Below are 57,671 nucleotides of genomic sequence, written 5' to 3' on the forward strand. Positions count from 1 at the left end.
GTTGGGAGCAGGCTTTGTCGTTGGTTTCGATTTTCCGCCGCGGCGAACTACTTCGGCAGTCGTTCGGTTTCGACCGCCGGAAATTCGCCGGTCAACGCTTCCATGAAGGCGACCAGGTCTTCTTTGTCTTGCTGAGTCAGGTCGAGCTTCTTCACTTTGTCGCTGAGGTAAGGATTCGGATGCCCCCCTTTGGCGTACCACTCGACCACTTCCATCAACGTCTTCTGGCTCCCGTCATGCATGTACGGGCCGGTCTGGGCGATGTTACGCAGCGTCGGCGTTTTGAAGGCGCCTTTGTCCTTCTCTTCCTTCGTCACTTCGTAACGGCCGAGATCGGGCTGCTCAGCGTCCATGCCGACGCCCAGGTTGTGATACTGCTCGTCGGTGAAGTTGGCGCCGGCGTGGCACGCGGTGCACTTTCCCTTTTCGCTGAAGAAGATCTCGCGACCACGGCGAGCCGATTCGGACATCGGCTTGGCGCCGGCGACGGCGGCTGCGTACTTCTTAAACAAATCGGGATCATCTTCTTCCAAGTACTCAATGTCTTCGCCCAACTGATTCTCGAAGTTGCGTTGCACTTCGTAGTAGTCATACGGAGCCGGCCCGGTGACGATGGCTCGTTCAAACGTGGCAAGCGCTTTACCGACGCTATCGATGGTGATCTTGTCTTCGCCGAAAATATTTTTGAACTGCAGCTTGTAGCCGGGAACTTCGTCCAGGCAAAGCACGCAAGCGTCATGCGTATGTCCCATCTCGATCGGATTGGCGATCGGACCAATCGCTTGATCTTCGAGCGTCGGTGCGCGACCATCCCAGAACTGCGGACCGCTGAGAATACGATTAAAGCTAACCGGCGAGTTGCGATTTCCTTGTTGGCCCAGCACGCCGACGCCAAATTGCGTTTCTTTCGCCCAGCCGCTGTCCGGGTGATGGCAATCGGCGCAACTGATCGTTTGATCAATCGACAGTCGTTTGTCGAAGTAGAGTTGGCGCCCAAGTTCGATCTTGGCGCGGGTCATCGGATTCTTGTCGAGTCCGGTGATGTTGCCGGCTTGGGCGGCGATGCCGTAGGGGAGCTCCACTTCCAGCGGCTCATGATTGGCCGGATCGGCAAGCCATTTTTTCAGCGTTTCGACTTCGATTGGGCCTTCGCCCGGAATGCCGGCGGTCAGCGCCGGATCGCCCAATGTCACTTTGTTGGATTTCGCGGCGGGTTCCTCGGCAAACAGGCCGGCGCCGTACGCGACGAGCGCGATCAGCAGAGCGCTCGATAGATGGCGTTTCATCGATGTTCTCCTAGGCAGCAAAGATAGGTCAGGTGGGGAGGGATTTTCGGAATATTCGTTCGCGATAAGTCGCTACTAGGATATAGGTAAAAAAAGGCGTCGGAGCAAATGCCGACGCCTTTTTCGTGGTTCATCCGTGACCGTTACGTCGAATCGACCGCGATTGGCGCGGTGCGACCGATCTAGCCGGCGTATTCGGCGCCAAAGAATTCTTTCGAATCGCTCGGCGTCGGTTTGATCGTACGGGAGCCTTCTTTCCAGTTGGCCGGGCAAACTTCGCCGTTCACTTCGTGGAACTGGAGCGCTTTGACCATGCGCAGCGCTTCGTCAACGCTTCGGCCCAGCGGCAGATCGTTGACCACTTGGTGACGAACGACACCCTTGGTGTCAATCAGGAACAAGCCGCGAAGCGCGATGCCGCCTGGCAGCAGCACGTCGTACTTGGTCGCGATGCTCTTATCGAGGTCAGCGATCAGCGGGTACTGGATGTCGCCGATACCACCGTCGCCGCGGGGAGTGTTGCGCCAAGCCAGATGCGAGAAGTGGCTATCGATCGAGCAGCCCAAGACCTGCACGCCGAGCGCTTTGAAATCTTCGATGCGATCCGAGAACGCGATGATCTCGGTCGGGCAAACGAAGGTGAAGTCGAGCGGGTAGAAGAACAACAGGACGTACTGTCCTTTGTAGTCCGACAGGCTGACGTCTTTGAATTCGCCGGTTTCTGTAACCGCAGTGGCGGTGAAATCAGGCGCTTCCTTCGTAACCAATACGCTCATGGGTCTTGTCTCCGTTTCCGAAACTCTGCTTATCGCGGGAACCTGCTCGCTACGTCGAGACTGGATAGGCTCACAAATATTCTCTACTATCATGACGCTTCGCGGACCCATCCGGCAAGTGCCGAAAGGGTAATGCCTGCAATAACTTTTGGTTATAGCAAGGCGTTCGGTTCGATGGCGAACCATAAAAAACGCCGCACTGGCGAATATCTTCGCAAGGCGGCGTCAAAAGGAATCGTGAGATTTTGCGAGTGTTAGCTGAACAGTTCGGCAATCGGTCGCCCGCCGTCGGAAATCGGCACTGGGCGATCGCCGGCGTACAGTTCTTCGTGCGGGTTGATCCCCATCGTCTGGAAGATCGTCGCAAACAGATCGGGCACCGAGACGCGGCGATCGAGCGCTTTCATCGCCAACTCGTCGGTCTCGCCGATCGCTTTGCCGGTTTGCAGTCCGCCGCCGGCCAGCACGACCGTGAACGCGCCGCCGTGGTGACCACGTCCGCCGCCGCCGTCAAATTGGGCGGGTCGTCCAAACTCGGACGAGATCACAATCAACGTTTTGTCGAGCAGCTTTTTCTCTTCCAGGTCGGTCACCAAGGTCGCGATCGCGCCGTCTAACTCTTGAATCAACAAGTGCTGATTCAATTGACCTTCGTTGTGCGTATCCCAACCGGTGCCGTTGACGAAATTCAGGTTGTGCGACACTTCGATAAAGCGGACGCCGCGTTCGACCAGGCGTCGCGACAACAAGCAGCGTTGACCGAACTCGCCGCCGTATTTGTTTCGTAGGTCATCCGGCTCATTGTCCAGATCAAACGCCTTCATGAACTCAGGGCCCGAAAGACGCAGCGCGGCCTTGCCTGCTTCGGCGTAGTCTTCGATCAGTTGCTTCTCTTCCGCTTTGGTCAGATAACGATCGCGCAGTTTGCCCAACACGCTCTCGCGACGCGCGGCGCGCTGGTCCGAGACATGCGGCATGCGGGCCAAGCCGTTCGGGCCTTGCGCGGTGTCGGTCAAATAGACGTAACCGGCGCCGGCGCCCAGGAAACCGGGACCACGCGTCACGTTGGGATAACCGATCAACATGTAGGCGGGGGCGATGTCGCTCGCCGCGCCCCGTTGATAAGCGATCGCCGAACCGATCGACGGATAGACGATCGTGCCGGATGTATCGCGACCGGTATGCATGCGGTTGGTGGCCGCCGCATGTTCGTCGATCACGTCATGGTGAACGGTGCGAATCGGATTGAATCGCTCCATCAGCGGCGCACAGCGCTTGAGGTGCTCGCACACTTGAAGACCGGGTACCGCCGTGTCGATTGCGTCGTAGTAGCTGCCAGCCTTTTTTAGCTTGGCGTCCCCTTTGGCCTTCGGATCCCACGTATCAATCTGAGCGGCGCCGCCGCCGAGCCAGACCATGATGCAATGTTCGGCCTTGCCCATCGGCACAACGGGATGCGGCTCTTTGCCTTCTTCGGCAAACAACGGCAAGCCGCCGGCCATCGCCATGGCGCCGGCCGCAGCGGCCGATTGCTTCAGAAAAGAACGACGATTGGTATGGTTACTGGACATTGCGGTAGCGTCCTTGTCTTGATCGATAGGAAAGCAAAATGGGGGCAGCAGCGACTACGGCAGAAAAACAAACTCGGGCGTATTCAGCAGCGCCCACAGCCCATCTTCCATCCGCGTGCGCCACTCTGGGGTCAGTCGCTGCGTCGGCAAATCTCCATGACGCACGACCTGTTCTAGCTCTAGCACAATTTCGTTAGCGCGGGGATCCAAGTGGTTGGTCCAAGAGACCAATCCACGCGGCGGCGATTCACGTTTCACGATCGGAGCATCGACGCGACGCGTTTCAAATCCGGGCGAAAGCAGCTCGCGGAAGATCGCCAACTCTGCGGCGTCCGGCTCACGCGTCAGCACGCGCAGATAAAGGCGGCGCACCAACTCGTCCAGCTTGACATCTTCGAGCGCCATTGCCGTGAAGACGCTGTCGTCGCTCATCCGCGTGAAGCGTTCTCCTAGCTCGCCGTTGGCGAGAATCGCCGGTTGTAGGACGTTCGGTTCTTTGTCGCGCTCGGCGATCGGATTTTGCCGCGAACCGGTCCAGCCAAACGACTCCATCGTCACAATAAACGGAGCGGCGAACGGCAACGACAAGCTGGGGCGATCCCGTTCGTTCGAGAGGGAAACAAATTCCCAGGCTCGCGTCGGAACGCCAAAGTCAGTAGAGTTCTTCACATCACGTGAGCCGTCCAGGTCGATATTCAATGGCCCCACGTCGAGCGATTTCTCGCACGCTTGGAAGAGCGAGTCGACGATTTGCTCGGCCGTCATCCGGCGCGGCGCCGGACCAGCGAAGTTAAATCCAAACGGCGATGGCTCGCTCGTCGCGCGTTGATAAGCGTCTGACGAGACGATCTGCCGGGTCAGATGCTTCAGGTCGTAGCCATTGGCGACAAAGTCGCGGGCCAGGTAGGCGAGCAGTTCCGGGTGCGACGGATCCGCGTTTTCCCAGTCGTCCAGCATTTCGACAAAGCCGCGTCCCATCAGTCGCTGCCAGACGCGATTGACCATCACCTGAGCGAATCGCGTATTCTCCGGGGCCGTCATCAGCAGCGCCAGACGTTCGCGCGAGTCATCAGCGTCATTCAAGTAAGCGTCGTCCGGCTCGCTTTGCAGTTGCTCAAAGGCCCAGTGGGGCGAGATTTTTTCGCCTGCTTTCAAGACCGATTTTACGAGTCCCTCGCGTCCGCCGCCGGGAACGGTGCTCGACTTCGGCACGGCGATTTGACTGCGATTGAGCATCGCTCCCATGCCAAACAGATCGGCCTGGGCGATGTCGTGATATGGAGCGTCATGGCAGCGAGCACATTTCATCTGCACGCCGAGAAACGCTTGGCCCAGGACAAACGCTTTGGCCGCCATCGGCGAGTCGTTTTGCGAAGCCATCGCGAAACCGGCCGGACCGCCGCCGCGAGAACTCCCTTCCATCATGACCAGTTCGGTCACCATCCGGTCGAGCGGCTTGTTGTCTTGAAACGCTTCATACAAGTACCAGCGGAAGGGGCCGGTGTTGTTGAGCGTCGGATTGATGATGTTGGGGTTCTCGGCTAGCGCATCTTGCCAATACGAAACCCAATGATCGGCCCAGCCGCTGTCGGCGAGCAAGTGATCAATCGCCCAGTCGCGACGCTGCGCGGCCGGTTGCTGCTCGTACTGGGCGATCAGCGTGGGCGAAGGGATGCGTCCGACGATGTCGAGCGACAAGCGGCGGAGGAAGGCCAAATCGTCGATCTTCCCGGTCGGCGTCTCTTCGGCTTCGGCCAGGACAACATTCAAAAATCGGTCGATGTCGCCGCGAACCGCTTTCTGATAGAGAGGCGCCAAGTCTTCCAACGATGGAACTTCGATCGGAGCTTGGCTGGCGATATGCTGTTTCGCATGCGCGTGACGCTTGTCCCAATACGGTTTCGCTTCATCCACTTCGGCGCGGCGCAGACGATCGAGTTCGCGATACATCAGCCGCTGATCGGCGGCGAAGGGAACCCATGCTTCGTCGGTGATCGCAATTTGCATCTCGTCACGCGGCGAAAGAAGATGGAAGTCTCCCTCCGGCGTCGCGACGCTGACCGACGATTCGCCAAACGTTTGCCGACGATTTCCGCCGCCGATGATCATTTCATAGGCGACGATATGCTCTTGCCCGTCGCCGGTAATCGTAATCACTTTTTCTTGATCCCCGCGGGCCAGCGGGCGAATATTGGGCGCCAACGAACGATCCGGCTCGATTACCGTACCGTGAGCCGAACCGCTGATGTTGTGAAACGGGGTTTGCACCTGTAGTTCGCCATCGATATAGACGCGGGCCGAGTTTCGGGAGCGGACCAACAGGCGATGCTCTCCCGGCGGCAGAATAACGCGGCCGGCGGCGCGCAGCAGATAGGGACTGCTGCGATCGGCGCGAACGGCGTCGCCGTTGTACTTTTGGCGAGCGTCCAAAAAGGCGAACGCCGGGATTTCGTAGGCTTCGACAAATCGAGGCTGTCGGAAGTCCCACGACTTGCGATTGGGGATCCCTTCATACAGTTCGACCCGGACGGCGTCTTGCGGAAGCTGCGCGACATCGAAAGTCGGCTGCGGCGCTTCGTAGCGAAATCGCTTTTTGATCGCGCTGGCCGAAAGGACATTGCGATACAGAGCGACTTCGTCGATCTGGCCGTGGAACGAACTGCCGGCCTGGCCGCCCATCGCCGATCCAATCCAAACTTGGTCGTCATCCACTAGCGGCGCGGCGCCGGTGTCGCCCCCCATGTCCCACTTGCCTTTGACCGGCTTGCCGTCGATGTACCCGTGCAACGATCCCTTTTCGCCAAAGATGTAGGTCAATGCGACGTGATGCCAACCGTCGCCCACCGCGATCATCTTTTCACTATCCCAGCGGTGATAACTCGCGTTCTCGGCGTCTCGATACAAAAAGCTAATGCCGACCTAATCGCTGCCGCACAAACGGAGCGACCAGTTTTGATTGTCGGGCGAGAACCCGGCGCGATGGGTCCGGCCTTTCCCGATGATGTAGATGTAGCTGCCGCTGCGGTGCTGCGGAGAGACCCAGGCTTCGATCGTGATCGGATCGCCGGCGGCAAAATCCAAGGGGCTCTCAGCGCCGGGATCGTCAATCACAAACCGGCCCGGCTCTTTCGCCAATTCAAGCGCTCGATTGTCGACGTCAAACAACGGATACTGCGGCGCGGCCGCGCCCACCGTCAATTTGAGCGGCCCATGCTCGGCGGCCGAGAATTTCGCCCCCAAAGGCGCTTCATTCTCGATTTTGGCCAGATCATCCGCGTCAAACGACAAGTACAAGACTGGACTATCCGTTTCAATCAACTCACGGTAGGTCGCTCCGTGAGCAGACACGATCATCGATGCGAACAGGCAAAGTGACGTCAAAACGGGGAAAAAACGGCTTCGAAGCGGCATAATTTCTGCCTTGATGGTCAGATTCGAAACATAGGTAGGCATTAAAGGTGGGCATCGCTAATTTGCGACGTAGCTCAATTCTACCAAAAATCCTTTCGCCAGACCAAGGAAAATTACTTACAAACGAAAGGAGTTCTCCCTGCTCAGGCGTTCGCTAGCGTCGGGTGGTTGACCCTTGGGCGGGCGAAGTCGTACAAAGGCGATTTGACACACCTCTTCCGACGACGAGCAGGGAGCTCTGGAACGTTGAATCCTTCGATCAAAAACGCACTCATCAGCGTCAGTGACAAGCTGGGCCTGGTCGACTTTGCTCGCGGTCTGTGCGCCTGCGGGATCACCGTCTACTCGACCGGCGGCACCAGAAAACATCTGGAAGGGGAGGGGATCGCGGTCCGCGACGTTTCCGAATACACCGGTTTTCCGGAAATGATGGACGGTCGCCTGAAGACGCTCCACCCGAAAATCTTTGGCGGCATCCTCTGCCGACATGACCGCGAAGACGACATGCGCGCGATCGATCAACATCGGATCGAAGCCTTCCCGCTGGTCGTCGTCAATCTCTACCCGTTCGAAGCGACCATCGCCAAGTCGGGCGTCACCATGGCCGAAGCGATCGAGCAGATCGACATCGGCGGGCCGAGTCTGGTCCGTGCAGCGGCTAAGAACCATGCGTTCACCGCCATTGCATCGCGCCCCGAACATTACGCCGAGATTCTGGCCCAGATCGAAGCGACCGGCGGAACGACGTTGGAACTGCGACAGAAGCTGGCCGGCGAAGCTTTCGCACATACGGCCGCTTATGACCGCGCGATCTCGGACTACTTCGAGTCGCAGTCCGCGCCAGAGGCTTTCCCAGCGACGATGCGTCTCGAGCTGAAACGGGAAGAAGTCTTACGTTACGGCGAAAACCCGCATCAGGAAGCGGCTGTTTACAGCAACCCGCGAGAAGTGGGCGCCAACCTGGTCACCGCTCGCCAGTTGAACGGCAAAGGGCTGTCATACAACAACCTGCTGGATCTCGACAGCGCGTTGGCGATCGCTCGCGGCTTGCCTGACTGCGGCGTCAGCGTGGTCAAACACAACAATCCCTGCGGCGCAGCATCCAGCGACAACATCGCTGACGCGTGTCGCAAAGCGATGGACGGCGATCCGGTCAGCGCGTTCGGCAGCGTCCTTGGTTTCAATCAACCGGTCGACGCCGCCGCCGCCGAGTATCTCTCGACGCCGGGCCTATTTGTCGAAGCGATCGCGGCGCCCAGTTTTTCGGCCGAAGCGGTCGAGATTCTGACCAGCAAACCCAAGTGGAAAGCGAACGTTCGCCTGATGCAGGTCGGCGAGTTCACCGATCGCCGACCCCCATTGCAAACACGCTGGATCGAAGGGGGTCTGCTGGTTCAGGGAACCGACTTTGGCGATGATCCCGAAGTGGAGTGGACCGTCGCCACCAAGGCGCAGGTATCCCCGGAACTTTGGGCCGAACTAAAGTTTGCGTGGGCCGTCTGTCGCTATGTGAAGTCAAACGCGATCGTCCTCTGCAAAGACCGCGCATTGATCGGCGCCGGCGCCGGACAGATGAGCCGCGTCGATTCGGTAGAAATCGCGATCAAAAAGGCCGGCGAGCGTGGCCCCGGCAGCGTGTTGGCTAGTGACGCATTTTTCCCGTTCCCCGATTCGATTCATGAGGCGGCCAAAGCGGGCGTCGCCGCGTTGATTCAACCCGGCGGATCGAAACGAGACCAGGAAGTGATCGACGCGTGCGACGAGCACGGACTACCGATGATCTTCACCAATCGCCGTCATTTCCGCCACTAAACCGCTGCAGGAAAGTAACTTCGTGCCGACTGTTCTCGACAAAATCGTCGCTACCAAACGGGAAGAGATCGCCGTTGCGAAGTCGCAATATCCGGCCGACCTACTAGAGCGAATGGTGGCCGACGCGCCGCCGGTCCGTGATTTTTTCGGGGCGCTCGCCGCGGCTGGTCCGATTAAGCTGATCGCCGAAGTAAAAAAAGCGAGCCCCTCGAAAGGGATCATTCGCGAAGACTTCAACCCGGTCGAGATCGCGCTGGCCTACGAAGCGGCCGGCGCGACTTGCATTAGCTGCCTGACCGATGAAATCTATTTTCAAGGCTCGCTCGATTACCTCCGCGAGATCCGCAAAGCGGTCGGCATCCCGGTCCTGCGGAAAGACTTCATCCTCGATCCCTATCAACTGCTCGAGGCCCGCGTCGCCGGCGCCGACGCCGTGCTGCTGATCGCCGAATGTCTGGACGACTGCGCGCTTCGCTCGCTGCATAACGCCGCAATCGACCTGGGGATGACGCCGCTGGTCGAGCTTTACGAACCGGAGAATATTACCCGCGTCTTAGAAGCAGGCGCCGACTTGATCGGCGTCAACAATCGCGATCTGCGGACCTTCGAGATCGACTTGCAACATACGGTTCGCCTGCGTCAGCAAATCCCCAGCGACAAACTGCTGGTCGGCGAAAGCGGCATCTTCACCCACGACGACGTGCAGTTGCTTGCAAGCGCCGGAGTCGACGCAATCTTGGTGGGCGAGAGTCTGATGCGTCAGCAGGACATCGGCGCGGCGGTCAAATCGCTGCTAGGAACAGCGGAATGACGCTCACGCTGATCCTCCTGGGGCTGCTGTGCGGGCCATGGTTGATCGCGACGCTGCTGCGATTGTCGCCCAATATCAAACATCTGGCCGGGACCATCGGCATTACGCTGCTCTTTCTGTTTGCCGGCCTGGGGCACTTTATCGTGACGGACGAGATGGTCGCGATGTTGCCCGAGTTCTTGCCGCTTCGTCGACTTGCCGTCCATCTCTCAGGCATCGTCGAATGGATCGCCGCGATCCTCGTTTTGATCCCACGGCTGCGCAAATCGACCGGCTGGTTCTTGGTGGTGCTGCTCATTTTTCTGCTGCCGGTCAATATTTATGCGGCGATGGTGCACGCACCGGCCGGCGGGCATGCCTGGGGACCGATCTACCTGCTGATTCGCATGCCGTTGCAAACGATCATGATCGCTTGGACTTATTATTTCGCCGCCAGACCGGCGGACCAATAAGATGTTGGGGCGAGCCCCAATTCTCCGCTTTTCGTAGACCGCTGCGCAAGCGAGGAAATTGCGGTCGGCTACGTCGAGCACTATTTGATGCGCAAGCGATTTTTCCTCGCTTGCGCGGCGGGCTACGAAGAGTAGAAGCGTCTATTGCTTCTCAATCGGCTTGCGACTCACGGTTTTCATTCGCAAATTGAGCATCTCGACGACCAGCGCAAACGCCATCGCGAAGTAGACATAGCCTTTGTCAAAGTGGGCGCCGGTCCCTTCGGCGACCAGCATGACGCCGATCAAAATCAGAAAGCTGAGCGCCAGCATCTTCAAGGTTGGATGCCGCTCGACAAAGTTCGAGATCGGATTGGCGAACGTAATCATCACGGCGACGGCCGCGATGACCGCCGCGATCATCACATAGATGCCGGGGATGACCCCGCCGATATCTCCTTTGACCATCCCGACCGCGGTGATGACCGAGTCGAGAGAGAAGATAATATCGAGCAGCACAATTTGCGTGATTACTCCTCCGAAGGTGATCGCCTCTTTGGGAGTATCGGATTCTTCGTGCGGTTCATGCTCCAGTTTTTCATGGATCTCGTGCACGCTTTTCCAGATCAAAAACAGGCCGCCGAAAAAGAGGATCAGATCTTTGATCGAAACATGATTCAACTCTTCGTGCTCGATCAGGTAATTCAGTTGGATCCCCAGGTCCGTCCAACTGAACAGCGGAAAGGTCGCTTTCATCACCCACGAGATCGTCAGCAGCAGCAAGATGCGCATTCCAAGCGCCGCCAACAAGCCCACTTTGCGCGCCTTGGGACGCTCTGACTCCGGCAGTCGGCCCGAAACGATCGCGATGAAAACGATGTTATCGATGCCCAAGACGATTTCGAGCGCGGTGAGCGTTACCAGGGCAATTGAGGCTTCGATCCATGCGTCCATCAAGCGGCGATCCTGTAGCGGCGAAATTGATTCTAAGGCGGTAGTTCGTCTGCGGGGCGACGATCTTGGACTTCCGCCCGCGCGACGCGAGTATCATAGCCCAGTCTCCCTGCGGCGCATACCAAAAGTCGACGGCGTTGAATTTGCGGCGCCGCCGGTTCAGAATAGATCGACCCACACCTTTTGCCCGCACTCCCTGGAATTACCTGCGATGCCTAATTTGCTCGATCGACGCGACGCTTTTCGTTTGGCTGGCCTGGCCGGCGCCAGCTTTTGGCTCGGCGCTGCGGCAAGCCGCGCGGCGGAGACTCCGGCGAACGACGATTTTGGCATTCGCTACTGCTTGAACATGTCGACGATTCGGGGACAAGACCTGCCGCTTGACCAGGAAGTCGATATCGCCGCCCACGCCGGCTACAGCGGCGTCGAACCCTGGATCAGCAAGATCGCCGCCTACCAGCAGTCAGGCGGCAGCCTGGACGACCTGCGCAAGCGGATCGAGGACCGCGGCATGCAGGTGGAAAGCGCCATTGGTTTCGCTCAATGGATTGTGGATGACGATGCGGCCCGCAAGAAGGGTCTCGAGGACGCTCGCCGCGACATGCTGCTGATCAAGTCGCTAGGCGGTACGCGAATCGCCGCTCCCCCGTCCGGAGCGACTAAGGGAGCGAAGCTGGACCTGCTGACCGTCGCCGATCGTTATCGCGCCCTGTGCGAAGTGGGAGCCGAGGTGGGCGTAACGCCGGAACTGGAACTGTGGGGTTTCTCGGCCAATCTCAGCCGCTTGGGAGAAGTCGCCTGCGTCGCGACCGAAGCGGCTCACCCGCGGGCTTGCATCATGCCGGACGTTTACCACATCTACAAAGGGGGTTCTGATTTCGCGGGCCTCCGCGTGATCAACGGCGCGGCGATGCCGGTCTTTCACATGAACGACTATCCGGCCGATCCCCCGCGCAGCACGATCAACGATAGCGACCGCGTCTTTCCCGGCGATGGGGTCGCTCCGCTGACGCAGATCATTCGCGATTTGCACGCCGGCGGCTTCCGCGGCGCGTTCTCGCTCGAGCTGTTTAACGCCGGCTATTGGAAACGAGACGCACTGGAAGTAGCCCAAGAGGGGCTGGCGAAGATGAAAGCGTCGGTCCGAAAGGCGTTGGGTTAAAACGCCGCCGATTTACTCTTCACGGGCGAAGCGGCAGTTCGTGACATACCACTCGTAGTCAAAATCACTCCCTTCCGCGCCGGCCAAACGACACATCTCCACCGCGATCTCACGATGCAGATCGCCGGCAGTCGCGTCAAATATGCAGGTCGTGTAGGGCCGACCGGAGTCGTAACGAATTTGCGCCACGCGTAAGAATTTGAAGTGCGGTCGGGGACTCTGATGCTCTTGCAGCCATTTGACCGGGGCCAGGTCGATGAATTCGCCGAACTTCTCCAGCGCTTCGGGGTTGTCGCTGTAGTAGACGTTGAGATTGCCATCCAGCGGAACGCGCCCCCCCGGCGCCAACGTCAGTTGATGCGCCTCTTGCGAATTCTCCACTACCAACGGTAACCAGGCCGCGGCGAACTTCACGGCGTTGCTTTCGATCGCTTGCGAGGTGATCAGGTCGTGAGCGACGCCGGTGGCGCCCAAAACGCCGGAGAGTATCAACCCAGCGGTCGCGACTCCCCTTCCGGTCAGGTGATCGCTGTTGGCGATATTGCGCAGCGCGACCAACGCGACGATCACGCCCACGATCGGTACGAACCAAAAAATCTGGTTCGAAATCGCCAGAATGGAAGCGAACCCCAAAATAACCGCGGCGATCGCTGCGCGACTCGGCTCGCGATAATTGACGAGGTCTTCGTTTCCGACGGAATGTTCAGGAGAGGAGAATTCGGTCATTTTTTTACAACAACGCAGGTCCACGAAAAGTTACGGGGTGACGAACAAGCCGTCTTTTGTCTTCAATTCGGCAGCACGTTTCACGCGCGAATCCGCGTAGGCTTCGGCGTCAAAAGGGGCTCCCAATAACCCCATACCCAACTTGGAAGGAAATTCAACATACCACTTGGCGTACATGATGCCGCCGGTACGCACGAATCCGCTCTGACCAACCATCGCTTGAAAACCATCGGCTCCCAAAGGCGCGGAAAAGAACGTGAAGATACACCAACACAAAAAGGTGCAACAAGCTCCCCCGCAAAAGAGATAGTCGGTCATTTGCTCGACAGGTCCGCCGCCGATACGGACCGGCACCGGCGACAGTTTGTCGGTGATCGCTCGGGTAATCCCGAAAAAGACGAGGAACAACACCCAAATCGACAAAAATTCGGCGAAGTAGTACATCCCGTCGTAAAGTCCGACCAGCAAGTTGGCCAACGGCGTCGAATAATTGAACGCAGCTACGCCGGCGAAGGTGATGTTGAACATCATCAACGCGCAGCTCCAAAAGCCTTGATTGAACGTCAAAGCGATGAACGCTAAGACCAAGATGATCAAGACAATAAAGTTCATATCCATGGCGAGATCGCCTTTCTGAGCATCTGGCTCTCGGAAATATTATTCTTTAAGTGCGCGACCAACTTCTTCCAGCGACGTAACGCCGCTGACGGCCAGCAAAATGCCTTCTTCTTGCATCGTGCGATTGCCGGCCTGCTTGGCGGCGGCGCGTAACGTTTCGAGACGCGGCTGCGACACGAGCGCTTTGCGGAACGTGTCGTCGACTTTGACCAGCTCAAAGATCCCGACACGTCCATAAAAGCCGATGCCGCCGCACTTGGTGCAGATCGACTTCGGATCTTCCGGATTCGGCTTGCCGGCTCGATAGAGCGTGTCGACGCGGCCGGCCGGAATCCCCAACTTTTGCAACATCTGCGGCGTCGGCTGAAACGGCTCGCGACATTTGTCGCACAAGCGACGGCAGAGCCGCATGTTGAGCGAAGCCAGCATCGCTTTGGCGAATTCTTTCGGCTCGGCGCCGATCGCCATGACGCGCAGGATCGCTTCGACCGCCTCTTTCGCACGAGTCGTGGTGAACAGCAAGTTCTTTTCTTGCGCCCGATCGATCAAAATTTCCATCGTCGTCGCGTTGTCGATCTCGCGAAACACAATCACGTCGGGCTGCTTACGCAGCAGCGCCGGCAACAGACTCTCTTGCGTCTGCTTCGCCGGATCGTACTCCACCATCGTGACGTTCAGGATATCAGGCTCGTTCGACGTCGTTTTTTCGAGACCGGTAAAGTCGCGGACCAATCGATCGGTCGAGTTCAACCCGATCGAGTAGAGCGTCGAGAGCCCTCCTTCGGGGCGCGCCGAAAAGATAAACACCCCGTGCGTTTCCAGCATCAACTCTTTGACTTCTTCGAGCAGCTTTTCGCGCATGCCCAGGTCGACCAGCGTCGCCAGCTTCGGATCGTCGCCGGAGAACTCTAGCAAGACCCGTTCGCCGGTGGGAACCCCTTGGCTAGAAATCTTGCAAACGTATTTTTTCTTCGCGATGTTGGCGCCAAACGTCCCTTGTTGCCGTGATCGACGATCCTCGGGTTTCAGATTGGCCAGCAGTTTCATCAAGGCCAACATGAGATCGCTGGACTCGCGGTCGCGCGCTTCGCCGGCGTGCCAGACCCCGTCGATAAAGTACTTCATCACGACGGTCTCTTTGCCGTAATCCATCAGGATCTTGCTGGAACGCCGCTCATCCATTTCGGCGATCAACTCTTTGACCCAGACATAGGCGTCCGGCGCTTTCCGCGCATTATAAAGATTGGCGTTATTCTTTTCGCCGTCTCCCCCTTGGGCGACCAACTCGACGCTGGGTCCCATCTCCCACGCTTCTTTGCGCTCCGCCGCGAGCTTGCCGCCGGACAAGCTGGACATGACAAACCGAATATGATCCGCTGTCAGCACGCGCAGATGCGGATCGAGCATCCCGTTCCGCTTGTTCACATACAGCCCCAACGGCACCGCATATAACGCAATCGCAAACAGAAAGCCGATAAAAAACGGCACCAGCGCGACAAACGCCCAAGCCAACAAAAAGAAGGGCCAAAAGTTAGCCGCGACCCACACGTTTTGCGGCAGCTTGAGTCTCTCACAATCTTCGCTGATCCAGGTCGTCGAATAGACCCAGCAAAGAAAGAGACACCACACCATGCAGAGAAAGACCGGATTGACGAAGCCATATTGGCCCGGCTCTCCAATCCTGGGCCCTGCCGGCGCAGCATCCTGAGCCAGAGCGTAGACCGGCGTTAAAGCAACGACTGCGATTGCCGCCGCCGCGAGTGAGATAAGCGAAGAAGTGCGCTGCATTAGACCATACCAGGTTGCGAAACATTGATGCCTTTGAGCGACATCTTCAAAGCTTCCAAATTCGGCGCGACGGCGAAGGCCGTTTCGCGATCGATCAGGTCGTCTTCAATCAACTTTTTCAAGCTCATCGTGAAGTCCTGCATGCCGTCGTCTTTGCCGATTCGGATCGCGTCAGGCAGTTTGCTGTCTTTCCCTTCCAGGATCAGCTTCTGCACCATCGGCGTCATCGTCATAATTTCGACGGTCGGAACGCGACCCACGCCCGGCTTGATCGACTTCAACAGTTTCTGGGCGACGATGCCGCGCATGTTGAACGCCATGGCGCTGCGAATCGAACCATGCATTTCTTCGGGGAACAAGTCGAGAATACGACCAATGGTGCTCGGTGCGCTCGAAGCGTGAATCGTTCCAAACACCAAGTGCCCTGTTTCCGCCGCGTGAATCGCCGTGAGGAACGTTTCTTGATCACGCATTTCGCCGATGAGGATGATGTCAGGATCTTCACGCACCGCGTGCCCCATCGCGATTTCAAAGTTCTTGACGTCTTGTCCGATCTCGCGCTGATTGATCAGGCACTTGTCTTCGGAGTACACAAATTCGATCGGGTCTTCCAGCGTCAGAATGTGCTTGGAATAGTTCGCATTGATCCAGTTCAGCATCGACGCGATCGTCGTACTTTTACCAGAACCGGTCACGCCGGCCAGCAGCACCATGCCTTGGTCGAACTTGCACAACGACTCCATGATCGGCGGCAGATTCAAACCGTCAAATTGGGGAATCCAGTTGTTAATGCGCCGCGCGACCAGGCCAAGATTGCCCAGCTGCGTCAGCATGTTCACGCGAAAACGCCAGCGGACTCCGTCGACCTGGATCTGATGGGCGAAGTCGGCGCCGCCGTTTTCTTCCAAAATTCGCTTGTTGCGCTCATCTAGCAGCGGTAACAGCAAGCGAACCATCTCTTCCGCTTCGACCGGCTCTCGATTCAACTCGCGCAGCGTGCCGCTGATCCGCACGATCGGCGGTCGTCCGACTTTCATGTGCAAGTCGGAGCCCTCCAGTTTGACGCAGGCTCGGAAGATCTTGTCGACCTCCAATTCCTCGCGCTTCTGCAGGTATTTGTTTTTGAGTTCTTCTGGGGTCGACATCTGTTCGTTCTCCGTCCTGTCCGTTAGATCCGCACCGCGACTCCGCGTTCGGCCATGATCCGCTTGGTTTCCGCAATCGTGAATTCGCCGAAATGAAAGATGCTGGCCGCCAGCGCCGCGTCGGCCTTCCCCAGCTGAATCGCGTCGGCCAGATGCTCGGGCTTGCCGGCGCCGCCGCTGGCGACCACCGGAATCGAGACCGCCTGGCTGACTGCTTTCGTCACTTCAATATCATATCCGTCTTTCGACCCGTCGCAGTCCATGCTGGTCAGCACGATCTCGCCGGCGCCAAGCTCTTCCACTACTTTCGCCCACGAAACCGCTTCTAGTCCGGTCGGCGTGCGGCCGCCGTTGATATGGACTTCCCAGATATCTTCGCCCTCTTCATTTTGGACCCGCTTCGGATCGATGTTGACCACGATGCACTGACTGCCGAACCGCCGCGCCGCTTCTCGGACGAACTCTGGGTTTTTACAGGCGGCCGAATTGATCGAGACTTTGTCGCTGCCGGCATTGAGCAAAGCGCGAATGTCCTCAATCGTGCGAATCCCGCCCCCCACGGTCAGCGGCATAAAAACCTGCTCCGCCGTTCGCTGCACGACGTCGAGCATAATTGCGCGCTCTTCGTGACTGGCGCAAATGTCTAGAAAGACCAGCTCGTCGGCGCCTTCTTGCTCATACCGGGAAGCGACTTGCACAGGGTCGCCGGCATCGCGCAGGTTAACGAAATTGGTCCCTTTCACCACGCGACCGCGATCGACGTCGAGACAAGGAATCACGCGATGAGCGAGCATCGGCGACTTTCGAGTTAAATAGTTGCGTAAACGGGAGTTCCGGCCAGCCGCCAGCAGAAGTTTGGCGACCGAAGAGGTGCAAATCTACTGTAAGCCGAGTCAGGGAGAGGGTCAACTAACCCAGCCCCCTTCCCGACGCCGTTCTGGCCGATTTGCGAGGTTCCACTGATCGGCGGGTCGCCCTCGGCACAATCCGTAAATCCCCTATGCAGGTCATAAAAAAAGCTCGCGAGCACCCATTGGCGCTCGCGAGCTGCATTTTGCTTGACTCGGCATCATTCGCAATGCTGACCCCGCAGGGCGAGCGAATCGATTAATAGTCGCCGATCACCTGACCGTCATTACGGATGCCAAGACGTTGGTAGATACCCAAGTCGGTAGCCGTGCCGATCGTGGGCGAGTCGTTATAAGCGCCCGTGCCGTTCACAGGATCTGCAGCCGACGGGATCGCAAAGTTGATCGTTTCGGCGATCGACTTCACCGAAGCGTCCCCCATGGTGAACTGCGAAACGCCCGGATGGTTGCTGCTAAAGCCGCTCCAGATGGCGCCATAATAGGTCGCGCTCGCATCTTGATCTTTGTAGTTCGGCGGAACGCAAACGGTGCCCAAAGTAAACGAAGCGGACGCGACTCCGGCGGTGCTGGCAAGCGTTTGCACATCTCCATTGCCAGCCCAGGTACCGACCCCTTGATATTCGGCACGTTCGCCGATCAAGAGCGTGTTGCTGGTGCCATCGGTCATCGACTGAAAACCAGTCTTACTTTGGGGATACATGACGCCGTTATTTTTGGCGACGTTCGTGTCAAAGAGACCGGCAACCGCGATATAGTTTGAAGTACTCGCTTGCAGTGCATTAGTAGAACTGAACACGCGCGTACTAGCGGAGGCAGTACAAGTCGTGGGGACGTTGCCGGTACTAGGCGACCTGATACTGCGGCAGCTCGGCAAAACGCTGGCCGTGTCGCTGGGGCAGCGGAAAGCGTCGATTTCGCCTTGCATTGCTAACAGCGCAGTCGACGCCGCGGCGCCGCCCAGAGCGGTTACGTCTTCCATGTCACCCTTGGTGACTAGAATTTGGTCGTAGCGCGCGTTTTGTTCGATCTGCGGCAAGATCAAAGCGCCCCAACCCCAGTTGTCAACTGCGGTCTTAATCGTCGCTCCCGAGCCGGTGTAATCCAGCCCGCCGCTGGGGAAGGTACGGAAGGTGTCAGCGTAGTTATGGCAAGCCAAGCCAAGCTGTTTCAGGTTGTTCGTGCAGTTAATGCGACGAGCCGCTTCACGGGCTTGCTGAACTGCCGGTAGTAAAAGTGCGATCAACACGCCGATGATCGCGATAACGACCAAAAGCTCGACGAGCGTAAAGCCTCGTCGGCGCATACCTTGAGCGTAAGACATTGCCTCTCCAAAGAATCCGAAGGGAAGAACTGTTCCGAGTGTGTGCAGAGATTAAACGAAGAGTTTCGCTTAAAGTTCCGGCCGTGCTTGTTAGAAGATGCGCAAGGCAGGTTCTATAAGACTTATTCAAGATCTCAGCAGCAAAAATGTCAAGCGATCAATCATGAAAACTTATTAATCTGCAATCGCAAAAAAACGCCGCGACCACCAAATTTTTACCTATACACTGGCTGCAATGACTCATTTGATATTTCTTTGCCGCAATCCGTGCGAAAAATCGCGCTAATCCCCCGCAGAATCGCAGCGATGATCGCGAAATCATCCGGAATGAATTTGGGAATTACGGGATACCGAAGTCGGAAATAAAAAATTTTCTCTCCTGCCTTCGGGGCTGGACTCACGGTAAATCTTCGACCAAGAGGGCGAAGCGGCGATCGAACGGCAAAGGCAATTTTTTTCCGCTTCGCGCACGAAAAAAGCCTGACGAATCATCGCCAGGCGCTTTTCGTGATCTCTATCGTCGGCCGCTAGAAAGCTACGCGCCGGTCTTGGGGGCGATCGTGCACATCATGCGTCGTCCCATTTGCTTCGGGGTCGATTCGACTTTGCCGAATTCTTCCAGCAGCGCGATCACCTGCTTCATGACGCGGTGACCTTCGTCAACGTGCGCCATTTCGCGCCCGCGAAACTGGATCGACACCTGGACCTTGTCTTTGTGCTTCAGAAAGGTGATCGCCTGCTTCACTTTGAATTCGATATCGTGATCCCCAGTCTTGGGGCGCAGGCGAATCTCTTTGGTTTTCGCGTGATGCGAGTGAGATTTGTGCTGTTTTTTGTTTTGCTGATATTTGTATTTGCCGTAGTCCATGATACGACAAACGGGGGGGGCGGCCAGCGGAGCAACCTCCACCAGGTCCAATCCAACAGCGCGCGCTTTGTTGAGCGCTTCTTCGGTGGGAATGATTCCGAGTTGTTCTCCCTCCTCGTCGATTACGCGCACCGGAGATTTACGTATTCTCTCGTTGATGCGTGTTTGATCGCGTTCACGTTCGCGATCCCGTGAATTCCGGTCTAAGATGGTAGTTGATCCTTCTTCGTGGATGGAAATGGGTAAATCTTGGCGCAGCATCAGCCGCTAGTTTTGACAAGTCTAGCATTGTAGCTATTTTCGGAACAGTTTGCCTCCCGATTTTCAACTCCCCCAAAAATAACGATTCTTTCGGGCAATCTGCGGGGCAAATCACCCCGCCGTCGGACAAACGCCTCTTCGACTTGAGGGAATCTTCGCGAATCGTCGCCGATTTCTCAAAAATAAGCACGATTGCTCTTGTCGCACTCGCCGATGCAGTCGACATTGTTCCGACCTCGCGAACGATCGAGGCAAGGATGCTATCAACGTTCGCGCAGTTTCGGTATCGCATTGGGCGCCTCGCCCCACGCTCCAGGGAGGGACGCGATGAACGCAGTCTCCGCACTACTGTTGACGGTCGCGCTGTCGGCCGCGCCGGCCGGCGAATCGCAATCGCCTGTTCTGTATTATGTGACCGCCGATTGGTGCGTCTATTGCCGCGAAATGAAGCCAGCCATCGAGCGTCTCCAAGCGGCCGGTTATCCCGTGGTCATCGTCGATCAGGCGCGTGATGCGGACATGGCTCAACGCCTAGGGGTTCGCGGGCTCCCCGCCTATCGTATGGTGCACCAAGGCAAGATCGTCGCTCAGGCCGAAGGCCGCACCAGCTACGACTCGCTGGTCGCGATGTTTCCCCAAAAATCACCAGCAAGTCCCCCAGTTGCGCTCAACGCCGCGCCGCGACCATCTCCCCCGATGCAACCAGCTCGGTCGCCAGTGGTGCGGGGCCAATCGCCGGCCGCGCCCAGCGGCAATCCTGCCGCGGCTCGCCAAAAGGCTTTGGCGGCTACAGTACGGCTGAAAGTGATCGATCCCGACGGATATTCGTACGGCACCGGGACCATCGTCCATTCGCATCACGGCGAAGCGCTAGTCCTAACGTGCGGTCACTTGTTCCGCGATTCCCAAGGTCGCGGAGAGATTGAGATCGAATCATTCGCCCCCGGCGCAGCCGGCGCAACTCCAGGACGCCTGCTGACATTCGACCTGGATCGTGACGTGGCGCTGGTCACCTTTAAGCCAAGCGTGTTGATTGAAGCCGTTGCGGTGCGAAGTCCCGATATGCCGATCTCGGTCGGTGAAAAAGCGTTTACCGTCGGCTGCGACAAAGGGGCGGACGCGACCATTCGCGAAAGCCGCATCAACAGTCTAAACCGCTATCAAGGTCCCGATAATCTGCAGGCGGCCGGAGCTCCGATCGACGGGAGAAGCGGCGGGGGATTGTTCAACGACTCGGGTCAGTTGATCGGCGTCTGCAACGCTGCTGATCCCGAATACGACGAAGGCTATTACGCCGCGTTGAAGACGATCTTCGGTTTGCTAGAAGAGAAGCAAATCGCCCACCTCTTCGACCATGCGGCTCAACCTCAAGTGGCGCAAAACGCCGCTGCCGGCCGGATGCCGGAATCGCTTTCGATGTCAGAAATGCCGCCGATTCAACCGATCTCCAATCCCGCCGTCCCCAGCGGCGCGGCGCTGTCGAGAAACGCCCCCCTGACCGGCAACGGCGAACTGACTCCTCGCGAACGGGAAGTGCTGGAATATCTGCGTCGGCATGGGGATGAAACCAACATCACGCTGCTGTTTCACTCGAAATCGAATCCTGATGCTCAGCCTGCCGCGTTTACGCTGCCGAGTCGCCCTTCGCCGCAATTCTTAGAGCGAGTTTTAGGGACCGCAGCGGGGCAAAATGGGGCGGTGGTCGTTCGTGGACAAAGCCAATAGTTCGGCTTATTCTGACCACAAATTCGCACTAGATCGCGCATACTAGCCAATTATTCTCACCGGCCCACCAGGGCGGTGGGAAGCGGCTTCCCGTATGGCGCAATTTGCAGCTCTGCCTTGTCGACGACCTATATTTGCTTCGCAGTCTACGTAAGTAGCTAAATTGCAAAGTCCGTCACGAGGATTCCCGTTGCTTCTATTTGCGCTCATTTCCGTCCTGAATCTCATCCTGGGATTCGCCGCCGCCGTGATGCTGGGATATGGCCCGCGTCCCTGGTGGATCTTGTTTGCCGATCGCGCGTCAGTCGGAACCGTTCGCATCGAAAAGCTCGAGGACGAACCCCCGGCAGCGGATGAAGCGACGGTCGATACGGATGACGAAGAAGAGGAAAGTGACGACGGCGATCTCGAAGAAGAAGATGACGACGAGAACGAGGACGCCGACACCAAAGAGGCCCAACTTCAAGAGATCAATGCCGAAAAGTTAGCGAAACGCTTAGAAGAAGAACAGCGCCGAGCTTTGGCGAAAGAAGCGAAAGGGCGAGCAGAGAAACAGGAAACTACCGCCAAGCAACAGCTTCCGCCGAAAGCCGAACCCAAAGCGGCGGCCGAAGCAGAAGCGGCCGCTCTCGCCCGCGAAGACGTCAACGACGACGGCGACGGCGATTTGTCGTCGCTGGTCGATAAAGAGCCTCCGGAAACGACGACAGACGATGAAGTCGCAAGTCTCTTGCGCCAAGCGGAGCCTGCGGTCGACACCTATGATGCCGACGAATCCCTGGACGAGATCGAATCTCTCCTGCAAGCCGCCGGTCAACTGGAAGCCGAGTCCTCCGAAACAGCGCCGGTCGAAGACGTCGAAGACAAGGCCGCAGCAGAGCCTGTCGTCGCCGCCGAGAAGACCGAAGCGGAACCAGCCAATTCCGAACTAAGCGCCGCTGAGATCGAAGCGATGTTTAACAGCTAGACGATCAACGCCGCCTTCGCTTCTGGTCGTCGTCAGCGAATCTGCGCGATTTCTCTTTTAAAACTGCGGCCTGTCCCATCTTTTGCGGAGATCCGATCTTCACGCTGCGCACGGGAAAAACAAGCGCCGCGCTCGCTGCAACCGCTTCTTGCTGCGCGGTCGGCGTATTTCATCCGCCGCCTAATCCGAGTAGCCTAATACGCGCCCCGGTCAATCCACATTCTCAGACAAGCCTCTTTGCAAAACGAGGTCCAGGCGGCATGGCGATTCGTAATCTCTCCAAGATCTTTCACCCGCAATCGGTCGCGGTGATCGGAGCTAGCCGTACCCTGGGGAGCGTCGGCAATACCGTCATCAAAAATCTGCTCAGCGGCGGATTTCAAGGGACCATCTATCCCATCAATCCCAAGTACGACACGATCGAAGACTTGCCGGCGTTCGGCAAGGTCGCCGATCTGCCCGAGACCCCAGATCTAGCGGTGATCTGCATTCCGGCCGCTGGAGTTCCTGGATTGATCGAAGAGATCGGCGCCAAGGGAACCCGCGGCGTCGTCATCATTTCGGCCGGGTTTCGCGAAACGGGCGCAGCCGGCAGTGAGCTGGAAGATCAGATCCTGGCCGCCGCCGCCAAGTTTGATGGTCTGCGAATCATCGGCCCCAACTGCCTGGGCGTGATGTCGACGTCGGTTCACCTGAACGCTAGTTTCGCCGCCAGCAGTCCGCTGCCGGGGCGTGTTGGATTTATCTCGCAGTCGGGCGCGCTCTGCACGTCGGTGCTCGATTGGTCGCTGCAGAAGAACATCGGCTTTTCGCACTTCATCTCGGTCGGCAATATGCTCGACGTGCAGATCGGCGACTTGATCGACTACATGGCGAACGATCCCCATACCGATTCGATCATCTTGTATGTCGAGTCGATTAGCGAATCGCGCGAGTTCATGTCGGCCGCCCGAGCGTTCGCGCGGCAAAAGCCGATCATCGCCTACAAAGCGGGACGTTTCGCCGAGTCGGCCCAAGCCGCCGCGTCCCATACCGGTGCGCTCGCCGGCGTCGACGCCGTATACGAAGCGGCGTTCAAGCGAGCCGGCATCGTGCGCGTCTTTGACAGCGACAATATGTTCATCTGCGCCGAGCTGCTCGCCAGCAAAAAGCTGCCGACCGGCGACCGCTTGGCGATTGTCACCAACGCCGGCGGTCCCGGCGTGATGGCGACTGACATGCTGCTCGAGAAAAACGGTCGCCTGGCGAAGCTCGCGCCGGAGACGACGGCAAAGCTCACGGCGTTTCTTCCCGCCGCCTGGTCGCACAACAACCCGGTCGACGTCTTGGGCGACGCCGACCCGGCGCGCTATGCTGAAGCGCTGAAGGTCACCTTGGCCGATAAAGAAGTTGACGCCGCACTGGTGATTCTGACTCCTCAGGCAATGACTGATCCGATCGGAACCGCGCGAGAAGTCGCTCAGATCGTGCAGAAAAGTCCCAAGCCGGTCCTGTGCGTCTGGATGGGGGGCGAAATGATTCGCGCCGCAGTCAACCATCTCGATGAGCGCGGAGTGCCGACGTTCACTTCGCCCGAACTGGCCGTTCGCTCTTTCATGCATCTTGTCTCGTATGCGCGTAATCGAGAGATCTTGTACGAAACGCCGCGCGACATGCCGGTCAAGTTTCCGCTGGATCGCGTCAAGCTGCGAGCTGTCTTCAACACGATCCTCAGCGAAGGTCGCGAAGTGCTTTCGGAAAGCACCTCCAAGGCGCTGCTGGAAGCGTACGAGATTCCAGTCACCAAGCCGCATGTCGCCTGGTCCAAAAATGACGCGGTGATCCTGGCCGAACGGCTGGGGTACCCCGTCGTGATGAAGATCTTCTCGCCGCAAATCACGCACAAGACCGATGTCGACGGCGTCAAGCTAAACCTCTCCAACGCCGGACGCGTCGAAGCCGCGTTCGATGCGATGATCGCTTCGGCCAAACAGAAACGCCCTGATGCGATGATCGAAGGGGTCACGATCCAAAAGATGATCTCGGTCCCCAACGCGCACGAACTGATCGTCGGCGCCAAACGAGACGACGTTTTTGGCACGGTATTGATGGTCGGCGCCGGCGGCATCGCGGCCGAGATCTTCCGTGACCGTGCGCTCGAACTTCCGCCGGTCAACGAACGCTTGGCGCGGCGGATGCTCGAATCGCTCCGCAGTTGGCCGCTGCTCGAAGGTTATCGCGGCCGCAAGGGAGTGAACGTCGATCGGCTGATCGAAACGCTGATGCGGATCTCTTATCTGGTCGCCGACTATCCCGAGATCAAAGAGCTCGACATCAATCCGTTGCTGGCGACCGAAGATGACGTGGTGGCGCTTGACGCGCGGATCATTCTCGATCGCGATGCATTCCTCAATCCGCCGCGCCCTTACTCGCATTTGGCGATTCGTCCTTATCCGGAAGAACTGACTCGCACCGCTTACTTAAGCGACGGAACCGAGATCTTGCTGCGCGCGGTCAAGCCGGAGGATGAGCCGCTCTGGATCGACCTGCACAATAACTGCTCGGAACAAACCATTTGGTTCCGCTTCCGCTATCTCTTCAAAGAAACGACGCACGAGATGGCGTCGCGGTTTTGCTATATCGACTACGACCGCGAAATGGCGCTGGTCGCCGAGATCCTTGACAACGGCGAGCGCAAACTGATCGGCACGTCGCGCCTGGTCGCCGATCCTGATCGCCGCGAAGCGGACTACGGCGTCCTCGTCAGCGACGCCTACCAAGGGCGCGGACTCGGCTCGATCCTGACCAACTACTCGATCAAGATCTGCAAAGACTGGGGGATGAAAGAAATGGTCGCCGAAACGACCCCCGACAATAACCGCATGATCGAGATCTTCCGGAAGTGGAAGTTTGAACTGGACTTTAAGACCGCGGATGATGCGGTGTTGGCGCGAAAGTTGATTACTTAGTCCGACATCCTGCGCGCGGCGCCATGCTCTTTTCGCGAAGACGCGGGAAGAGCATGGCGCTAAAAGCGCCGCTTTATTCGGACAATGCCATTTAAACCTCCCCCCAATTTTGCCTCGTCATTCGCGTAACCCGCAATCCGCAGATTCGTCTCATTCTTGGGGGCGCAGCTTGTCGAGTATCGCTTTACGGGAAGATCCGATATCCGCACCGCGGCTAGCTGATTGCAATTCCTATGGGCAGGTTTTTGCCTGAATTCAAGCAGTTGCGCAGCGAGTCACGCCCGAAAATGGTTGCAGTGCAGAGCAAGCGGCCTTCCTGATAACTTGGCATATCGTTTGCGTCCTTCGTCCCGCGAAGAATTCGACTCGGCCCGTTGGTAGCAAACGCGTGCGGCAATGCAGATCCTGTCAGGAACTTAACGATAGGATCTCTTGACATGGTTTGCGGCCTATTCGCTACACTGAAGATGGCAAATTGGCCCAGCGCCCTGCTCGATTTCCTCTCCGTCCTTCATCACGAAACACAGTGCTCAACTTGCAAAATCGCATGATCGAATCGTCAGCTATCAAGTCTGTTGAAACTCGCCAGAAGGCGCTTAGCGTCAACCTCGATGCGCGACGCTACGGCACCTTCGCCGAAATCGGCGCAGGGCAGGAAGTGGTTCGTTGGTTCTTCCGAGCCGGGGCCGCTTCCGGCACGATTGCCAAAAGCATGTCCGCCTACGATATGCAAGTTAGCGACGCGATCTACGGACGCGCCGGCCGCTATGTCTGTCGCGAGCGTTTGCAGGCCATGCTGGATCAAGAGCATCAGCTCAATCTGGACCGACTGACCGAGATTCGCGGCGAAACCAGCACCTTCTTCGCATTCGCTGATACGGTCGCCGCCCGCGGCTATAAAGGGGGAAGCGAGTGTCACGGCTGGATGGGAATCAAATTTCAGGCCCACCCGCGTGACGAAGATAGCCAGGTGATCATCCATGTGCGGATGCTCGATAACGAGACCGCGCTGCAACAAGAAGCGCTCGGCATCGTCGGGGTAAATCTCGTTTACGGTGCGTTCGCCTTCAATCACGAACCAGAATTGTTGGTCGATTCGCTGCTCGACGGTTTGACGACCTCGCGTATTGAGATCGACATGATCGAGTTCTCAGGGATTGCGTTTCGCCGCGTCGACAATCGCTTGATGAGTTTGAAGCTGGTCGAGTTGGGTCTCAGCGGCGCAGCGATGTTCGCCGCCAACGGCGAAGTGCTGCAACCTTCTGAGTTCCTCTACCGCAAGCCGATCCTAGTCGAACGCGGCAGCTTCCGCCCGGTCTGCAATGTCAACCTTGACATGCTGCAGTGCGCCCATGAAAAATTCTCGGAACTTCCCGCCGTCAAAGGGAAAGAAGTGGCGCAGATCATGGAGATCACCATGCGGAACCTCAAAGCCCAAGGCGAAATCGATCGCCGCGACTTTCTGGCCCGCGTCGACATCATGGCCTCTTGCGGAATGAATGTTCTGATCTCGGACTATTTTGAATACTATCGCTTGGCCGCTTACCTTTCGCAGTGCACCAAAGAAAAAATCGCGATCACGATGGGCGCCGGCAGCCTCCGTGAACTCTTCGACGAAAAGTATTACACCGAACTAGCCGGCGGCATTCTCGAATCGTTCGGACGCTTGTTCAAAAATGATCTGAAGATCTTCTGTTATCCGTTGCTCGACAACAAAACAGGCGAACTGACCACCTGCGAAAACCTGGAAATCAAACCAGAACTGCAGCCGCTGTACGGTTACCTGCTAGGACGCGGAGGGATCAATAACCTCGACAACTACGACAAAGAGTGCTTGGGGATCTTCTCTCGCGATGTCTTACGCAAGATCGGCGAGTGCGATCTCAGCTGGGAAAGAATGGTCCCGCCGTCGGTCGCTCGCGTGATCAAAGACCGCAAGTTCTTCGACTATCACTGCCCCGAAGACGAGAACTGCGCGATTCCCACAAATAAATAACGACTGCAGCGAAAGATCCCTGCGGCCGCGTCGATTCAGCGTTCCTCGTCTCCCAAGACCAGGAACGCTTTTTTTATGGGTACGCGGATTCGCTAAGTAAGTTCCATGCGCGGCGGATTGGTCCCCCCAGACAATTCTATTCGGATGCGACCGAAGGCAATTCGACGGGAACCTTATCGTAAAATGAAATCGTCGCCTTCAACTGATCTGCAAACGAATAGATATCGTTGACGCTTTGAATCGCATGCCGAGTCATATTCTTGCTGCCATCGAAGATGCCCAAATACTTTGTGCCGCCGTTGAACAACAAGCGGCAGATTGGCTTACGATTGTTGTCATCCAGAAGAACTCCGCAATAACTTTGCGTATCGCGAATAAAGATTCGTGATGGCTTAACGATCTCGCGCAGAATTGACTTCACGACATGGTAACCTTCGAGTTCATCTTCGGTCGTCTCGATTTCCTTGTCACCAGTCGCTTTAGCTGCCTCGTGATCGCCCTCGTCTAATTCGTTGGAGTATGAAGTTCCTGTCTCATTTGCGAGCGCCGTCTTGAGCCGTTTGTTAATCATCTCGCTCACAAATTCTTGAAAAGCCTGCTTGGTAATGATCGCAAACTGTTCTCGCGTTGATTGCGTAAGCCGACCGTCATAGACTCGCGAAGCGAAAAGTTTGACGAAGTCTTCGGAAGGATTTGTCCACTCCTCAATGAGAATTCGTTTGATTCCCTTTGTGTATTTGAGATCGCTTGCAGTTGAGAGAATATCTTCGATGTCAAAACTCTCTTTCGTGAACTTCTTGAGTTCACGAACCGTCTTTTCACTAATATCGGTTATGCGAAACTCTAGAAATGGACGTGCATCCATTTTGTTGGGGGCATCCAAGTCAGAGTAAATTTGATAGTGAATGCCATCCGTGAGTACGCCGAACCGAGCGTCAGTAACGGAAAAGTAGCGATATAGTTGCGACGGCGTAATTTTTTCCAAGTTCGTTCCGATCATTTTGCACTCGAACAACATGATCGGCTTGCTGTCGCTCATAATCGCATAATCGACCTTTTCTCCTTTTTTGGTTCCGACATCTGCCGTAAATTCCGGCACTACTTCGAGAGGATTGAAAACGTCATATCCAAGAGCGTGAATCAGCGGCATTACCAACGCATTTTTTGTCGCTTCTTCAGTCGTCAACTGCCCGGTCATCTTTTCTGCCCGTGCAGCCAATTCTCGAACTTTATCGACTAGATCCATGGTATCGCCCCTGATCAGATGTTGATGTGATGCGCCGTTGAATCTACCAAAGTTTTTACACGATTCAATTACTTACCTAAAAACTTCGATTGCAAACGCCTACAAGTGCACAAGTTCGCGGTGAGTATTCTCACTGACTGAAATACCAAATTGTCTGCGAGACCCCCATGACTGATAAAGTTCGCGCCTTTCTCTCTGATACCGATGACTACCGTATCGCTTTCGAAACCTGGCCAACACCGACCAGAAGGTGAAAGCGCGGGCCTGGATCGACGCGCAGATCCGGCAGCTGGCCGATACGCAATTGCTGGTCGACGCCGGGGCCGGCAACGGGGAGCTAACCAAGTATCTCGACGATCGCTTCGAGTCGGTGATCGCGATTGATCCGAATCCTTATTTGCTCGAAGACTTGAAAGTCGATTGTCCCGCCGCGCAGACGATCGCAGGCGGCATCTTAGATGCGGACGTTGCGGCGCAATCGGCGAGCCTGGTCGTTTGCTCGCATGTCTTCTATTACATTCCGCCGGCAAGCTGGCTCGACAATCTGGCGAAAATCGCCTCTTGGATTCGCCCCGGCGGACGTGCGTGGATCATTCTGCAATGCCCTGATACCGATTGCATGCAGATGCGGCGTTTCTTCCAGGAGCAGACCTTTTCGCTCCATCCGCTGTGCGAATCATTTGTCGCCCAACAGGGGAACGAGTTCACCGCGACGATGCATTCGATCGACAGCTTTATCACTACGAAAAATCTCAAAGACGCCTACGCTGTCGCCGAGTTCATGCTTAACATGCTGCCGCTGATCTCACCGCCCCTGCGGGTCGATCTCGAAAATTATGTCGAACAGTATTTTGCGGTGTCGCCGACGAGCTATCGGTTTTCTTGCACGCAGAATGTGCTGGAGCTGACGCGGAAGGGTTGATGCAAGAGGGGAACGAATTTCAAATCGCTCTGCTCTGGATCGCTTCGCAGTCGCGCGCCAAACAACTACAATGGCGATATCTCCATCCCCTTCGTCGCGACTACCAACAACTGCATGCTCGATTCCTGGAAACAAATTGACGACGACTTCAATCGTCTCATCCGCTCATTAACGGCCGCACTGAGCGATCCGCAGGTCGAGAAAATCGTCGGCCTGGCGATGGAAGCGCAAGGGACCCAATGGACCGAGCTCACGCAGTCGTTTCGCGGCTTGCCGACCTTTCCACAAAACGTCGTGCGGGTAGGACTGGCCAGCGACATCTTGACCATCATGTCGTCGGCCGTCGTCTCGGACGGACAGATTGACGACGACGAAATGCAGACCGCGTTCGATTTGTCGCGGTACCTGGTCCTGTATCTCTCGGCGCTTGAGCGTTATCGGTCCTACGCTAACCTGACCTACGACGACGTTCGCCCGTTCATGGAAACGTTCCAGCAAGACCGTCTGCCATTTGGCGGCCGCGGCGATGGGCCGACGTTTCTGCTGAGCGCCAAGCTGACGCTGGCCGTCGCCAGCGCTACCGGCGATCGCTCGCACATGCAGACGTTTGAGCGAATTATCCAAACGATTTTGAGCCTGGTCTTTGGCGGGATTCCCCGTTGCCCGGCCGAAGTTGAATTTATCGCCAAGATCGAAAAGATATTCGCCGCGCTGCAAGGGGTGAAAATCACGACCAAGTCAGGCGCGAACTCCACGACCACAACTACATCTTGGGTCACCAGCGGCAAGTCGAGCGTCGATGAGGGCTTCGCCAAACTGATCCCTGAAAAGTCGGGAGCGCCGACGACCGAAAATTCGCTGACGCCGGAAGCGTCGCTGCAAGCGGCGATGAGCGAGCTGGACGCACTAGTCGGATTGCCCGGCGTCAAAGCCGAAGTGAAACGGTTGACGGCGTTTCTGAAAATTCAACAACAACGCCGCAAGTATGGGCTGCGGACCTCGACGCAGACGCTGCACTTTGTCTTCACAGGCAACCCCGGTACCGGCAAAACGACGGTGGCCCGCATCGTCGGCAAGATCTTGTACGGCTTTGAACTGCTGAAGTCGACTAACGTGGTCGAATGCAGTCGCGCCGACCTGGTGGGCGGCTACGTCGGCCAAACGGCGATGAAGACGCAGAAGAAAATTGAGTCCGCCCTGGACGGCGTGCTGTTTATCGACGAGGCGTACACCTTGTCGAGCGGCGCCCGCCACGAGCGCGGCGATACGTTTGGCTCAGAGGCGATCAACACGCTGCTGAAGATGATGGAAGATCATCGCGAGCGTTTGGTGGTGATCGTCGCCGGCTATCCCCAGCTGATGCAGGAGTTTATCGAAACCAACCCCGGCCTACAGAGCCGCTTTACGCGCTACCTAGATTTTGCCGATTTTGGCGTGGCCGATTTGTGCCGCATCTTCGAGAAGTTTTGCACCGACGGCGAGTATGTTTTATCGCCCGAGTCCCGCGCGCTGGCCAGCATCTTATTTACGCTCGCCTACGACCAGCGCGATGAGCGGTTCGGCAACGCTCGCTTTATTCGCAACGTGTTTGAGCAAGCGATTGGCCTGCATTCAGAACGAGTTCATCAACTGCCGCCCGAGCAGATCACCCGCGAAGTTTTGATGCGGCTCGACGGCGACGACATCGCGTTTGATACGCAACGCGCGTTCGACCGCACGCAATTCGATCTTGCGGCCGCTCGTTGGCGCGGCGAGTGTGATCAGTGCCAAACCTCCAGCAGTTGTCGGCTGGAGTACCTGGGCCAACGCGTCACCTGCCGCAAGTGCCAGAACGCATTCATCTTTCCCTGGTGGAACTTGGTCGCCGATACGATCCCCGGCGTGCCCGGCGGTTGGCAGCCAAGTTCCAGCGAAGAGCGCCTCTAAAGCGAATCGGACGCATGTGATCGCGGAGGGCGAACCGGTCCAACCTCCGCCGAAACATCATCGGTTTTGCGTAAGTTCTTGCTTCAACATGTCCAAGAATTCTTCCCGCACGTTCGTGGGAATCGCGGTTGTCGCTGCAACTTGCGCCAGCACCTTCGCTTGGATGTCGGCGTCGCTCCCCAGTGACTCGATATGACGAATTTTCACCGCACAGTCGGCGACAATCCCTTCCATGCTGTCTGGATCAATGCGGTCATCTTCTTCATCACTACCAGGGTCCAGCGAACGGCTTTTTTTGAGTCGAGCGGCATTGGACGCCGCAACCCTCGCGGAGATCGGACGGACCCGTTTCAACCGATCAATTGTTTCCTCGGCGAGCGATTCGCCGGAGTACTGAAACTCAAGCGATCGAGCTTCAATCGCGGTCTTTGGACTCTCGCAGCCCAAGACGCCAGCCAGACAACCGCAGCAAGCCGCCAAGATCAGTCTTTGCAAATTCAATTTATCCATTGCACTTCAGTCTTACATTTTTGGGAGCAATTGAGGAAACGCGGGAGCCGAAGAAATGACTGAATCGGCTCCAACCAGACGCGAATTCTAGAATTTTCCGACCAGATCCCCGCCCGACGCGGTTCCCAAGGCCCACCAAATCTCGATGTCAATCGTATCGGAGACAAATCGAGCTGATCCGTCAATCATTGACATCTGCACTCCGCCTGGATGTTCGCTTGACGCTGTCACTGCACCATCCGCTTCGCTGCAGCGAAACCAATCGGTGTTGTAGCCGGGAATGGAAATCGTGTTCGGCGGCATGACAGGATGAAAAAGATGTTTTTCAAACGAACTCGTATAGATCCACGAGGATCCTTTGTTCCAACTCCAACTGGAGTAACTGATCGGATTACTTAGCCCATCGGTCACGACATCTCGAATCGAAGCGCCCGGCGTCTGAATCATCTTCGATCCGGTATAGCAGAGGTTTCGTCGGATATCGGCATGAATGCCGAGGCCGTCGTTCACTAAACTCTCGCTGATCGCGGCCGTGTTTGACAGCCCATCCGTAATGTCACGGAAGCCGACGGTATGGTTAGAACCGGCCAACCATTCTCCGCTGCAATTTCCGATGCTAGGGCCCGTATCCGACATGCGTGAGTGCGAAATAATTCCTCGCGATCGAGACGTCGTTCCTTGGCCGGGGATAGTCAATAATCGCGAAGGACCAGCGTTGGCCACATAGTTGAAATTCGCCACCCCAGGAACGCGAACGTTGGTTTCGCTCTCGCTGGGACAGAGAAAAGTTTCCATTTTGACGCGAGCGATTTCGCCGAGCGCGGTGTCGCCGTTGACGATTCCGGTCCAAGAGCTTCCTGCGCCTGTCGATTGCGCCGGCAGATAGTCATAGGCGGCGGTCTCCTCGACGTTCGGCAGGATGCCATAGTACCACGAGAGATTACCGGCATTTCCGTTTCCGCCGTAATCGTGCCCCGCGCGATGCATATGCAACGGGGTCGCTTGCCAGATGTCATGGTAAGAGTGAAACGCCAGCGTGAGCTGCTTCAGGTTGTTCGAGCATTGCATCCGACGCGCCGCTTCGCGCGCTTGCTGCACTGCGGGCAGGAGCAAAGCAATTAAGACGCCGATAATTGCGATCACGACCAGCAACTCCACCAGAGTGAATGCGGTTCGTATCCGTTTGCAGTGCATGGGAATTCGCTCCGAAAGGGAAATTGGACCTATTGGATGATTGAATACTCCTGGATTGCGTCGTTGGCGTATCGTTACGGCGTTGACGGCGGGAGCAGGAGAGATCGCATTTTGTAAGGTGCAGCGAACTCTCGCCACCGAGATTTGCGCAACACATTTGACGATTTACGCATCCGGCCTCGATCGCGCTAAAAAGGGAGCAAAAATGTTAATATTGCGTTAAATGCAATGCATTTATCATGTGCCGCATTAGAATAAAGACCTCGCCTTGCAATCGTGAAGCCCCCACGAAATGACGAATTGCGCAATCCTCCAACACTCTCCTGTCTCCCCTCTTCTTCGACTGATCGCACGACGAAGAATGTGGGCGTACTCATCGAAACGTCCACCGGCTGGGGCAACGGCATGGTCAGCGGAATCGCGAGTTACTTGGATGACTGCGGCGAAAGCTGGAACGTCTTTCTAGAACCACGCGGGAAATTCGAGCCGCTACACATCCCCAAGGGTTGGAATGGCGACGGCATTATTGCCCGAGTTAACAACGCCGAGCTTGCCGAAGAAATCCTGAAAGCAGGCATCCCCTGCGTCAACGTCTCGTGGTACGACTACGGAGAAGGAACCATCGCTCGGTGTACGCTCGATGAAGAAGAGAGCGGTCGTTTGGCTGCGAAGTACTATCTCAACAAAAAGTACTCCTATTTCGCCTATTGCGGCTCTCCCTGGCGACCAGACTACGAAGACCTGTTTGGCCGCGCTTATTCGCAATATCTGCAGACCGCTGGCTATACTTGCCATACTTATCCCGCCCCCGGTATAGATCGTCAGCAACCCTGGATCGATCAGCTACGTCAGCTAGGAACATGGTTGACAAAACTTCCCAAGCCGTGCGGCGTGCTGGCGATTGATACGCAGACGTCGCGGCAACTGATTGACGCCGCGAAGTTCGCGGAGCTCGGCGTACCGGAAACAATCGCCGTGCTGGCCGGCGAGCATGACGAGTTGGCGAGCGGCATTACGCGGCCCAAGCTGTCGATGCTCGACAATGCGGCGCATAGCGTCGGCTACAACGCCGCCCAGTTACTCGATCGCATCATGCGCGGCGAAGCCAACCGCGGCGAACTTGTCACCATCAAACCGACCAACGTGATTTCAAAAAAATCGACCGACTGGACAGTTCTGTCGGACGAACGGCTCATGCGGGCGCTCCGATTCGTACGCGACAATTTCCATCACCCGATTCAAGTCGCCGATTTGGCCGAACAAGCGGGGATATCGCGCCGCCTACTAGAGCAACTTTTCGATCGCCATCTCGAAATCACGCCGAGCAAGCAAATCTTGCTGGTTCGTTTGGACGAAGCGAAGCATCTGCTGGATCGGTCGGTATTAGCGATGTCCGAGATCGCGTCGCGCTGTGGTTTCGATTCGCCCGAAGTCATGTGCCGCGCTTTTCAACGCGAACTGCAGTTGTCTCCGACCAAGTATCGTCAAACCAGGCGCGGCGGATGATCGCATTGCGCGGCAACCAATCCTTAAGATCTCGCCTGGAAAGGTGGGGGCCGACCTCGATTGCGCTGTTCGCATCCGCGACTTCGTTCGCCGTCTACTTTTGCATGTACGCGTTCCGCAAACCGTTCGCCGTTGCGACTTATGCGGGCTACGAATTCGCCAATACCGGTATCGAACTAAAAACGGCGCTCGTATTAAGCCAATTGTTCGGCTACGTCGCGTCGAAATATATCGGCGTCAAATTTTGCTCGCAACTGCCACGCGAGCGGCTGATGGCGGCGATGATCTTGCTAATCCTCTTTGCAGAGTGCGCCCTGCTTGGTTTTGCGATTGCCCCCAGCAACTGGAAAGTGGTCGCCCTCTTCTGCAATGGACTGCCGTTGGGGATGATCTGGGGATTGGCGATGCGCTACCTCGAAGGACGTCGAACGACCGAGTTCCTGGTTGCGACGCTCAGCTTTTCCTACATCGCTTCGACGGGCTTTGTCAAAGATGTCGGCAGGTGCCTGCTCGACGGTTGGGGGGTCGATCCATTCTGGATGCCATTTTGCGTCGGCGCACTGTTTCTGCCTCCGGTCCTACTTTCGATTTGGCTTCTCGACGCCGTTCCTGCCCCCGACTTGCAAGACGAAGCGGAGCGGTCCAAGCGAACCGCGATGACCGGCAGCGATCAGTGGGCGTTCTTGGCGCACTTCTCGTTTGGCTTGATCGTGCTGACGTTGGCCTACATCTTGTTGACGGCATTTCGCGATTTTCGTGATAACTACGCGGTCGAGATTTTGAACGAAATCAAACTGGCGAAAGTGCCCGGCATTTTTACGAAGATCGAGCTCGTGATCGCCGTGGTCGTCACTTTGACATTGGCCGGCCTCAGCTTCTTCCGCCGTAATCGAAATGCGCTGCTGGCGACCTTCTCGATCATGACGCTGGGGACGCTGATGTTGGGCGCAGCGACGCTCTTGTGGCAAGCCGGTTGGCTCAGCGGACTTGCTTGGATGATCTTGGTCGGTCTCGGCGCCTATCTCGCGTACGTTCCTTATACCGTTCTGTTTGAACGCATCTTCGCCGTCACCCGCGCATCGGGTTCATCCGTATTTGCGATTTACCTGATCGACTCGGGCGGCTACACCGGCTCGGCCGCGATGCAGTTGTACAAAGACCTCTGGCACGCTGAGACTTCGAGGCTCCACTTCTTTGTCAACTTTTCACTCGCGCTGTCCATCATTGGATTTGCGATGCTGCTGTTCAGCGGATGGTATTTCATTTGCGAAGAACAGCGAACTCGCGAAGCTGGGATTCTCGCGGATGTCGCCAGCACTCATTCCCTTCCTTGTGCGGCTCCAGACGCGATGCCTGTGGGGGACGAGGAAATCGCCTAAAAGGCGCCAGCCGCGAACCTCCGTGACTCTTTTCGCCTCTGGTCGACATGGCCGATTCTACCCGTCTCTCGTTAGGAAAAATCAATGTCGATACGTCAGGTCGCTGCGCTGAGCGAGGCTCAGCTCGTTGAACTAACAACGCTCTTTCAAGATTTGTGGTGGACGCCGGGACGCCAGCTCGACGGCGTACGGATCGCCGTCGAAAACTCGTCGCTCGTGATCGGCCTGGTCGACGATGCGGCTGGCGACCGGCTTATCGGCTTTTGCCGCGTCCTGACCGACTACGTCTATCGAGCGATGCTGCACGATGTGGTCGTTGATCCCGCTTATCGCGGGCAACAGTTGGGGCGGCGGTTGATGGATGCTGTGATCGAACATCCGCGACTGCAAAACGTCGACACGATCACTCTGGCCTGCTCCGCGGACATGATCCCGTTCTACCGGCAATTTGACTTCGACCAGCAAGAGTCGGAGATCTTTACGCTGCGACGCAAAAAAATTGCGTAACATTCTCGGCTCCTTTCCGCTTTGCGAAATATCTCCCCGTTTCTGCGGGGAAATTTGATTTCGGTCGCGACGATTGGGCCAGCGTCGCCGCGGCCAGTTTTCGCTATTTAAGCAGAGAATTGGAGAGAGATATGTCGACTGCGATGGAACTAGATCCGGCCAAGATGGAGGCATTCGGCGCACGATTCTTGGAAGCGATGAACGGAGCGGCGATGATGCTAATGTCTTCGATCGGGCATCGGACCGGACTATTTGACACAATGGCCGACTTGCCGGCGGCGACCAGCGCCGAAGTCGCCGCGGCGTCTGGACTGAACGAGCGTTACGTCCGCGAGTGGCTGAACGCGCTGGTATCGGCCCAAGTGGTTGATTTCGATCCGACCGAACAATCGTACCGCTTGCCGGCCGAACATGCGGCGCTGCTAACCCGCGCGGCGACGCCGTCCAATCTGGCGTCGGTCGCCCAGTGGATCGCGGTGCTGGGATATGTCGAAACGCAAATCGTCGATAAGTTCTCCCACGGCGGCGGCGTCTGTTACCACGAGTTCCATCGCTTTCATGACGTAATGGCGGACGAGAGCTCGCAAACGACGGTGTCAGCGATGATCGAGCATATTCTACCGTTGGTCGACGGCTTGCTGGAAAAGCTGGAGCGCGGGATCGACGTGCTAGATATCGGTTGCGGATCGGCCAAGGCGCTGATCTTGCTGGCCGAGCGGTTCCCCCAGAGTCGGTTCTGCGGCTACGACCTCTGTGCGGACGCGATTGTCGCGGGTCAACGACTTGCGGAAGAAAAAGACCTGCCGAACCTGACGTTGAAAGTGCGTGACGTCGCGGAACTGATCGACTGCGATCGGTTTGATCTGATCACCGCATTTGACGCGATCCACGATCAGGCCTATCCCGATCAGGTGCTCAGCAATATCTCGCGGGCGCTGCGCCGCGACGGCATCTTTTTGATGCAAGACATTCGCGCGTCCAGCTACGTCGAGAAAAATATCGATCAGCCGCTCGGTGCGTTTATTTACACCATCTCGTGCATGCACTGCATGAGCGTCTCGCTGGCCCAAGGGGGACTGGGACTCGGCGCCGCGTGGGGCGAAGAGATGGCCCAAGAGATGCTGATCGCCGCGGGCTTCTCACAGGTCGACATTCACCGCTTGAATCACGACATCCTCAACAACTACTATCTCGCGCGCTTAGGATAAACTTTGGGCACGGCGCGGAAAGGTCGATTGAGACGGAGGGGCGACGCCGAGTTCCCCTCCGTTTTTTCGTCAAAAAACGGTGAAAACTCTTTTCGACGATCGTCTCGTCTGGTCGAATGCCGCTAGAGCCCCCTCACCAGTTTTCTAAGCTCCAATCTCTCTTCGTAGCCCGCCAGTGCAGGCGAGGGAATAGGGTTGGTGATCCAAACACGGAAGGAAGTGGCGAGCCGCATCCCCTCGCTTGCGCTGGCGGGCTAGTGTTCCATCGATTCGAAAAATCGCAGCTTCGACACTTACGCTTCGGACTACGAAGAGAATCGCCGGTCAGACTTTCCCCTCGTGCGACTTCCAAAGTTGAGCTTAGGTAAATTCCGAGAGTCGAACGATGCAAAAATTTGTCATTATGGGCGTTCAGGGTTGCGGCAAAGGAACGCAGGCCAAGCTGCTCTGCCAAGCGTACGATCTGACGCATATCAGCGTCGGGGATATCTTTCGTTGGAACATCGCGCACCACACCAAGTTAGCGGCTCGCATCCAGAGAATCATCAGTCGCGGCGATTTGGTCAGTGACGAAATTGTCGCCGAGATCGTGCAGCGCCGGCTGGCCGAACATGACTGGAACTTCGGTTTCATTTTGGACGGCTTTCCGCGCAGCGTCGTCCAGGCCGAGTTTTTTCTCGAGTCGTACGATATTGATGCGGTCATTCATCTTGTGGTGCCGGACGAAGTGGTCCGCGAGCGCGTCCTCTCGCGCCGTCTCTGCAGCGGCTGCGGACTCGACTACAACTTGATCCATCATCGCCCGCAGGTGATTGATCAGTGCGACGTTTGCGGCGCGCCGCTCACGCAGCGAGCCGACGATACGCCGGGCGCTGTCGCAGATCGCTTGAAGACGTATCATGAAAAAACGGCGCCGATCTTAGAACTATTTCGCCGCAAAGAACTCGTCCTGGAAGTTGAAGGAATGCAACCAGCCGAAGCGGTGCAAAAAGAAATCCAAACGCAGTTAGGCTTGAAATCCTCCTGGCGCTAGTCGCTCTTCGCGGCGGGAAGACAAGGGAAGCGCATCGCGCCAGGAATTAAAAAAGGGAGTTCCCCTTTTGCAAAGAGAACTCCCTTTCTACCTATGGCGGCAGAGCGTGACCTCCGACCGCCATCTGGGATCTGGTAGTTTTGATTATCGCAAGATTGCTCCCGAGATCTGCCGAGCAATGACTTGCTGCTGTTCGCCCAGCGACTGATCGGCCATTCGCTGCAGCTCGTGCGGGCGAAGCGACACGACCACGCTCGAACTGCGAACCATGGCGCCGCTCACCGCTTGAGCGAAGCGGAAGAAGCCGCTCTGCTGCGGGTGCGACGCTTGCAGCACTTCGGTCTTGAGCGTCATCAGTTGACGCAGCGAAGCCAAAGCCGATTCGACGTCGAGCCGACCTGCCGAGAGTTCACTGCGAAGCGAGACCAACTCGTCGAGAGTTTCTCGAGCTTCGCGGCTGTCGCCGGCCTGGCAGATCAGCTCCGCTTCGATCCGCATCATGTCGCCGGCGACTTGGCGAGCTCGCGTCGTCAACGGCGCCGCTTGCACCAACTCTTGCTGCAAAGCGAAGATGTTCTGCTGAGCGATTCCAGCGGCGACGGCGTTGGTTCGCGAGTTGACCAGATCGTCCTGCAAGTGCAGCATGTTTCCAAACACGACATCCGCCTGGCGAGCTTGCGGTACGCTGTCGACCAATTCGTCCTGCATGCCAAGCAAGTTTTGCAGCACATTGTCAGCGCGACGCGACTGCGAAGTAGCGGCGAGCAGTTCTCCTTGCTGTCCTAAGATGTTGCCCAGCACCATGTCGGCCTGGCGAGCTTCGGTCGCGGAGAGGATGATCTCATCCTGGCGAGCGAGCATATTCTCAAGCAGCAGATCGGCATGACGCGTCTGGGACTGGGAAGCCAGCACTTTGTCCAGCAGCTTGGTCAACGATCCCAGATTGTTTTCGAGGTTGGCGACGTATGAGTGACGCGAAACCTTGGCGAGTTCGCCGGGGATCGCCAAGACGTTGTCGAGCAACATGTCGGCCTGACGCATGTTGGCGGCGCTGTGCAACGTTTTGTCTTGCAGACGCAACAACCCGGCGACGGCGCGATCAGTCGCCGCCAGATTGCGATCGGCCATCGCGATCCGCGATTGAGCGTTCAGCAGTTGATTGAGCGTTTGTTCGGCGGCCAGCGCGGCCGGGTATTGATCTTGCATGCGGCGATGCAACGACGCGACCCGATCAAGCGTCACTTCGGTGCGCGCTAGATCCTGCTCGACGCGTTGGGCTCGGCTGCGGAGATTGTCGGCGTTGGTCAGCGCGGCGATCGCGTCGAGCGTGCCGGCGTCTTGCTCGAGCAGGGTACGGTGGACGTAGTCGATGTTTTCGACCACGCGGACGGACGCGGCGGCGGCCTGGGCCTGATCATTTAAGCGTTGCTGCAGTCGATCAAGCCGCACCAAGGCGGCCTCCACTTGTCGGAAATCAGTTTGGCTGGCGGCCAACTCGCAGCGGATGTTCTCGAGCGAGTCGAGCGAAGCGCGAGCAGCGGCAAATTGCTCGGCTTGCTGTTGGAGCGAAGACATCAAGTCATTCGTCTTTGTCACGCTCGACTTGAAGGAGACCAATTCCGTCAAGGTGCGATCGACTCGCGAGATCCGCAGTTCGAGGGCCTGCGCATCGTTTTGCGCCGGGCGCACAATCACGATATAGAGCAAGACCACGCCAAAAATGATTCCGAAAGAAAAGGCGCCCCACGAAAAAGGCTCCTGTTGGTTGACATTCTCACTATGTCGTCCCGCCTGGTTTTTCGCCGCCACGTTCCGTCTCCTACCGGTAGAATTTCGGTTGCGCATCTCCACGCAACCTTCCCTGCCTTACTTATCGACGCACTGTCTCCAAATTTCCACCCTTTCTTAGTCGCTTAGGTCAGTGCTAGCGAAATTGAGTCGGTTTGACGCGCGGGATGATTCGCCTGGACGCGCCGGCGAGAGCTTGCTACGCTCCCGAACCGATTCAACTCGGGCGACTTTGAAACAAGGAAGCGAGCATGACAACGAACAACTTCAATTTCTTTCAGTGGATGCGCGACGGCGTGAAACAAGCGGTGTTGCTCGGCGTGAATGACGCTGTCGAGCAGATCGGCATGCCGGTTGAACAAGACAAAGGGAAGTCCGACTTCCTGGGCCTGATGGGTGATGTTGGCGAATCAACCGCCGCGCGCAAATCGCTTGGCGCGACCGCGACCAGCGCCGGTCCTCGCAACAAGCGTTTGGGGCGTAGCTTGAAAGACATCAACACGGACAGCAAATAAGAAAGCTGTCCTCAAGAAACGAATCCGGGCGCCGCAGCACTTCGACGCCCTGTTCGCAATTCAGAACCCTGCTGAATCTCTTATTGGCAGAACGCTAGTTCTGCGAAGGCGGTCGTCGATCCAATGGATGGACGATCGCGATCTCGTCATCTTCGTCCAATTTTTGCCCACACTGGTCGCAGTGAAAGTGACTGGAAAGCGGTTGCATCGCAGCGACCACCGTTTGGCATCGCAGACATCGATACCAAGCGGTCGCCCTTTCCCGCAAATTGAGCGATAGAACTCGCATGCCTCTGATCCCCAAAAGAGTCATATGAATTAGGTAAAAAGCTGGCTCACTGGCTAATTGGCTGGCTGCCTACCTAACTAAGCGAATTCAAATTCATTTGGCGGACAAAAAAATCGTCTACTTTGAGAATTGGGTCGAATTCATATAAAATCAGTTGACTTGGGGGGAGTCGACTCCGGCTAAAAGGACTTCAAATTCCGCTTCGCTTAGCACCTTGACCCCCAGTTGTCGGGCTTTCGCCAATTTGCTTCCCGCCTTTTCGCCGGCGACCACATAGTCGGTTTTTTTCGAAACGCTGGAAGTCGCTTTGCCTCCATGCTTTTCAATCAGCTCCTGAATCTCGTCGCGTCCGTACTTCACCAGCGTTCCGGTAACGACCAGCGTTTTGCCGGTCAGCGGGCCGCCGCCCGTTTCGTCGGATGCGACGACATCCGGCACGTCCTCGGTCAGTTTAAGCCCCAATTGGCGGAGGTCTTCGATCGTTTGCTGACCAAATTCGCTCGCGAAAAAATGATGCACGCTGGCCGCGATAATCGGCCCAATCTCGTTGACCGCGGCGATCTCCTCTTCACTGGCGCTCAGCAACGCATCGACCGTCACAAAATGGCGAGCCAACAACTGCGCGACGCGATTGCCGACGTGACGGATCGAGAGCCCATTCAGTAGTCGTGCGAGCCCGCGATCTTTGCTGGCGGCGATCGACGCGATCAGATTCTCGCTCGACTTCTTTCCCATCCGTTCGAGCTGCGCCAGTTCTTCAACCGTCAATCGATAGATGTCGCCGTAGCTTTTAACCAATTCATCCACCACCAACTGGTCGACCAATTTGTCCCCTAGTCCTTCAACATCCATCGCGTTGCGTGACGCAAAATATCCGATCCGTTCTTTCAACTGCGCCGGACAAGTCTCGCGATTGGGGCAGCGAATATAAACGCCTCCTTCGTCCTTTACGAGCGTCGTATGGCAAATCGGACATTGGGTGGGAAACTCGAACTTCGGCAGTTCCGTCTTGCGCTCATGCATCTCGACGCGCACGATGTGCGGAATGATCTTGCCTGCTTTCTCGACCACCACTACATCGCCGATGCGAATATCAAGCCGCTCGATCTGCTCGGCGTTGTGCAGACTCGAGCGCGAGACCGTCGTACCAGCGAGTTCGACCGGCTCAAGCTCGGCGATCGGCGTGATCGTGCCGGTCTTGCCCACTTGCACGCGAATGTCGTTCAGCTTGGTGATCGCTTCGTACTTCTCAAATTTGTAGGCGATGATCCAACGTGGGCTTTTGGTCGTGCTGCCTAGTCTTTCTCGTTGTTCAAAGCGATTGACCTTCAGCACCAGGCCGTCGACCTCAAACGGCAAGTCCTGGAGCGTTTCAATCAGCGTTTCGCAATGCGCGACCGCCGCGTCAAAATCGGCGAACGCTTCCACCTTGGGTGTCGGCGACAGTCCGTATTGCTTCAGTTCGTTCAGAAAGTCGATGTGCGACTCGCTGTTCAATCCTTCCGCATAGCCGACGCCGTGCGTAAACATCCGCAAGTTACGCTCGGCGCAAATGCGAGGATCGAGCAACCGAATGCTGCCGGCGGTGACGTTGCGTGTGTTCTTGTACAGCGCTTCGCCGGCGGCGGCCAGACGTTTGTTGATGCGCGACAACTCGTCGTTGGTCATGTAGATTTCGCCGCGCACTTCCAACACCGGCGGAACGTCGTCGCCGGCCAATTGCAGCGGGATATCTTTGATCGTCCGAATATTATGAGTGATGTCGTCGCCGACCTGACCGTTGCCGCGCGTCACTCCGCGCACGAGCCGTCCTGCTTCGTACAACAGCGAAGCGGCGACGCCGTCAATCTTCAGCTCGACGACCCACTCAATCTTTTCCTCCGGCAGCAGCTTTTGAATGCGCTCGCCATACGCTTTCAGCTCTTCCAAGCTGTAGGTATTGTCGATCGACAACATCGGCACGCGATGCGCCACTTGATTCAGATGCTCGACCGGCTGATCTCCGATCCGCTGCGTCGGACTATCGGGCGTAACCAGTTGCGGATTCTCGGCTTCAAGATGCTTGAGCCGGTTCAGCAGTTGATCGTACTCAAGATCGCTGATTTCCGTTTTCGCTTCGACATAGTACATCCGATCATGCCGGCGGATTTCGGCGCGTAGGTGATCAATCTCTTCTTGGACGGCTGCCATACGTAGTCCTTCGCGTACTGGAGTCGAGCGAAACGAGTGGTCGCGGCGCCTACTCGGCGCATTCCGGCTTGGCGACAAACTGAGCGTTGTTGGCCGAGTTGGGCACCAGGCACAAAAACTTCAGCGGAGTCTCCCCCACGTTCTGAAACTGATGCACATCGTCAGGCGCCACATAGATCACGTCGCCTGCTTTGATCTCGCGCGGCTGATCCCCTTCGAGCACGATCCCGGCGCCGGCGATGACGTAAACCTCGTGCTCGTAGGGATGATGATGCTTGGGCGTATGACCGCCGGGGGCGACTTCAAACTGGCGCATCGCAAAGTTGGGCGCGCCATCCTTGTCGTTGATCAATTGCCGTACCTGACAGCCGGTCGCTCCCTCCATTTTCACCAGACTGGCGGCCGCTTGTTCAAAGTGCTGAACTTTCATTGGTTTTCTCGTTTGTTTGGGTCTGCAGGGGGACTGCTTTGTTCTAACTTCCGGGCCGCTTTTGCTTCGGCGCGACGGGTCCAGTAGTCGTCTGTCATGATCGCCAAGACGGTGCAAATCGCCAATATGCCCAATTCGGCCATTAAGAGCGTAAACCCGTGCCGGCGAAAGAAATCGACCATTCCACCGGCCTCCGCCGTCCGGTTGAGCAGTCGCACGGTCATAACTCCATAGCCGCAAGCAGTGACGGCGAAAGCGGTTCCGGCAATCAGCAGCGCGACAAAGAACGGATTGAATGTTTTGACGACTCGGCTCATGAAGTTCCCCTATTTGCGACACTCTATCGGACTGCCGGGGGGCAAGCAAGCCGCTGGACACCCCCGCTACTATCTTGTCTGCGCAGGCGGGGGTAAGATGAAGGATTCTACGATCGTCGCCAGCGTGCGTGGAGAGGAAGTGGGGAGGAGCCAGCGTTGCCCAATACGTCGATTCAACTCCGAGGAGTCGAAGTCCACAATCTAAAAAAAGTGGACCTCGATCTCGATCATCGCAAGCTAATTGTATTCTGCGGCGTCAGCGGCAGCGGCAAGACTAGCATGGCGCTCGATACGTTGTATGCCGAAGGGCAACGACGTTATATCGAGAGCTTTTCGGCCTACACGCGGCAATTTCTGGAACGCCTAGAAAAACCAGCCGCCGAATCGATCGACGGCATTCCGCCGGCCCTAGCGGTAACCCGCGGCAATGACTCGCGCTCCAATCGCTCGACCGTCGGCACTGCGACCGAAACGACCGACTATCTGCGTCTGTTGTTCGCCAAAGTGGGCGAAATCATTTGCCCTTGCTGCGGCGCCAAGATTCAGCGCGACACGCCGCAAGAAGTCGCCCAGCGAATTCTAGAGATGAACTCGCCCGGCAAGATGATGCTCACCTTTCCGGTCGCTCCCGACCAAGAAGAAACGTGGGAACAGGTCGTCGCCGATTTGCGCGAAGATGGCTTCGTGCGGGTCATCTCGGGACAACAAACGCTCAACCTGACGACCGACTCTCAGCAACTCAACGGCGGCGCGGTGCAAGCGATCGCCGATCGTCTCTCAGGTGAAGGCCTGAAAGCGGAGCGTCTGCAAGAATCGCTCGAAACGGCGTTTTTGCATGGCGAAGGAGTTTGCCAATTGCTGGTCGAGTCGGAAGAGCTGAACGGCGCCGGCGATCACGGAATTCTGCAGCAGATCGACGGCCGCTCTTGGCGACGACACGTCTACAGCAATCAGCTCCGCTGCGACACGTGCAATCTCGAGTTCATCGAGCCGGAGCCGCGACTCTTTAATTTCAATAGTCCCCTCGGCGCTTGTCAGGCCTGCGAAGGTTTTGGCAACGTGATCGACATGGACATGGACCTGATCGTTCCGGACGTCAGCAAAACGCTAGCCGACGGAGCGATCGCGCCTTGGAATACGCCGGCCTATCATCACGAGCTGGAAGAGTTGCTGGCGCTAGCCAAAGACTACGATCTGCCGACCAACGTGCCGTTCCGCGAACTGACCGAAGAGCACCTGCGTCTGATTCGCGAAGGCGTGCCCGAGCGCGAGTTCGGCGGCCTGAAAGGCTTCTTCCAATGGCTCGAACGGCGCAAGTACAAAATGCACTTGCGCGTTTTCCTCAGTCGCTGGCGCAGTTTCCGCGATTGCGAATCGTGCCACGGCAAGCGCCTGCGTCCTGAATCGCTCGCAGTTCGCATCGGCGGCAAGAACATCGCCGAAGTCTCGAAGATGAAAATTCGCGACTCGTACGAGTTTTTCAAGTCGCTGAAAGTCGACCCGCGGCATCAAGCGGTCGCTCGTCAGGTGCTGTCGCAATTACTCGATCGCTTGAAATACCTGAATGTGGTCGGGCTCGGTTACTTGGCGCTGGATCGGACGATCCGCACGCTGAGCGGCGGCGAGGCGCAGCGCGTTGCGCTGACCAGCACGCTCGGCTCCAGCCTGGTCAACATGCTCTATGTATTTGATGAGCCCTCGGTCGGTTTGCATCCGGCGGATGTCGAACGTTTGGCCGGAGCGATTCGCGATCTAAACAAACGGGGCAATACCGTCGTGCTGGTCGAGCACGAAGAGTCGATGATTCGCCGCGCTGACGAGATCATCGAATTTGGCCCCGGCGCCGGCGAACGCGGCGGAGAGATCATCTTCCAGGGAACGCCGCAAGAGCTGCTGACCTCCGAAGAAACGTTGACCGGCGACTATCTGATGGGACGCCGCAAGGTGATCCATCTCGAGAAACGCCGCGAAACGACGCATGGCCGCGTCCGCATCAAAGGCGCCCGCGGCAACAACCTGAAAAACATCGAAGTCGAGTTCCCGCTCGGCGTCCTCTGCGTCGTGACCGGAGTCAGCGGCGCCGGCAAAAGTACGCTGGTCGACAACACGCTCTATCCGGCCCTCTGCCGCCGCAAGCGGAAAGAAGCCCCCAAGGCGCTCGACTGTGATGATGTCTTTGGCGATGGCCAAATCGACGACGTCGTCTTGGTTGATCAAAGCCCGATCGGCCGCTCTCCCCGCTCGAACCCGGTCACCTATATCAAAGCGTTTGACGAGATCCGCTCGGTCTTCGCCGCGACGGTCCAGGCGCGGACGCACAATTTCACCGCGAGTCATTTCAGCTTTAACGTCAACGGCGGACGCTGCGACGCTTGCGACGGCGACGGTCATATCGCGATCGATATGCAGTTTCTGGCCGATGTCTACATGAAATGCCCCGAGTGCAAAGGACGACGCTACAAAAAGGATGTGCTGGAAGTTTTGTACCGCGGCAAGAACATCGCCGAAGTGCTGAACATGACGATTCGCGAAGCGTTCGTCTTCTTCCGCGGCCAGCCGAAAGTACAGTCTAAACTGCAACGGCTGATCGACGTCGGACTGGACTATTTGCGTCTCGGCCAGCCGGCCAACACGCTCTCTGCCGGTGAAGCGCAGCGTTTGAAGTTGGCAGGCTACTTGGCCTCTTCCAAACGGGGTCGCACCCTCTTTTTGCTGGATGAGCCGACCACCGGTCTGCACTTCGCCGACATCGCGCAGTTGCTCGACTGCTTCAACTCATTGCTGCAAGTCGGACACTCGCTGATCGTCGTCGAGCATAATCTGCACATGATGATGGCCGCCGATTACATCATCGACATGGGCCCCGGCGCCGCCGATGAAGGGGGCCAGGTCGTCGCCACCGGCACGCCGGAAGAAGTCGCGCAGAATGAGAATTCGCGCACTGGTCGCGCCTTGGCTGAAGCATTGCTGTCACGTTCCGGCGTGCGGCTCGCCCCCAAAGAATAGAATGGAGTCGCGATGACTCCTGATCCGCTCGCCAATTCCTGGACGATTCGCCAAGGCGCTACGAGCGAGGCTCGCGTCGAGCTTTGGATCGAGGGCCCCGTCGATCACGATACGCGGATCGAAGGGCCCAGCAACGCTTTCGCGCAAACGTTGACCGCCAAGTATCGGGTCGAAAAGGTCGACGGCGGCCCGGCGCCGTTTCGCGCAGTTCTGCCGGAACCGAACTTTTGGACTCCCCGCACCCCCTCTTGTTATCACATCACCGGGGCTGCACAGCCGTTCGGCATCCGTGATCTGCATGTGCGCGGCTCGCAGCTGCGGCTCGAAGATCATCGCTTCGTCCTACGAGCAGCTGCCGCGACGCAAAACGAACTCATCGATTTTGCTCCCTGGCGAACCAGCGGCATGGCCGCGATTGTCGCGGCCCCTTCCCAGGAACTTTGCGAGCGAGCGCTGTTGGCAGGCGTTTATCTGATCGCCGATCTATCGGACGCTCACCACAACGACATCGCCAGCGAAGTCGCTCGCCTGGCCGCTTGGGCTTCGATCGCAATGGCGATCTTGCCGGGGCGAATCCAACTGCCAGATATAAAACGAGCGGCGCCTCATCTGCCGTTGGCTTGTCTGGGCGAAGAAGCGACGCCTGACTGGGCCGACGTGGTGATCAACTGCCTAGAAGAAAGCATCGCGCTGACGACTCCCAACGGCGACCTGCCTGAAATCTTGTGGCGGTGTCAATCGGCGTCGGCGGTGACGCCGGCCGAGTTGCGGGTCGAGTGCGATCGGCTGCAAGCCGAAGTGGTCGGCGCGTCCAATTTCAGTGGTCTTTGGGTCGGGAGCGTGGGATGAGTGACGATGCGGCCAAGCCCGAAGATCGCTACGCGCGGCAAGTCGCCTACCACGCGATTGGCGCGGCAGGGCAAGCGAAACTATCCAGCAGCACAGCGCTGATCGTCGGTCTAGGCGCGCTGGGAAGCGTGATCGCCGAGACGCTCGCGCGCGCCGGCGTCGGCCATTTGCGAATTGTCGACCGCGACTTTCTGGAGTGGAACAACCTGCAGCGCCAGGTTCTCTATACCGAGCGACAGGTGCGCGATCGCCTGCCGAAAGCGGTCGCCGCCGAGCAACGTTTGCGAGCAATCAACTCCGACGTCCATATCGAAGCGCATGTCGCCGACGTCGACTATCGCAACATCGAAGAGTTGGTCGCCGGCGTCGACGTGATCATTGATGGGACCGATAACTTTGGCGTGCGGTTTCTGTTGAATGACGCATCGTTGAAGCTGGGCGTTCCCTGGATCTACGGCGGTTGCGTCGGCGCCGAAGGGCGAATGATGGTGATCCTGCCGCGGGAAACCCCATGCTTCCGTTGTTTGATGCCCGAGCCGCCGCCAGCCGAGATGACGCCGACCTGCGACACCGCCGGCGTGGTGGCGCCGATCGTCAACGTGATCGCGTCGCTCGAAGCGCTGGAAGCGATCAAGCTGCTCTCTGGCAACCGCGACGCCGTGCAACGCGACTTGGTGGTGGTGGACCTATGGGAAAACCGCTGGCGACAGATCAAGCTTGACAACTTGCGCGACAACGCCGACTGCCCTGCCTGCGGACAGCAGCAATACGAATGGCTCCGCGGCGACCTGGGGGGACAATCGACCGTGCTGTGCGGACGCAACGCCGTGCAGATTAGTTTTCCCGATCGCCCTGCCGTCTCGCTGGAAGCGCTGGCCGAGAAACTTACCGGCGTCGGCCGGGTCGAGAAGAACCCGTATCTACTGCGACTGCATGTCGACGAATACGTGCTCACGATCTTCCCCGACGGTCGCGCCATCATCGCCGGCACGACAGAACCTTCAGTGGCCCGCACGCTCTACTCGCGCTACGTCGGCGGGTAGCGCCTAGAGTGCGTCAAGGCGCACCGCGAACCCGCCTAGTCGGCAACCAATCCCAAAGCGGGGGCACGCAACCGATCGGCGCGATTGCGCGGCCAAAAGAGATCTGAATCCTGTTTATTCGTTGGGCCTTCGGCTGCGAAAAGATTGTCTCTTGACGAAGCGCACGGACTTGGGGTCGATTAGAGGGTGAAGAATTAATCCTCGAATCACGTTCGCGCGTTGGTCGAATCGGCCGACGGGGGCGGAGATTCTATGCGCCACTGCGCTTCGGTTGTTGAAAATTGACGTTCCAACTGAAGCGAGGGATCCTGTTTGCCAAATTCGATGCGATCCAGTCCAACCGGTCGGGCAAAAAAACGAAGCGGTCCGGTCCAGTCCAACCTGCCGGACAAAAAACGATGCGGTCCGGTCCAGTCCAACCTGCCGGACAAAAAACGAAGCGGTCCGGTCCAGTCCAACCTGCCGGACAAAAAACGATGCGGTCCGGTCCAGTCCAACCTGCCGGACAAAAAACGATGCGGTCCGGTCCAGTCCAACCTGCCGGACAAAAAACGAAGCGGTCCGGTCCAGTCCAACCTGCCGGACAAAAAACGATGCGGTCCGGTCCAGTCCAACCTGCCGGACAAAAAACGATGCGGTCCGGTCCAGTCCAACCTGCCGGACAAAAAACGATGCAGTCCGGTCCAGTCCAACCTGCCGGACAAAAAACGATGCAGTCCGGTCCAGTCCAACCTGCCGGACAAAAAACGATGCAGTCCGGTCCAGTCCAACCTGCCGGACAAAAAACGATGCAGTCCGGTCCAGTCCAACCTGCCGGACAAAAAACGATGCAGTCCGGTCCAGTCCAACCTGCCGGACAAAAAACGATGCAGTCCGGTCCAGTCCAACCTGCCGGACAAAAAACGATGCAGTCCGGTCCAGTCCAACCTGCCGGACAAAAAACGATGCAGTCCGGTCCAGTCCAACCTGCCGGACAAAAAACGATGCAGTCCGGAATCAAGAGCGGGGAACCGGCACGTAGAATGCCTCTACCGTTCTTCCTCCGTCTCTTTACCTTGTTCTACTTTCGTGTTCCGCCCATCCCTTGGAGATCACATTGCCCCAGCGAGGTCAATTTTTGGAAAAACTGCGGCGTCGGTTCATTCGTCTACATTCTTAGTTAGATTTTCGCACGCGATTTCAACGAGGGAGCATGTCATGCGCAAGTGGACCATTTGTTGGGCGTTGATCGGCGGGATCGTCATTACCGGCGTCCTGGTTACCAAGACGATGCTGACCAACGAAGTCAAAGCGGCCGAATCGGAAAATTCTGTCGGTCTGAACAGTGACGCCAAACGAGAGAATCCGTTGATTGACTTCGACGGGCATCTCAAGCAAGCGCTGCAGGCGAGAGAGGTTCGCGCAAAGCGTCGCGTCTCCGAACAGGAGTTCCTCGAAATGTCGCAGGATCCGGCGACGCTGGTGCTGGATGCTCGTAGCGCCAGTATGTACAAGTTGCTGCACGTCGAGGGCGCCGTCAACTTGCCCTATACCGAATTTACCGCCGCGTCGTTGGCCCAAGTAATTCCGACCCCAGAGACCCGCGTGTTGATTTACTGCAACAACAACTTCAAGAACGCTCCGGCGGCGTTCGCTCCCAAGAATGCGTTCGTGTCGCTCAACATCAATACCTACGTCGCACTGCACAGCTATGGCTACAAGAATGTCTATGAGCTGAAGCCGCTCTTGGATCGCAATACGACGCAGATCGAGTTCGCCGGCGCCGAAGTGGACGCGAACAAGTCTACTGCGTCACCGACTGCGCGCAGCGAAACCCCGTAAAGTTGTTCGGTGAGCGGGGACCAGAGTGCGAGCGATACCAGACCATCGCTTCGCTGACGCCATCCTGTTCGCTCGAGAGCCAACTGCCGCCGCGGATGACCCGTTCTTCCCCTTCGACCGGGCCGACCGGATCGACGCGATCGGCCAGTTGATAAGAATCTTCGGCGTAGTGATCGCTACACCATTCGGCGGCGTTGCCCGCCATGTCATAGAATCCAAATCCGTTGGCGGCGAATTTGCCGACTGGCGCAACTTCGGCGTAGTCGTCGCTCGCGGCGTCGGCAAACGGAAACCGTCCTTGCCAGACGTTGCCGATGTTTCCCGCGGCGTCTTGAGCCGGATATTCGCCGCTAGTTTGGCCGCCGCGGGCGGCGAACTCCCATTCAGCTTCGGTCGGTAGGCGCTTGCCGGCCCATTCGGCATAGGCGCGCGCGTCATACCAGGAAACTTGGAGGACCGGATAGTCTTCGCGTCCAATGATCGTACTGCCGGGACCGGTTGGATGTCGCCACTGAGCGCCGTCGACGATGGACGCTTCTCCGGTCTTGGCGTCAAAAACCCACGATCGCCCACGTCGCTCGGCGTCGGTCAGATATTGGGTCGCTTCGATGAACGCCGCAAACTGCGCGTTGGTCGTTTCGTGCCGATCCATTCGCAGCGGTGAGATATTCACTTTCACGACCGGCTGAGCGTCGAGCGGACCATCGGGCTTGCCCAACAGAAAGAGCCCGCCGGCGAGCGAGATCATGCCGTCATCATCGCTTTCGACCTCCGCTTCGAGCGGCGAATTGGCAGGCGCCGCACCAGTGAGACCTGCGATGCTGAGCGTGGGAAATCGACCTTCTGGCGGAAAGAAATAGAAGCCGACGCCCAGACTGAGGATCAGCAGGCCGGAGATCGGCAACCAGTAGCTGCGGCGCGGCTTGCCTGGCGGTTTGCCGGCGGCCAACTGTCGCATGTACTGAAGCCTTTGCGTTGATTTGGTCACGACGGCCTCCTTGCCGCATCGACTTTACGCGGTTAGCTGTGCTTTTGCTTCATCCGACGACTATAGGCTTCGAGCTTTCGCTTTTCGGCGGCCGTCAGACTGCTCATACCTTCGTCCCGGATTTTATCGAGGATCCGTTCCGCTTCATCATTGGAATCAACATAGGGATCATCTTCTGGGGGCGAATGAACCTTCAACTTCGGTTTACGTTTCATCGATTCGCGCAGTCGGTCTGGCAGACCGCCAAAGGTGAGGAAACCGAGATTCCAGCCGCCATAAAAGTAGGCCAGGCCGAATGCGGCGCCTGCCAGGTGAACGGTGAACGCGACGTTGCTTTGGCCATTCCCAAAAGCGCCCATGACATTGAAGCCGATCATCACCACGCCGACCAGCCAAGCCGGGACGGGAAAGAGCAGACTCACATAAATCGTGACACGAGGGTAGTTGCATATAAACAGAATCAAAACGGTCGTCACCGCGCCCGAGGCGCCGACGACCGAGCCGTTCATGCTGCCGGTCGCCAAACAGACGGCCGACCAGAAAACGCCTCCCAGGACGACGCTGACCAGATAGATCCGCAGAAACTCGGCGCCGCCGTAACGTTCTTCGATCTGCCGGCCGAACATCCACAACACAAACATGTTGCCGATAATGTGCCAAATGTCGGATTGGCTATGCAGAAAGCCGTAGGTCAGAAACCGCCACCACATCAGCGGGTGGAGCAACGTATCGGCATGCACCGACGCCAGGCCAGGCACAAAGCCGCCTGCTTGCATATCGAAATAGCCGGCGAGCCGGCTGCCAAAGACGAGCCAGTCGACGAAAAAGACGATCACGTTGATGATCACCAACGTGTTTACCATCGAACGCCCGCCCGAGCTGAAAGACATCGAGCGCGGTTCGTCTTGATAATATTCGCGGTCGTAGATTCCCATGTTCCGTAACGCACTTCGGCCGCTAGAGGTTTGGCCGCCGGCATAATCGTTATCACCGGCGGCGCCATCATCATCTTAGGCGCCAAGAGGCTCTAAGTGCAGTCCAGTTTAGCACGTCGTTGGGATCCGCGGCTCAGAGCGCTAATCGCCGACGCCTAACGTGACCGGAATGTCGACTTTTTTTCCCTCGCGCAGAACGCTCAAAGTCACAACTTCACCAGGACTTTTTCGCTCAATCGCAGTCAGCAGGTCATCCGACGATCGGACGGCGGCGCCGTCGACTGCGGTAATTACGTCCGCTTTGTTACGGTCAACGCGGGTTTCTTCATAAACATAAGGCCCCCGACGAATTTGTTCACGAATCAATTGAAACCCACGCAATCCCGCCTTTTCGGCGGGTCCCCCTTGTGCGAGCGATGCGATTCCCAGACCGTCGTCGGTCAAATAAACCCGGGTCACGCCCAAATCGGGCCGCGTCACTTTGCCGCTGTCGATCAGTTGGGGGGCGACGCGACGAATCGTCGCAACCGGAATGGCGAATCCGACGCCCGTGTTTTGCCCGGTTCGACTCGCGATCGCCGTGTTCATGCCGATCAAACGGCCGTTGCTGTCAAACAGAGGCCCGCCCGAGTTCCCCCGGTTCAGCGCCGCGTCGATCTGAATGATCGCTTTCATCGTTCGCCCGCTGCGCGACGGCAACATCCGATTCAAGCTAGAAATAATGCCGATCGTCATCGTTCGCTCCAACCCAAACGGGTTGCCGATGGCGAACGCCTTTTGGCCGACGCGCAAATTGGCCGAGTCCCCCAGTTCAACGGGATAGAGGACCTCAGCCGGCACGTCGATCTTGAGCACCGCGATATCGTTGACCGGATCTTGACCGACCAGGGTGGCCGAGTAGTTCTCGGCGTTGAAGAGCATGACGTCGATCTCGGTCGCGCCTTCAATCACGTGATAGTTGGTCAAGATGTGTCCCTGCTTGTCGAGAACCGAGCCGGAGCCGGAACCTTCGGCCGGCGATTCGGTCATCAACATCCCAAAGACCGTATCGCGCTGCACGCTGCGCGTCATGATGTGGCAAACGCTACGATTTCCTTTGTCGTAAACATAGATATTGCGTTCTTCGTCTGGCGTCAGGCCAAGATCACCGCTCGATGGCCGCAGATGCTGCATCGGCCGCGCATCACTGACGCGGGCATCGGCCGTCGATCGCCAAGCGTTGGCCATCGGAGCGACGGTTTCTTGGGCCAAGCTGGGCTGAATGGAAGCGGCCAACAAAGCAAGCGTCAACACGCAGCAGCTGAGCGAGCCGGCGAAATAGGTGGGTTTCGGCATGAGGCTAACTCCCTAGAGAGAGGAAATTGCAGCGATGGTCTCGCAAGCCCTAGAAGCTTGCGCATAACCGACATTACGAAATTTCGGTGCGAACGGTTCGAACCTGCTAGCAGAGCTTGCCGATTCGACGCTTTTACGCCAAGCGATCCTTCGCGCGATGCAGCGTCAGCGCCATCAGCGCCGGATGCGTTCCGATCTTCGCGATTTCGGGATCGTCTTCGCTTGCCGTCGCCATCTGATAGGTGCCGTCTGGTTGCATCAGCCAGGCCTGACGGCGATCTTTCAGACAGATATCAAGGATCTCCCACAAGCGTTCCTTCAGCGGGCGCGACTCGACCGGGACGATCGCTTCGACCCGTTTGGTCAGGTTGCGTGACATCCAGTCGGCCGAGCCGATGTAGAACTCGCCGTCGAGCGGGCTCTCGGCGCCGTTGGCGAAGTAATAGATCCGCGAATGCTCGAGGAAGCGGCCGATAATCGAACGGAGCCGCACATTATCGGTAACGCCTTCGACGCCGGGTCGCAAGCAGGCGAAGCCGCGCACGATTAGCTCGACCTGGACGCCGGCCTGCGACGCTTCGACGATCGCGCGGCAGAGCTCGGGGTCTTCCATTGCATTAAATTTCGCGACGATCAGCGAGGGTTTACCGCTTTGATGATTGTCGATTTCTCGCTGCACCATCTGCAAGAACTTTTCGCGCATATTGATCGGCGCGACGAGCAGTTTGTCGAAAGTAGGTGAGCGAGAGCGGCCGGTCAGCATATGAAACAGATTAACGACGTCGTTGCAGATGACCGGGTCGCAGGTGAAGAGTCCTACGTCGGTATACAGGCGAGCCGTTTTGACATGATAGTTGCCGGTGCCGATATGTGCGTAACAGCGCAAGCCGTCCGCCTCTTTACGGACAACCAGCGCAATTTTCGTATGCGTCTTCAGCCCCAACACGCCGTAGACAACATGGGCGCCGATCTTTTCCAGTTCCTTCGCCCAGTGCAGATTCCGTTCTTCGTCAAAGCGCGCCTTCAGCTCGATCAAACAGGCGACTTGCTTGCCCGATTCGGCCGCTTGGATCAGCGAACGGACGAACGGCGTATCGTCACCAACGCGATACACCGTCATTTTGATCGCGACCACTTTCGGGTCGCGCGCCGCGCGACGAATGAAGTTTTCGACGGTCGCGTCAAAGCTGTCAAAAGGATGATGCACGAGCATGTCGCCGGCTTTGATGACCGAGAAGATGTCGGCCTCGTCATCGAGCAGCGTATTGGGAATCACCGGGTTCCATGGTTCGTCGCGGAGCGCCTTGATATCGAGTCCGGCGATCGGCAACAGCCCCGAATAATCGAGCTCTGACGGCAGTTCGTAAACGTCGTCTTCGGTCAGCTCAAACTGACGCATCAACAACCCGCGGACCCACGGGTTCGGGTTGCTTTCAATTTCCAGACGCACGACCGGCTGAAACTTGCGTTGCCGCAGTTCTTCGGCGACGACAGTTCGCAGACTTTCCATATCATCATCGTCATCCAGTTCGACCTCGGCGTTTCGCGTGATCCGGAACGCGGTCGAATCGACAATCGTCATGCCGGGAAACAGAGTCCCCGCGTTGTGATGAATCAGATCCTTCAGCCCCAGATAGTGCCAGCGTGTCTTGTCTTCATCTTCCAGCGCGATCCACTGCGGCAAGATGTTGGGAACTTTGACCCGCGCGAACAGGTTTTCTTCCGAATCTGGAACACGCAGCACAAAGCCAAGCGAGATCGACAAATTCGACATGTAGGGGAACGGGTGCCCTGGATCGAGTGCTAGCGGCGTTAGCGCCGGATAGACGTTGCGCGTGAAAAACTCGTGCGCGCGTGTTCGCTGCGCATCGGTTAGATCTTCCCACTGCAGCAGGTGAATGCCGTTTTCGGCCAACTCAGGCAAGATCGCGTTGTCGTAGGCTTCTCCCTGTTGAGCGTACATTTCGTCGACGGCCTGACGCAGCGACTGCAAATGGAGCTCGGTCGCCGGCGCGCCGATCGAATGCGATAGTTCGGCCCGTTTGCGCGTCCGCAACAAGGCCAACCGCTTCATGAAGAACTCGTCCAGGTTCGACGTGAAGATCGCCAGAAACTTGACCCGTTCTAGCAGCGGCGTCCGTTCGTCCAAAGCTTGTTGCAAGACGCGGCGATTGAACTCGAGCCAGCTCAGATCTCGGTCGAACCAGGCGTCGCGCCAGGTTTTGGGTTCATCCGCGACAGGAACTTCCGGTCGATCGAGCATTGCAAATCTCTAAGACGGTCGAAAAAGGGGATAGAACGATACCTAGTTGAATCCTACACGTTCTAGGGGGAACATCAACAGAGCCTCGGCAATCTTGCTTGGCCGGCGCCCGCGACCGGTCATAATAGGCCGATTGGGCTTGGGAAAATGGGGGACTAGCTGCTAAAAACGGAACTCCTGACACCCCCATTCTTCACCCCCGGAAGAGCGATGTCTTACGCTTGCGGCGCCCTGTTCCTGGATCGTGACGGCACGATCAATATCGAACGCGAATACCTGGCCGATCCGGCGCAGCTAGAACTGCTGCCTGGCGCCGCCGAGGCGATCGCCGCTGCAAATCGGGCTCATGTTCCGGTGATTGTCGTCACTAATCAGTCGGGCGTCGCTCGGGGAATGTTTCCCGAATCGCGAATCGCCGAGATTCACCGGCGTCTCGATCAACTTTTGGCCGAGCAAGGCGCGTCGATCGACGCTTACTATTATTGCCCGCACCATCCGAAATCGGCCAGCGCCGTCTATCGGATCCATTGCGAATGTCGCAAACCGCGGGCGGGGATGCTCTATGCCGCTGCGGCCCAACATGGGCTCGATCTGCACGAAAGCGTCCTGATCGGCGACAAGCCGTCCGATCTCGGCATCGGCCGCTTCGCCGGTTGCCAAACCATTCTGGTGCGAACCGGCTATGGCCAAGAAACCGAGCGGCAACTGCCGGCCGCGGTTCCCTCGCTGATCGGTCGCTTCGATTCGCTGCTTCCTGCCGTCGATTTTTGGCTGCAAGGCCGCTCGGACAAGGCCCGGACTGCGGCGTGATACCCGCTTGGTCGCCCCCCGATATTGGACGCCCTATCAAGCTCCAAACGCTGGAAAGGCCGAAAGGTCATGCAAACGACGAAATTCCGGGCTGTGGAAGCGATGACAACTCACGATAAGTCCTTAGCGTACGAGCGGTTAGATTTCTTCCAAATTGCCATGGTCTGATTAATCGATTTATTGTCTTATACGCCTTAACTTAGGGGGGGCTTCGT

The 57,671-nt window shown here is 57.4% G+C and carries 45 protein-coding genes; 21 read left to right on the forward strand and 24 right to left on the reverse strand.

Going from position 1 to position 57,671, the window contains the following annotated elements; translation table 11 throughout:
- Nucleotides 1-47: 47 nt before the first annotated feature.
- The 5 genes from DSM3645_RS26685 to DSM3645_RS26705 all read right to left on the reverse strand — a co-directional run bounded on the left by DSM3645_RS26685 (nt 48) and on the right by DSM3645_RS26705 (nt 7,044).
- Nucleotides 48-1,286 carry a cytochrome-c peroxidase gene (locus DSM3645_RS26685; RefSeq protein ID WP_002655784.1) on the reverse strand — a complete coding sequence of 413 codons (1,239 nt, stop codon included), beginning with the start codon at nt 1,284-1,286 and terminating at the stop codon, nt 48-50.
- A 182-nt stretch (nt 1,287-1,468) separates the two neighbouring features.
- Complete coding sequence (locus tag DSM3645_RS26690) at nt 1,469-2,062, reverse strand: peroxiredoxin (RefSeq protein WP_002655786.1); 594 nt, start codon at nt 2,060-2,062, stop codon at nt 1,469-1,471.
- A 254-nt stretch (nt 2,063-2,316) separates the two neighbouring features.
- Entirely contained in the window at nt 2,317-3,633 is a 1,317-nt protein-coding gene (locus DSM3645_RS26695; RefSeq protein ID WP_002655787.1) for a DUF1501 domain-containing protein, read from the reverse strand.
- A 54-nt stretch (nt 3,634-3,687) separates the two neighbouring features.
- On the reverse strand, nt 3,688-6,537 hold the full coding sequence (locus DSM3645_RS26700) for a DUF1553 domain-containing protein (protein WP_002655788.1): 2,850 nt from the start codon (nt 6,535-6,537) through the stop codon (nt 3,688-3,690).
- A 15-nt stretch (nt 6,538-6,552) separates the two neighbouring features.
- Nucleotides 6,553-7,044 carry a hypothetical protein gene (locus DSM3645_RS26705; RefSeq protein ID WP_154657821.1) on the reverse strand — a complete coding sequence of 164 codons (492 nt, stop codon included), beginning with the start codon at nt 7,042-7,044 and terminating at the stop codon, nt 6,553-6,555.
- 246 nt (nt 7,045-7,290) lie between these two features.
- Between DSM3645_RS26705 and purH the strand changes: the two genes are divergently transcribed.
- The 3 genes from purH to DSM3645_RS26720 are packed head-to-tail and all read left to right on the forward strand — an operon-like array spanning nt 7,291 to nt 10,119.
- Nucleotides 7,291-8,856, forward strand: coding sequence for a bifunctional phosphoribosylaminoimidazolecarboxamide formyltransferase/IMP cyclohydrolase (purH, locus tag DSM3645_RS26710; RefSeq protein ID WP_002655790.1), 1,566 nt, complete (start codon nt 7,291-7,293; stop codon nt 8,854-8,856).
- Nucleotides 8,857-8,878: 22 nt separating this feature from the next.
- On the forward strand, nt 8,879-9,667 hold the full coding sequence (gene trpC, locus DSM3645_RS26715; RefSeq protein WP_002655791.1) for an indole-3-glycerol phosphate synthase TrpC: 789 nt from the start codon (nt 8,879-8,881) through the stop codon (nt 9,665-9,667).
- Nucleotides 9,664-10,119, forward strand: coding sequence for a DoxX family protein (locus DSM3645_RS26720; RefSeq protein WP_002655792.1), 456 nt, complete (start codon nt 9,664-9,666; stop codon nt 10,117-10,119). Before trpC ends, DSM3645_RS26720 begins: the two co-directional genes overlap by 4 nt.
- 141 nt (nt 10,120-10,260) lie before the next feature.
- On the opposite strand, the gene DSM3645_RS26725 is transcribed toward DSM3645_RS26720, so the two are convergent.
- Complete coding sequence (locus tag DSM3645_RS26725; RefSeq protein ID WP_002655793.1) at nt 10,261-11,052, reverse strand: TerC family protein; 792 nt, start codon at nt 11,050-11,052, stop codon at nt 10,261-10,263.
- Nucleotides 11,053-11,263: 211 nt separating this feature from the next.
- Here DSM3645_RS26725 and DSM3645_RS26730 point away from each other — a divergent pair, with 211 nt between their 5' ends.
- On the forward strand, nt 11,264-12,214 hold the full coding sequence (locus DSM3645_RS26730) for a sugar phosphate isomerase/epimerase family protein (RefSeq protein ID WP_002655794.1): 951 nt from the start codon (nt 11,264-11,266) through the stop codon (nt 12,212-12,214).
- A gap of 12 nt (nt 12,215-12,226) precedes the next feature.
- Here DSM3645_RS26730 and DSM3645_RS26735 read toward each other — a convergent pair whose 3' ends face one another.
- The 7 genes from DSM3645_RS26735 to infC all read right to left on the reverse strand — a co-directional run bounded on the left by DSM3645_RS26735 (nt 12,227) and on the right by infC (nt 19,783).
- Nucleotides 12,227-12,940 carry a DUF4190 domain-containing protein gene (locus tag DSM3645_RS26735; protein ID WP_002655795.1) on the reverse strand — a complete coding sequence of 238 codons (714 nt, stop codon included), beginning with the start codon at nt 12,938-12,940 and terminating at the stop codon, nt 12,227-12,229.
- Between the two features lie 30 nt (nt 12,941-12,970).
- Complete coding sequence (locus tag DSM3645_RS26740; RefSeq protein WP_002655796.1) at nt 12,971-13,558, reverse strand: CvpA family protein; 588 nt, start codon at nt 13,556-13,558, stop codon at nt 12,971-12,973.
- A gap of 39 nt (nt 13,559-13,597) precedes the next feature.
- Nucleotides 13,598-15,346 (reverse strand): ATPase, T2SS/T4P/T4SS family, encoded by a 1,749-nt coding sequence (locus DSM3645_RS26745; protein WP_002655797.1) that lies wholly within the window; start codon nt 15,344-15,346, stop codon nt 13,598-13,600.
- Entirely contained in the window at nt 15,346-16,491 is a 1,146-nt protein-coding gene (locus DSM3645_RS26750; protein ID WP_002655798.1) for a type IV pilus twitching motility protein PilT, read from the reverse strand. Before DSM3645_RS26750 ends, DSM3645_RS26745 begins: the two co-directional genes overlap by 1 nt.
- A gap of 23 nt (nt 16,492-16,514) precedes the next feature.
- Nucleotides 16,515-17,285, reverse strand: coding sequence for an imidazole glycerol phosphate synthase subunit HisF (hisF, locus tag DSM3645_RS26755; RefSeq protein WP_002655799.1), 771 nt, complete (start codon nt 17,283-17,285; stop codon nt 16,515-16,517).
- A 313-nt stretch (nt 17,286-17,598) separates the two neighbouring features.
- Complete coding sequence (locus tag DSM3645_RS26760) at nt 17,599-18,681, reverse strand: DUF1559 domain-containing protein (RefSeq protein WP_081445023.1); 1,083 nt, start codon at nt 18,679-18,681, stop codon at nt 17,599-17,601.
- A gap of 535 nt (nt 18,682-19,216) precedes the next feature.
- A complete protein-coding gene (gene infC, locus DSM3645_RS26765; protein ID WP_390073121.1) occupies nt 19,217-19,783 on the reverse strand; it encodes a translation initiation factor IF-3 in 567 nt (188 codons plus the stop codon).
- Nucleotides 19,784-20,137: 354 nt separating this feature from the next.
- Here infC and DSM3645_RS29090 point away from each other — a divergent pair, with 354 nt between their 5' ends.
- The 4 genes from DSM3645_RS29090 to DSM3645_RS26785 all read left to right on the forward strand — a co-directional run bounded on the left by DSM3645_RS29090 (nt 20,138) and on the right by DSM3645_RS26785 (nt 27,446).
- Entirely contained in the window at nt 20,138-21,535 is a 1,398-nt protein-coding gene (locus DSM3645_RS29090) for a trypsin-like peptidase domain-containing protein (RefSeq protein WP_002655802.1), read from the forward strand.
- A 190-nt stretch (nt 21,536-21,725) separates the two neighbouring features.
- Nucleotides 21,726-22,502 carry a hypothetical protein gene (locus tag DSM3645_RS26775; protein WP_002655803.1) on the forward strand — a complete coding sequence of 259 codons (777 nt, stop codon included), beginning with the start codon at nt 21,726-21,728 and terminating at the stop codon, nt 22,500-22,502.
- Nucleotides 22,503-22,762: 260 nt separating this feature from the next.
- Nucleotides 22,763-25,450: a bifunctional acetate--CoA ligase family protein/GNAT family N-acetyltransferase gene (locus tag DSM3645_RS26780; protein WP_002655804.1), complete on the forward strand. Its 2,688-nt coding sequence runs from the start codon at nt 22,763-22,765 to the stop codon at nt 25,448-25,450.
- 547 nt (nt 25,451-25,997) lie between these two features.
- The gene (locus DSM3645_RS26785; protein ID WP_040353427.1) at nt 25,998-27,446 is read left to right on the forward strand and encodes a hypothetical protein; all 1,449 of its coding nucleotides are present in this window, start codon (nt 25,998-26,000) and stop codon (nt 27,444-27,446) included.
- 136 nt (nt 27,447-27,582) lie between these two features.
- On the opposite strand, the gene DSM3645_RS26790 is transcribed toward DSM3645_RS26785, so the two are convergent.
- Complete coding sequence (locus DSM3645_RS26790) at nt 27,583-28,692, reverse strand: type I restriction endonuclease (RefSeq protein WP_002655806.1); 1,110 nt, start codon at nt 28,690-28,692, stop codon at nt 27,583-27,585.
- 250 nt (nt 28,693-28,942) lie between these two features.
- Between DSM3645_RS26790 and DSM3645_RS26795 the strand changes: the two genes are divergently transcribed.
- Both DSM3645_RS26795 and DSM3645_RS29095 read left to right on the forward strand, forming a co-directional pair.
- Complete coding sequence (locus DSM3645_RS26795) at nt 28,943-29,614, forward strand: class I SAM-dependent methyltransferase (protein ID WP_002655807.1); 672 nt, start codon at nt 28,943-28,945, stop codon at nt 29,612-29,614.
- A 114-nt stretch (nt 29,615-29,728) separates the two neighbouring features.
- Nucleotides 29,729-31,540, forward strand: a complete 1,812-nt coding sequence (locus DSM3645_RS29095) for an AAA family ATPase (protein WP_002655809.1) — start codon at nt 29,729-29,731, stop codon at nt 31,538-31,540.
- Between the two features lie 57 nt (nt 31,541-31,597).
- On the opposite strand, the gene DSM3645_RS26805 is transcribed toward DSM3645_RS29095, so the two are convergent.
- Together DSM3645_RS26805 and DSM3645_RS26810 are read right to left on the reverse strand one after the other, a co-directional pair.
- Nucleotides 31,598-32,050, reverse strand: a complete 453-nt coding sequence (locus tag DSM3645_RS26805) for a hypothetical protein (RefSeq protein ID WP_002655810.1) — start codon at nt 32,048-32,050, stop codon at nt 31,598-31,600.
- Between the two features lie 87 nt (nt 32,051-32,137).
- Entirely contained in the window at nt 32,138-33,244 is a 1,107-nt protein-coding gene (locus tag DSM3645_RS26810; protein ID WP_040353043.1) for a DUF1559 domain-containing protein, read from the reverse strand.
- A gap of 363 nt (nt 33,245-33,607) precedes the next feature.
- Here DSM3645_RS26810 and DSM3645_RS26815 point away from each other — a divergent pair, with 363 nt between their 5' ends.
- The 5 genes from DSM3645_RS26815 to DSM3645_RS26835 all read left to right on the forward strand — a co-directional run bounded on the left by DSM3645_RS26815 (nt 33,608) and on the right by DSM3645_RS26835 (nt 38,877).
- On the forward strand, nt 33,608-34,750 hold the full coding sequence (locus DSM3645_RS26815) for an AraC family transcriptional regulator (protein WP_002655812.1): 1,143 nt from the start codon (nt 33,608-33,610) through the stop codon (nt 34,748-34,750).
- Complete coding sequence (locus DSM3645_RS26820; RefSeq protein WP_002655813.1) at nt 34,747-36,129, forward strand: DUF5690 family protein; 1,383 nt, start codon at nt 34,747-34,749, stop codon at nt 36,127-36,129. Before DSM3645_RS26815 ends, DSM3645_RS26820 begins: the two co-directional genes overlap by 4 nt.
- Before the next feature lie 84 nt (nt 36,130-36,213).
- Nucleotides 36,214-36,636: a GNAT family N-acetyltransferase gene (locus DSM3645_RS26825; RefSeq protein ID WP_002655814.1), complete on the forward strand. Its 423-nt coding sequence runs from the start codon at nt 36,214-36,216 to the stop codon at nt 36,634-36,636.
- A 131-nt stretch (nt 36,637-36,767) separates the two neighbouring features.
- Nucleotides 36,768-37,844, forward strand: coding sequence for a class I SAM-dependent methyltransferase (locus DSM3645_RS26830; RefSeq protein WP_002655815.1), 1,077 nt, complete (start codon nt 36,768-36,770; stop codon nt 37,842-37,844).
- A 385-nt stretch (nt 37,845-38,229) separates the two neighbouring features.
- On the forward strand, nt 38,230-38,877 hold the full coding sequence (locus DSM3645_RS26835) for an adenylate kinase family protein (RefSeq protein ID WP_002655816.1): 648 nt from the start codon (nt 38,230-38,232) through the stop codon (nt 38,875-38,877).
- Nucleotides 38,878-39,021: 144 nt separating this feature from the next.
- Here the strand turns inward: DSM3645_RS26835 and DSM3645_RS26840 are convergent, their stop codons facing one another.
- Complete coding sequence (locus DSM3645_RS26840; RefSeq protein ID WP_002655817.1) at nt 39,022-40,686, reverse strand: hypothetical protein; 1,665 nt, start codon at nt 40,684-40,686, stop codon at nt 39,022-39,024.
- 230 nt (nt 40,687-40,916) lie between these two features.
- Here DSM3645_RS26840 and DSM3645_RS31050 point away from each other — a divergent pair, with 230 nt between their 5' ends.
- Nucleotides 40,917-41,180, forward strand: coding sequence for a hypothetical protein (locus DSM3645_RS31050; protein ID WP_002655818.1), 264 nt, complete (start codon nt 40,917-40,919; stop codon nt 41,178-41,180).
- A gap of 439 nt (nt 41,181-41,619) precedes the next feature.
- Here the strand turns inward: DSM3645_RS31050 and ligA are convergent, their stop codons facing one another.
- From ligA to DSM3645_RS26860, 3 genes are read right to left on the reverse strand one after another with little or no spacing between them, the layout of a single operon-like run.
- Entirely contained in the window at nt 41,620-43,659 is a 2,040-nt protein-coding gene (gene ligA, locus DSM3645_RS26850) for an NAD-dependent DNA ligase LigA (RefSeq protein WP_002655820.1), read from the reverse strand.
- Between the two features lie 49 nt (nt 43,660-43,708).
- Entirely contained in the window at nt 43,709-44,089 is a 381-nt protein-coding gene (locus DSM3645_RS26855) for a cupin domain-containing protein (RefSeq protein ID WP_002655821.1), read from the reverse strand.
- Nucleotides 44,086-44,406 (reverse strand): hypothetical protein, encoded by a 321-nt coding sequence (locus DSM3645_RS26860; protein WP_002655822.1) that lies wholly within the window; start codon nt 44,404-44,406, stop codon nt 44,086-44,088. Before DSM3645_RS26860 ends, DSM3645_RS26855 begins: the two co-directional genes overlap by 4 nt.
- A 156-nt stretch (nt 44,407-44,562) precedes the next feature.
- On the opposite strand from DSM3645_RS26860, the gene uvrA reads away from it, so the two are divergent.
- From uvrA to DSM3645_RS30760, 4 genes are all read left to right on the forward strand, one after another.
- Nucleotides 44,563-47,412: an excinuclease ABC subunit UvrA gene (gene uvrA / locus DSM3645_RS26865; RefSeq protein ID WP_002655823.1), complete on the forward strand. Its 2,850-nt coding sequence runs from the start codon at nt 44,563-44,565 to the stop codon at nt 47,410-47,412.
- Between the two features lie 12 nt (nt 47,413-47,424).
- Entirely contained in the window at nt 47,425-48,261 is an 837-nt protein-coding gene (locus DSM3645_RS26870; RefSeq protein ID WP_002655824.1) for a hypothetical protein, read from the forward strand.
- Complete coding sequence (locus tag DSM3645_RS26875) at nt 48,258-49,304, forward strand: ThiF family adenylyltransferase (RefSeq protein WP_002655825.1); 1,047 nt, start codon at nt 48,258-48,260, stop codon at nt 49,302-49,304. Before DSM3645_RS26870 ends, DSM3645_RS26875 begins: the two co-directional genes overlap by 4 nt.
- Nucleotides 49,305-50,501: 1,197 nt before the next feature.
- On the forward strand, nt 50,502-51,125 hold the full coding sequence (locus DSM3645_RS30760) for a rhodanese-like domain-containing protein (protein ID WP_002655827.1): 624 nt from the start codon (nt 50,502-50,504) through the stop codon (nt 51,123-51,125).
- On the opposite strand, the gene DSM3645_RS26890 is transcribed toward DSM3645_RS30760, so the two are convergent.
- The 4 genes from DSM3645_RS26890 to ppk1 all read right to left on the reverse strand — a co-directional run bounded on the left by DSM3645_RS26890 (nt 51,088) and on the right by ppk1 (nt 56,646).
- Nucleotides 51,088-52,113, reverse strand: a complete 1,026-nt coding sequence (locus DSM3645_RS26890) for a formylglycine-generating enzyme family protein (protein ID WP_131282854.1) — start codon at nt 52,111-52,113, stop codon at nt 51,088-51,090. The two genes, DSM3645_RS30760 and DSM3645_RS26890, sit on opposite strands and share 38 nt — an antisense overlap.
- A gap of 32 nt (nt 52,114-52,145) precedes the next feature.
- Nucleotides 52,146-53,003, reverse strand: coding sequence for a rhomboid family intramembrane serine protease (locus tag DSM3645_RS26895; protein WP_161603426.1), 858 nt, complete (start codon nt 53,001-53,003; stop codon nt 52,146-52,148).
- 186 nt (nt 53,004-53,189) lie between these two features.
- The gene (locus DSM3645_RS26900; protein WP_002655830.1) at nt 53,190-54,383 is read right to left on the reverse strand and encodes a S1C family serine protease; all 1,194 of its coding nucleotides are present in this window, start codon (nt 54,381-54,383) and stop codon (nt 53,190-53,192) included.
- 133 nt (nt 54,384-54,516) lie between these two features.
- A complete protein-coding gene (gene ppk1, locus DSM3645_RS26905) occupies nt 54,517-56,646 on the reverse strand; it encodes a polyphosphate kinase 1 (RefSeq protein ID WP_002655831.1) in 2,130 nt (709 codons plus the stop codon).
- 210 nt (nt 56,647-56,856) lie between these two features.
- Here ppk1 and DSM3645_RS26910 point away from each other — a divergent pair, with 210 nt between their 5' ends.
- On the forward strand, nt 56,857-57,456 hold the full coding sequence (locus DSM3645_RS26910) for a D-glycero-alpha-D-manno-heptose-1,7-bisphosphate 7-phosphatase (protein ID WP_002655832.1): 600 nt from the start codon (nt 56,857-56,859) through the stop codon (nt 57,454-57,456).
- The last annotated feature ends 215 nt before the right edge of the window (nt 57,457-57,671 follow it).

The organism is Blastopirellula marina DSM 3645, from assembly GCF_000153105.1.
In the GTDB taxonomy this organism is placed as follows: domain Bacteria; phylum Planctomycetota; class Planctomycetia; order Pirellulales; family Pirellulaceae; genus Blastopirellula; species Blastopirellula marina.

Coding starts and splice junctions, on each gene's coding strand:
- DSM3645_RS29090 (WP_002655802.1), top strand. CDS start 20,138: ATGAACGCAGTCTCCGCACTACTGTTGACGGTCGCGCTGTCGGCCGCG.
- DSM3645_RS26735 (WP_002655795.1), bottom strand. CDS start 12,940: ATGACCGAATTCTCCTCTCCTGAACATTCCGTCGGAAACGAAGACCTC.
- DSM3645_RS26745 (WP_002655797.1), bottom strand. CDS start 15,346: ATGCAGCGCACTTCTTCGCTTATCTCACTCGCGGCGGCGGCAATCGCA.
- DSM3645_RS26725 (WP_002655793.1), bottom strand. CDS start 11,052: ATGGACGCATGGATCGAAGCCTCAATTGCCCTGGTAACGCTCACCGCG.
- DSM3645_RS30760 (WP_002655827.1), top strand. CDS start 50,502: ATGCGCAAGTGGACCATTTGTTGGGCGTTGATCGGCGGGATCGTCATT.
- DSM3645_RS26730 (WP_002655794.1), top strand. CDS start 11,264: ATGCCTAATTTGCTCGATCGACGCGACGCTTTTCGTTTGGCTGGCCTG.
- DSM3645_RS26860 (WP_002655822.1), bottom strand. CDS start 44,406: ATGAGCCGAGTCGTCAAAACATTCAATCCGTTCTTTGTCGCGCTGCTG.
- DSM3645_RS29095 (WP_002655809.1), top strand. CDS start 29,729: ATGCTCGATTCCTGGAAACAAATTGACGACGACTTCAATCGTCTCATC.
- DSM3645_RS26825 (WP_002655814.1), top strand. CDS start 36,214: ATGTCGATACGTCAGGTCGCTGCGCTGAGCGAGGCTCAGCTCGTTGAA.
- DSM3645_RS26690 (WP_002655786.1), bottom strand. CDS start 2,062: ATGAGCGTATTGGTTACGAAGGAAGCGCCTGATTTCACCGCCACTGCG.
- DSM3645_RS26875 (WP_002655825.1), top strand. CDS start 48,258: ATGAGTGACGATGCGGCCAAGCCCGAAGATCGCTACGCGCGGCAAGTC.
- DSM3645_RS26785 (WP_040353427.1), top strand. CDS start 25,998: ATGATCGAATCGTCAGCTATCAAGTCTGTTGAAACTCGCCAGAAGGCG.
- hisF (WP_002655799.1), bottom strand. CDS start 17,285: ATGCTCGCTCATCGCGTGATTCCTTGTCTCGACGTCGATCGCGGTCGC.
- DSM3645_RS26895 (WP_161603426.1), bottom strand. CDS start 53,003: ATGTCTTTCAGCTCGGGCGGGCGTTCGATGGTAAACACGTTGGTGATC.
- DSM3645_RS26830 (WP_002655815.1), top strand. CDS start 36,768: ATGTCGACTGCGATGGAACTAGATCCGGCCAAGATGGAGGCATTCGGC.
- DSM3645_RS26870 (WP_002655824.1), top strand. CDS start 47,425: ATGACTCCTGATCCGCTCGCCAATTCCTGGACGATTCGCCAAGGCGCT.
- DSM3645_RS26780 (WP_002655804.1), top strand. CDS start 22,763: ATGGCGATTCGTAATCTCTCCAAGATCTTTCACCCGCAATCGGTCGCG.
- DSM3645_RS26790 (WP_002655806.1), bottom strand. CDS start 28,692: ATGGATCTAGTCGATAAAGTTCGAGAATTGGCTGCACGGGCAGAAAAG.
- DSM3645_RS26705 (WP_154657821.1), bottom strand. CDS start 7,044: ATGCCGCTTCGAAGCCGTTTTTTCCCCGTTTTGACGTCACTTTGCCTG.
- DSM3645_RS26805 (WP_002655810.1), bottom strand. CDS start 32,050: ATGGATAAATTGAATTTGCAAAGACTGATCTTGGCGGCTTGCTGCGGT.
- DSM3645_RS26750 (WP_002655798.1), bottom strand. CDS start 16,491: ATGTCGACCCCAGAAGAACTCAAAAACAAATACCTGCAGAAGCGCGAG.
- DSM3645_RS26820 (WP_002655813.1), top strand. CDS start 34,747: ATGATCGCATTGCGCGGCAACCAATCCTTAAGATCTCGCCTGGAAAGG.
- DSM3645_RS31050 (WP_002655818.1), top strand. CDS start 40,917: ATGACAACGAACAACTTCAATTTCTTTCAGTGGATGCGCGACGGCGTG.
- ppk1 (WP_002655831.1), bottom strand. CDS start 56,646: ATGCTCGATCGACCGGAAGTTCCTGTCGCGGATGAACCCAAAACCTGG.
- DSM3645_RS26810 (WP_040353043.1), bottom strand. CDS start 33,244: ATGCACTGCAAACGGATACGAACCGCATTCACTCTGGTGGAGTTGCTG.
- DSM3645_RS26760 (WP_081445023.1), bottom strand. CDS start 18,681: ATGTCTTACGCTCAAGGTATGCGCCGACGAGGCTTTACGCTCGTCGAG.
- DSM3645_RS26685 (WP_002655784.1), bottom strand. CDS start 1,286: ATGAAACGCCATCTATCGAGCGCTCTGCTGATCGCGCTCGTCGCGTAC.
- DSM3645_RS26720 (WP_002655792.1), top strand. CDS start 9,664: ATGACGCTCACGCTGATCCTCCTGGGGCTGCTGTGCGGGCCATGGTTG.
- DSM3645_RS26740 (WP_002655796.1), bottom strand. CDS start 13,558: ATGGATATGAACTTTATTGTCTTGATCATCTTGGTCTTAGCGTTCATC.
- ligA (WP_002655820.1), bottom strand. CDS start 43,659: ATGGCAGCCGTCCAAGAAGAGATTGATCACCTACGCGCCGAAATCCGC.
- DSM3645_RS26910 (WP_002655832.1), top strand. CDS start 56,857: ATGTCTTACGCTTGCGGCGCCCTGTTCCTGGATCGTGACGGCACGATC.
- DSM3645_RS26695 (WP_002655787.1), bottom strand. CDS start 3,633: ATGTCCAGTAACCATACCAATCGTCGTTCTTTTCTGAAGCAATCGGCC.
- DSM3645_RS26835 (WP_002655816.1), top strand. CDS start 38,230: ATGCAAAAATTTGTCATTATGGGCGTTCAGGGTTGCGGCAAAGGAACG.
- DSM3645_RS26855 (WP_002655821.1), bottom strand. CDS start 44,089: ATGAAAGTTCAGCACTTTGAACAAGCGGCCGCCAGTCTGGTGAAAATG.
- DSM3645_RS26900 (WP_002655830.1), bottom strand. CDS start 54,383: ATGCCGAAACCCACCTATTTCGCCGGCTCGCTCAGCTGCTGCGTGTTG.